Genomic DNA, 57514 nt, shown 5'->3' with positions numbered 1-57514 from the left:
CAGGAAAGATAACTGCGACGATTACCGTTTCTCGTCCAGAAAATAAAGAAGAGGACTTTTCCTTAACACCTGCTTTTCTTGACTACAAAAGAAGTATTCTACAAAAAATGCAGATAAATTAACAACTAAGAGCAAAACAAAAGAACTTAAATACCGGTTAGCTGACTGCGTTTACTTAGAGACAAGCTATAAAGTATTTTGGGGAGGTCTTTTGTTTTGTTCTTTTTTCTCTTATTGAATTTATAGTGATTCAAAAGAAAATAAAACTTAGCTAGATTACCCATTGTTTAGATACCTTTGATGCAAAAAAATATCATCAGATGACTCGTGGCGGCAAGTTAGAAAAAGTATTAGCAGGAATTGAAGCTGCAAGTCAGCAAGGCTTTAAAACAATTAAGTTGAACACTGTTGTGATTCACGGACAAAATCAAGAAGAATTAAAAGACTTTCTACAGTATACGATTACACAGCCGGTGAATGTACGCTTTATCGAATTTATGCCCATTGCTAGTCAAAAAGATAATTGGCTACAAGGATATGCTGGTGTGAAAGAAGTTTTTACTATTTGTCAAGATGAGGGTTGGGTATATGATAAACTGAAACTATCTGGAAATGGGCCTTCAGAAAATTATCAAATTAGAGGTGCTAAAGGATCTTTTGGTTTGATTCATCCTGTTAGTTGTCAATTTTGTGAAAGTTGTAATCGTCTGCGGGTTACTGCTGATGGTTGTTTGAAATCTTGTCTATATTGGGCAGACGAAATAAATTTGCGCAATAAATTAGATGACGCTGCAGCCTTTTATACTGCTGTTTTTACTGCTTTACATGATAAGCCCAAAAATCATCAGATGGCATTAGATGAGCAAGACAAAGTAAAAAAACGACAACCTACTTGGCGTCATATGAGTCAGATTGGTGGTTAGTTTGATAATAGTAAAAAGTAGTGGAAAGTTTCTTTGAAACTTTCCACTACTTTTTTAGTGTCTTTTATATTTTGCTTAAATCAGTGCCGATAGTTCTGTATGCGGTAAATGCAAGTCCTCGGCAACAGCCTGCATAGTTAAGTGTCCTTTATAAGTATTCACCCCCTGGTACAAAGCATTATTATATTGTAATAACTGTTCTAATCGGGTTGTTGCTAATAACTTCGCGTAAGGTAAGGTGGCATTACTTAAAGCATATGTTGAAGTTTGTGGTACAGCTCCTGGCATATTGGCAACGGCGTAATGGATAACACCTGATTGCATATACGTTGGATTCTCATGTGTTGTAACTTTACTACCGGTAGCAAAAATTCCCCCTTGATCAATTGCGATGTCAACAATAACTGATTCTTTTGGCATGGTAGCTACCATTTCTTCAGTCACAAGAATGGGGGCCTTGTGACCAGGAAGTAAGACAGCTCCGATTACTAAATCGGCTGTTTTTAAGGAAGTTCGGATATTTAATTCATTAGAAACTAGTGTTTGGATTTGACCGTTAAAACTAGCATCCAATTCTTTTAAGCGATTGATATTAATATCTAAAATTGTTACCCGAGCTCCTAAGCCAAGTGCTAGTCGAGCAGCGTTGTAACCTGAAACGCCACCCCCGATAATCACTACATTACCTTGACGGACACCAGGAACACCAGCAAGTAAAATTCCTTTGCCACCGAAAGTTCGTTGTAAGTATTGTGCGCCAATTTGGGCGGCCATTCTACCGGCAATTTCGCTCATAGGTGATAGAAGTGGAAGACTACCATCTGTTAATTGGACATTTTCATAAGCAATAGCCGTAACGCCACTTCGCATTAATTCTGTTGTTAATTCCTTATTGGCTGCCAAATGCAAGTAAGTAAATAAAATTAGTCCCTCTCTAAAATACTGGTATTCACTTGGAAGTGGTTCTTTGACTTTCATCACTAGATCACATTGCCAAACTTCAGCAGTAGAAGTTAAAAGTGCGCCAACATTTTGGTACTCCATATCCGTGATACCAGAACCCAAACCAGCGCCGCTTTCTACTAACACTGTGTGACCGGTTTTTACAAGCTCCAAGATACCACTGGGCGGTAGAGCCACCCGATTTTCATGATTTTTAATTTCTTTGGCAATTCCGATTCGCATTTGCATCGCTCCTTTTTTGCTGTATGGTGGAAATAAAAGTGAAATCATTTACTTGTAGCAAGATCTTTTTACTAAAATAGAAAATAAACTGACCTTTTCTTATATTTTAGTATAGAACAATAGAAAACGATTACAAATAAACTTTTCTAATATTGCTGAAAAAAATGACAAAATTCTTGTTAGAAAATGCAACGATGGCTAGAATGGAAAAGACAAGAGGTGATGAAATGCTCAAAAAGTTACAAAAGAAATTGAATGAGTATAATCATGAATATCACGTTTTAAATTTGACCTTATCTATTATTTGGATTATTTTGATGCTGTTAGATTTTGCATCAGTCATTAATATTAATGAAAATCCGTTTCGAATTGTTGATTATTTCATTTGGCTTTTATTTACCGTCGACTATTGTGGTCGTCTTCTTGTTGATCCAGTCAAAAAAAATTTTTTCAAGAAAAACTTTTTTGATTTGATTGCAATTTTGCCTTTTAACTTTATCTTTGGATTACTTGGTCTATCTCACTTTGGCAAAATTGCGCGGATTAATCGTATTGCTCGAATTATTGGGCTGTTTGGTAAGCTTTCTCGCAACAAGCGCAGTATTTTATATACAAACGGTTTTATTTATGTGCTTTATATCAGTTTGGGCATTATTGTGATTGGAGCTGGATTGTTCTCGATTGCCGAGAATCGGTCTTTTGCCGATGCGTTGTGGTATGCAATTGTTACAGTTACGACGGTTGGATATGGTGATATTGCGCCGACGACTGATGCAGGCAAGTTGATTGCGTCAGTTTTGATGCTATTGGGGATTGGTTTTATTGGGATATTAACTTCAACAATTACTTCCTATTTTAGCCACAAGAACGAAGCTATGCGCCAAGTTGAAGAGGATAGTGAACTTGCTGAGCTAAAAAAAGAGATTGTTCTATTACAGACTCAATTGGATCGAATTGAAAGAATGTTGAAGAAATGAAACTAGTAAAAGTAGCCATTAGAAGTTTAGTTAAACTTCTAATGGCTACTTTTTTGTACAAGAAAATAAGTTATGGCTAGCTTTTGGTGAAAGCCCAATAGTGGATAGCTTCACGGGTTATATCTTCAGCGTGAAATAATTCTTTGTATACCGTTTTTGCAGGTGTATCATTTGGATCTAAAATTAAAATTTGATTGTTTGTCTCTGCTCCAAGCACCATAATATGGCCGACATCGGTGAAGCGTCCCGGTTTGACGGAAACAACTACGGGAATCTTTTGTTGTAAATATTGGCGTGCACGTTGAAAGTCATTGCCTAAATCGTGATATTGCAAGTGGTAATGATTAGCAAAATCGCTAAAAATCTGCCAAGAAGTTCCTTGATCTGCAACAAAATAATTATTGTGCGCCCAATTCAAAATGTCTTGTGGCATAGCTTCATTTTTTTCAAAATAAGAAAGAATCATGGTTAATGATAAAATTGCACAGCCATTTTGGGCCAGCGTATTGTTAGCACCACTACCATAATTATCGTGCGCCCAACGTTCATCTGTTTGTAAAATTAATGGTGTAGGAATTTGATTTTCTTTTAGAACTTCATTAGCCTGTTGGCTATACCTTTCTTGACTAATACGTGAGTTGTTTAATGTAGAAGAATTGGAAGTAGGGTTTATGAAAAAGAGCCAAATTACACCTAAAATGAGCATACAAAAGCCGACAAAAATAATTTGGGGTTGTCGAGATTTTTTTTGTGCCATAATACCACCTCGCTTTTTGTTGATACTAAGTTTACTCTAAAGCAAAAGCTAAAAAAATAAAATCGGGCACAAGGCTGATTTACTAAACCTTAAAAATTAGAGTCTGCTTTTTAAAGCTTACTAAAAAACAGCTTGTAAACGGAAGGATAAAAAGTTAGAAAAAAGAGGATAAAAGACTCATCTGAAATAAAATTCATGTTATTTAAGTATTGACAAAAAAATTTTTTGTTGCTAATGTAATGGAGTTCAAAACGAAATGATTACGATTTATACAATGGAAAACGAAACGAGGGAAGTTTTATGGCGAAAAAATCAAAGATTGCCAAAGCAAAAAAACAAGAAGCCTTAATTGAAAAATACGCGGCGCAAAGAATGGCGTTAAAAGCAGCGAAAGATTACGTTGGTTTAGCCAAATTGCCAAAGGATTCAAACCCAAATCGCTTAAAGTTACGAGATCAAATTGATGGTCGTCCCCGCGCTTATATGCGTAAATTTGGGATGTCACGAATTAATTTTCGAAAATTAGCTCATAAAGGATTAATTCCTGGAGTAAAAAAAGCTAGTTGGTAAGATATAACAGTTTGATTAGGAGGAATAGAAAATGGCAGTACCGGCACGGAAAACATCAAAAATGAAAAAACGGCTAAGACGAACACATCAAAATTTGAAACAACCAGAAATTTCTTTTGATGCAGCTACTGGAGACTACAGAAGATCCCATCGCGTTTCCTTAAAAGGATATTATAAAGGACGCAGCGTTATCGCTGACAAATAAAGGAGGGGGGATTTTGGAAATCATTTATCCGCCTTTAGTGGAAGAGTATTTTAAATATCAACAGGGAAAAAGAAATTTTCTGCTTGAAAAAAGTAAAGTTTATAAAGATATGGTCGTTACAGGCTTAATTACAGAAACTGGAATGCCAACTGAAAAAGCGTTGGAAAGTGGTATGATTAAGGATTTTTATGAAGAAAAGAACTTGAGCTTTGCAGATTTTTTAGTATTATATCCCATTTTCACTAACTATGATCCAACGCTATTTCAACAAATTGATGGTTTTTGGGAAATAACTTTAGACTTTAAAAATGAATTGTTACAGACCTTAGCTGACGATAAGTTAGATTACGATGAAGCTCTACAGTTACAAATGTATTTAGAAGAGCGCTAGGAGGAGAAAAATGCGACAAAATATTATTTTGGAATGTGGCGAAACGAAAGAACGTTTGTATTTAACAAGTAAAAATAAACGTAATAATCCTGAACGTTTAGAACTAAAAAAATATTCTCCCAAGCTACGCCGCAAAGTAATTTTTAAAGAAGTAAAATAGACATATTATGCAGAAAAAGTGCTGAAGTAATGAAAGTTTCATCCATATTTTTGATTCTAATAAGAGAGGTGAAAATGATGGAAAAAACAGATTTGGCGAGTGCCTATCGTCGCCTAAAAAGTCCTAATATTAAAACGCGTAAGCGTGCGTTAAAGATTATCAAAGAATATAAACGCGATAAAATAAGAACATATTATGCAACAAACTAAAAAAGATGCGCTCATAGGCCAGTTTGACCTTTGGCGCATCTTTTCATTTTATTAAATAAAAAATGACAACAACATTTGGAATAACGATTAGATTTTAGTAAAGTCAAAGTACTTTTTATTCGTATGCTTCTAGCTCAAGGCTTAATTCTTCCCATTTTTCCAATAGTTCATTTTGCTTAGCACGGGCTATTTCTAGTTTCTCATTTAATTCTTGTAATTGCTTATGATCGGCTAAAATATCTGGTTTTATCATTTCAGTTTCTAGTTGTGTAATGATTTCATCTGTTTGGCTCATTGTTTGTTCAATATCAGATATTTTCCGTTGCAGACTGCGGACGAGTTTTTGTTGTTCTTTACTTTTTTGAAAGTTTTTTTTACCAGCTGATACAACAATAGGCGTATCGTTTTCTTCAGCAGCTAGTAAGGCAGCAATTTCTGCTTCTTCTTTTTTCTTTTCTAAATAATAATCATAATCGCCTAAAAATAAACGACTACCTTCTGGAGAAAGTTCAATCACTTTCGTGGCAATTCGGTTGATGAAGTAGCGGTCATGGGAAACAAAAAGTAAAGTTCCCTCGTAGTCAATTAAGGCGTTTTCCAAGACTTCTTTATTGTCAATATCCAAGTGGTTGGTAGGCTCATCCAAGATTAAAAAGTTTTCTTCATCCATTGCCAGCTTCGCTAAAGCAACCCGTGCTTTTTCTCCACCACTTAATAGATTGATTGGCTTATCTACCTCTTCACCAGAAAACAAGAAACTACCGAGAACATTACGAATTTCTAATTCCGGAGTTGTAGGATGATCATCCCATAATTCTTGCAGAATCGTTTTATTACTGTTTAAATTTGCTTGACCTTGATCATAGTAACCAATGGAAACATTTGCGCCTAATTGTACCTCACCGCGAATAAAGGGGAGTTGTCCAATTAAAGATTTTAATAAGGTTGATTTACCGATTCCATTTGGGCCAACCAAGGCAATCGCATCTTGGCGGCGAATGTCCAGATCCACCGGTTGGGCTAGAATTTCATTGGAACTGTAGCCAATAGCCGCATCATTTAATTGTAAAACGACATTGCCAGAAACCTTATCAATGTGGAAAAGAAAATGTGCTGATTTTTCTGCTCCTTGCGGTCGATCTAATCGCTCCATCTTGTCCAATTGTTTACGGCGACTTTGCGCTCGTTTGGTGGTAGAGGCCCGGACTAAATTTCGTGCAACAAAATCTTCTAATTTGTTAATTTCTTGCTGTTGTTTTTCGTAAGCTTTCCACTCACTGGCTAATTGTGCGGCTTTTAAATCCAAGTAGCGGCTGTAATTTCCTTTGTAGTGAGTCATTTTATGGCGACTTAATTCGTAAATTTCATTGGTTACTTTATCTAAAAAGTAACGGTCGTGAGACACGATAAGCAGCGCACCGCTGTAGTTTTGTAAATAGTTCTCCAACCAACTTAAAGTTTCAATGTCTAAGTGGTTAGTAGGTTCGTCTAAAATTAAAATATCAGGTTTTTGCAAAAGCATGCGTGCTAAAGCAAGGCGCGTTTTTTGTCCCCCAGAAAGATTATTAATCTTTTGCTGATAAAAGCTTTCATCAAATTGAAAACCATGTAAAACGGAGCGAATTTCATTTTCGTAACCATAGCCGTTAATATCGGCAAAATCGTGTTGTAACTTATCGTATTCTTTTAAAATACTTTCGTAATCACTACCGCTAGGATTACTTGTAGAAATTTTAACTTCTAGGTTGCGCATTCGTTGTTCCATTTGTCGAACCTTTTCGAACGCTGTCAACATTTCATCCCATACAGTTGCTTCTGAAGCTAAGCCTGTATCTTGGGCGAGATAGCCTAAGGTAGCTGTCTTATTTTTTGCAATGTTTCCTTCATCAGGCGCTTCAATTCCCGCAATAATTTTTAACAAGGTGGACTTGCCGGCACCATTACGCCCCACCAAGCCAATCCGAGCCTTTGAGGCAATCTCTAAATGAATATTGCGAAATAAAACATCGGCACCAAAAAGGCGGGCGATTTGATTTGCTTGTAATAATATCATGGATAATCTTCCTTTAAATGAATTATGGCATCTGACTGATTTTTCACAAATTTTATGCCCAGTCAAATAATAAAATTTGAATAAAATTCAGCGTATCAGTTGTAGTCTATCATAATTTTACGGTTAGTGTATATTACAGGCAGAGACAAAAATAAAAATTCACAAATTTATGAGCAGAGAAATTGCATTTCACCAAACGTCCTGTTATGATTTGTCAGTAAAATACGTGAAAAATTCACAAATGGAGGCGTACATGTTGAAAGATCATCATATTCCTAAGGCGACAGCGAAACGTTTGCCTTTATACTACCGCTATTTGCGGATTTTAAACAATGCTGGAAAACAAAAGGTTTCTTCAACGGAACTTAGTGAAGCGGTGCAAGTAGATAGTGCAACTATCCGTCGGGACTTTTCATATTTTGGTGAACTTGGTAAAAGAGGTTATGGTTATGATGTGGAAGCATTGATGAACTTCTTTGCAAAAACATTAAATGAAGATCATATGACCAATGTTGCGTTAGTCGGTGTTGGTAATCTAGGGACAGCCCTATTAAAATATAAATTCCATCAAAGCAATAGTATTCGTGTTAGTGCAGCTTTTGATGCAGATGAAGAAATTACTGGTCGAATCATTGATGGTGTTCCCGTTTATGCAATGGCTGATATGGTAGAGCAAATTAAAATTCAAGAAATTGATATAGCAATTTTAACTGTACCCGCCGAATTTGCTCAAGGGATAGTAGATGAATTAGTTGCAGCTGGAATTAAAGGTATTTTGAACTTCACGCCAGCTCGTCTTAGTGCACCTAAGAGTGTTTTAATTCAAAACGTGGACTTGACTAATGAATTGCAAACACTGATTTATTTTTTACATTCACAAGAAGGAAAATAAAAAGAAAGACTGAGTTGTTTTGTAGAATCACTACAACTGCTCGGTCTTTCTTTTTTATTGGAAAAGTTTAGAATAATCAGGTTTCTCATCAGAAAATGTTGTGATAATTTTGGTTAAGGCTGGGTAATCGATGAAACGAGCAGATCGGCTTAATTCTTTGCCGTGGCTTAATAAGACGACTAAAGGCGCTGTCAACGCTTGAAAATGACCAGCGACTTCGGGAAATTTATTGCCATCAAAATGGTAAATCGGAACATCTTTTTCAAAACGATTTTCCAATTGAGGTTTGACGGCTACGCAAATGCTGCACCCTGGCTGAGAAATATACGCAATCGCTAATTTCTCTTGATTTAATTGTTGTAACCCGGTATAAAAATCTTTGACTTGAATCATGTGTTCACCTGCTTTTTTGTTAAGTTCAATTTCAATGTAAAATTTTGGTCAATAAAAGTCAAATTTACTGATTATAAGTTCCAAAAAAGTAAACGAAAGCTTAATTTTTTCGTGTTAGTCTTGTGAGGTAACACGAAAAAGCGTATATTAAAGCGATGAAAAAATAAGATTTAAAAAATGAGACCTTATTTAGCCCATTGCGTTAGAAGGTTCTCTTTTTGATGAAACAACAAAATTACATATTGAAATAACTTAAGGAGTCTTTTAATGTTTAATCATTTACCTGATTCGGTTTTACAGATGAGTATGATTTTTTTATCTATTGTAATTGAAGCATTGCCCTTTGTTTTATTAGGATGCATTATTTCTGGGGCACTGTATGTTTTTTTAACACCAGAAAGAGTCCAAAAATTATTGCCCCAAAATAAATTCGCCTCGATTGCAGTTGGCTGTGGTTTAGGCTTTTTCTTTCCTTCTTGTGAATGTGGGATAGTACCAATTGTCAATCAATTTGTCAAAAAAGGAGTCCCTAATCACACTGCTTTTGCCTTTATGCTAACAGCACCTATTATTAATCCAATTGTCATTTTTTCCACTTTTATCGCCTTTGGAAATTCGATGCAGTATGCTTTTTTGCGGGTAGTCGGTAGTTTAATTGTTGCTATGGTCATTGGTATTTGGCTGGCTTATTTCAACCAACAACCGATTATTAAAGACGCTACCCTACAACAAGCTGTAACCAATGTGAATAAAGGAGGGCATCACCACCATCATGAGGATGCTTCTAACTCAATGAGAAAGAAAAGCTTTGTGCAACAACTAGGACATGTATTGGAACATAGCGTTGATGAATTTTTTGATACTGGTCGCTACTTAATGATTGGTGGCTTAATCGCAGCTGCCATGCAAACGTATTTACCTACTGGAGTCATGTTAACACTCGGTTCAAACAAAGTCTTAGCAGTTTTCGTGATGCTCTTTTTGGCTTTGGCGATGTCTTTGTGCTCAGAAGCGGATGCTTTTATTGGTTCTTCATTGTTAAGCTTGTTTGGTACCGGTCCAGTTGTTGGTTTTTTGGTTTTTGGCCCCATGGTGGATATTAAAAATCTCTTAATGATGAATCGCTATTTTAGCACACGTTTTATCGCAAATTTCGTCGCAATTATTGTCGTTTGCGTTACAGGTTATGCATTGGTGGTGTCTTTATGATTCGCTTTTTAATTTTAGCTGGTTATTTCGAGTTGATGATGTATTTGCAAGTTACGGGAAAACTTAATCAGTTTATTAATGTTCACTATAGTTATCTGGCAGTTTTATCTATGATTTTATCTTTTATCTTGGCAATGGTACAACTTGTATTATGGGTAAAAGCTGATGGTAAAAATGACGAAAATCATACCCATAGCCACGAAGAAATGGCACACGAGCATGGTCTTAAAAAAAGACATCAACGCATAATTGCGTATATTTTATTAGTACTACCGGTTATTGTAGGGACTTTTTTTCCAGTGGTCAGTTTGGATACTACGATTGTTCAGGCCAAAGGTTTTCAATTTCCGATTAGCAAAGAATCGGTAGGAGATCCGCAAATGCAAACTCAATATTTACAACCAAATACTAGCATGTACTACAATAAAACCGAATACCAAAAGCAAATGGATAAATTAATGAAAAAATATGACGAGTCAAAAATTTTAGCTGTTACTGAGGAAAATTACTTAGAAATAATGGAATTAATTTATAATTATCCAAGTGAATTTATTGGGCGTAAAATTAGTTTTGATGGCTTTATTTATCACGCTAAACAAGATCAAAAAGAAGATGATTTTGTTTTCCGCTTTGGAATTATTCACTGTGTTGCCGATTCTGGGGTTTTTGGTTTACGAATCCATTTACCGACAGGAACTAGTTTTAAAAATGATCAATGGGTGCATATTGAAGGGGTTATTCAAAGTAATTTTTATCAACCTTTAAAACGGGAGCTGCCAGTGGTACAGACTACAAAGACAAGTACGATTAAAGCACCTAAAAATCAATACGTTTATCGCTCATTTTAGGCATTTTTTTCACTTAAAAAATGTTAAAATAAGAAACAGACTTCATAAAAAAAGCATATTCCTTTGTTAAAGTAGGAAAAGTAGACGCTTTGTTTGTAGTTTTAGAGAAGTTTTAGTAAAATGAACTATAGCAATAGTTAGAAGAAAGAGGTGTTAACTGTGGGTTTTACAGATGAAACAGTACGTTTTGATTTTGACGATAGTCGCAAAAAAGAAGTAAGTGAAACGTTGGCCATTGTTTATCGCGCTTTGGAAGAAAAAGGTTACAATCCTATCAACCAAATCGTAGGTTATTTACTTTCCGGCGACCCAGCCTATATACCTCGTTATCGTGATGCCCGTAATTTAATCCGTCGTCATGAAAGAGACGAGATTTTAGAGGTCTTAATTCGGTATTACCTTGGCAATCATGGGATTAGCCTGTAATGCGGATCATGGGATTAGATGTCGGTTCAAAAACTGTTGGCGTTGCAGTCAGTGATTTATTGGGCTGGACAGCACAAGGTGTGGAAATTATCCGTATTGATGAAGCCAATGGTGAATTTGGATTTGATCGTATTAAAGAACTGGTAACCCAATATGAAGTAACACAATTTGTTGTGGGTTTACCAAAGAATATGAACAATACCATTGGTCCACGGGCTGAGGCATCACAAGCTTATGGTGAAAAATTAGAAGAGTTATTTCACTTGCCCGTTTTTTATCAAGATGAACGCTTAACCACGGTTCAAGCAGAGCGAATGCTCGTAGAACAAGCGAATACGTCACGGGCAAAACGGAAAAAGGTTATCGATAAGTTAGCCGCCGTGATGATTTTACAAAATTATTTAGATCGCAGCGATATAAAGTCGCCTTTGTAGGAAAGAGGAAAGCAAATGACTGAACATAATCACGACCACAACCATGATCATGAAGGACACGAACACATTACGTTAGTAGACGATCAAGGTAACGAAACGCTTTACGAAATTTTATTAACAATTGATGGACAAGAAGAATTCAATCGCAATTACGTTTTATTGTACCCAGCAGGTGCATCAGAAGACGAAGACGTTGAATTACAAGCCTATGCATACATCGAAAACGAAGATGGTACAGAAGGCGAATTGGAACAAATCGAAACTGAAGCTGAATGGGACATGATTGAAGAAGTCTTCAATACATTCATGAGTGAAGAAGAAGAATAAGATTTCTAGAGGGCAGAATCCCTAGCATATAGGGATTCTGCTCTTTTTCTTCTTTTTTGAATGCCAAATTGAATGCCATTAGATTATCAAGCATTAAGATGTTGAACAAATTTATCAACAGTTTGGACTTTTGTCTCTTTACTTAGATGACCATAAGTATCCATTGTAATTTTGATTGAAGCATGTCTTAGTCGATCTTGTACGTCCTTTAATGATGCACCAGCGTCTAGAAGAAGGCTAGCATGTGTATGCCTTGTCACATGGATACCTAGAAAGGGAACTCCAGCTTTTTCGGTAATTGTTTGTAACCGTACATAGATAGCATGATGAGTTACGATTTGTTTATAAATACCGCAAAAAATCATTTCAGGATTGGTTAATCCAATGTGCAACATAAATTCTTTTTGATTTAATTGCCATTTTTTTAGGAAAGATAAGGTAACATCATCAACTGATATTGTGGCTGTGCTGGTATCTGTTTTCGGTGAAGAGACCTTATAGCCGTGTTTTGTTTGACTGAGAGTTTTGTTGATAGTAACTGTTTTTTCATCGAAGTTGATGTCATTCCAGTTTAATGCAAGAGCCTCGCTGATTCGACAACCTGTGTAAAATAGGAATCGCATAAGTGTCTTATCATATTCAGAACGATATGTTCCACTCTTTGACTGAAGATACTCAGAAATTTTTTTTACTTCTTCCTTGGTGTAGGCTTTAACCTTTTCTGTGGTTGTTCGCTTTTCACGTTTTGGCATCATAATATGTGACAATGGATTGTTTGTTATAATGCCAAGATTTATCGCATATTCAAATACTCTTTTTGCAGTTGAATGCAGTATTCGGTACTGATCCGTTTCTTTTGCCCATTGATTAATGATTTCTTGTGCCATCCGTACAGTCACTTTATTCACTCTTAGGTCACCATATTTTGGTAGAATCCATTTTCGAAACTTAATTTCGGTTTTCATGAACGTTACTTCTTTTACAGTAGTTTTATAAGTGTCCAGCCACAAATCATAAACTTGTTGAAAAGTCTCATTTCCATCTTTTTCGAGACCTTTTTGTTCAAAGTCCACTTGCAATTTAGCTAAAGCAAGTTGGGCTTCTTTTTTTGTTTTAAAATTTCTTCGAGTGGTTTTAATTGGTTTACCTGTTACTTTGTCAGTTCCTAGATAAGCTTGGAACTTCCATGCTTTATCACCATTCTTTTTTTCATATTGATCAAAATTAGCCATTCTATTTTTCCTCCTATTTGTGTGGGGCACATAGGAAAGGAATGAACTTTTGTTACTTGTTCTGTTGCGCTTCTTGAATGAAAGCTAAGTCTTTTGCGGTTTTCTCGATTTCTTCAAACGGTAAATTGTCAAAGAAGACTGGCTTCATCTCCGGCTTCCCATGACGATCCAAAATCGGATTTCCGTCTTCATCCAAACGCATTTGTGGGGTAAAGAAACGTTCAATAAAGGCTAGCTTTTCTGCTACCTCGTCTATCTCTTTCACTGTATGGCTATTCAAAATTTTTGCCAAAGTAAACAAGTTTTGAACTTTTTGATCGTACTCGTCGATGCGATCAAGAATAACCGTTGTTTCAGAGACCGCAATCTCTTTTGGTGAACCAAAGAGTTGAATCGGTGTCGCATGAAAGACCGTCGCAAATTTTTCTAAGCTCTCAAAGGTCGGGTAGCGAATTCCCCGTTCTATATTGGAGATGGTTTGTTTTTGTACACCAATCTTTTCTGCTAATTCCGTTTGGGAAAGTCCCATTTCTTTTCGTAAACGAGCGACATTGCCGCCAAAGTTTTCTATCATTTTCCTCACCTCGAATCTATCATAAGCGCTTTCCCTAAAAAATTCAAGCAAAAAATAAACTAAATAGTATTTCAAATAAACTTTTAAAATATACTTGACATCTTTTTTGAATCGCGGTAGAGTGTACAAAAAGATACTATTTTATTTATTTATAGTTCTTTTAGTTTTAAAAAGAAAATGTAAGGAGGTGAAAAGAATGTCGGTATTGGCACAAGCGCTCCTGGATTGGCAAAAAGATCAGACCAATCAATTCTTTGCCCTGTTAGAAACCCGCTTGGAAGAAACACAAACCCAACAGGATATCGTCAAACAAAAATATTGTGCGGCGCATTTTGATGTGAGTGTTAATACATTGAAAGAATGGGTTCTTCAGGGCTGTCCAGAAATTCGATTGGACTCAGGTATGGTTTTATACAGCATTCAGGCGTTGAGAAGATGGTTATTAACCTATCAAAACTAAACAAAGGTGTGGGGCCAAGGAAAGGAGCCGGTGTTGGGTTGGTGTGGTTGCCGCAGCCGTTGCCTCGCCTGCGATGGCTGAGAGCCAATCAGCAGGCGAGGCTTACGGACGCGTGGAACGCACGGGTCTTTTGCGAACACCAGACACCGGCTTAGGATAAGGTGCCTTTCTAATAGCACCTTATAAAGAGAAAAATAATGGCTAATAACTACCGGAAAAATGCAAAAAAAGCTGATAATACCAAGCTTTTTCACAACAAAAATGATTTGCGAACAAGCGCAAATTTTAAAGGAGGTGACCAAATGACCAAAAGTACCCAGAATGTGCTAGGAAAAGTAGATTGGTTTCAAGCCGTCTTGCATCAAGTCAGTTATCAGACGGTCTTTCAAGACTTGTTAAAAATCAGTTTAGAATCCGTTTCGATTCAAGCCGGCAGTTTAAAACATGAAGAATACGATATTGTGTACACCTGTGGCTTTCTCAAATACTACACCTATCACCAGCCAGAAAAGGCCAAAGAACGCGGAACCCTTGTCTTAAGCGGACAAGCTTGTACCACCTATGAATGGATTTTGCTTTCGTATAACCCCAAGGCGAATGTCTTTCAAGAACTCGCCACCCGCTTTTACGAGTATGCCAGCCAAACCGCCTTCACTTTTGAAATCAAGCGTCTAGATTTAGCCTTGGATGATTACAACGAAGTCCCTTATTTCACAGTGGATCAGATTCACAATAAAGTGAAGCGAAAACAGTTCCTTTCAAAAGGGCGAAGCTATCAACTCCATGACAGCGAGTCTAATGCCAAACAACGGGCAAAAACGGTTAGTATCGGCGTTCGAGGATCGGCTTGTATGTTTCGGGCTTACGACAAAGCCAAAGAAATGGCCAAAGATTTTGATGGAGTGAAACAAGAGGAAATTCTGGCTCGGGCTCCCCAAATTCGTTTGGAAGTCGAGACACGAAATGACGTGGCAGAAAGCCTCTTTCGAACGATTGCCTTTTTACCGCAAGATCAATGTATCGCAAACTTAATTCGAGGATTTCTACAAACGGAACTTACCTTTTACACGGACGGCTCCTTAAAGCAGGTCTGTCGTTGGTGGCAAGACTACCTAAAACCAAGTCTGGTTCCTACTATCACTCGGCAGTATCAAGTGAGTAGCTTTGACCGTTCCTTGAACTGGTATGAATATGGTGGACCCATGGCATTAACTCAGGCACTCTTTTTCTTGCATCATGAGGGTGTCGGGATTGATCCAAGTTTGTTAGAGATTCGCCCCAATTATGAATGGACACCCGAACTTTCTGACCGCATGATTCAATACGTCAGTGAACAACAACGTCCCGATTTAATTCCGCTTATTCAAGAACGCACCAAAAAAGCGTCCGTCACTTCCCAATAAGTGAACGAACGCTCTGTTAAAAATTTTCTAAAACAAGTATAGCAAAGAAAGGAAGAAAACACGATGCCAAAAATGTTAAGTATCAACGATTTTGATTTCGGAGCCATTGGCCCAACCTTTGAACTAGATGAGGTCACTCCGAAATTTGCGACTGAAACTCGCACCGATGAAAACGGACAGGTCATTCTAGATCGCGAAAACAAACCAAGAAACTTCTATACTGATGAGATTATCGGGTACAAATATTCGGTGACTATCCTAGAGGGACAATTCCGTAAAAAAGCAACGCAAGTCACCGTCAATACCTTAGACCATCCGATTAACAATGATGAGATTATGAAGCGCGAGAGTGTCAAATGTCGATTTGAGAATCTACAACCAAGCATGGCCGGACATCCAATGTATTATAAGGCGGATAAGATTGTATTGTTAGGAAATCAGAAATAAAAATGTATATTCATGAATAGGTAAGGCGCATCGATTTATTTTTGAAAACGCACTAAGCAGCTTAGTCTATGATATTTAAAAAGGACTCGTTCAAATATAGAGTCCTTTTTGCTTTACTTGAAATTTATTTATTGTCTATCAACTTTTCAACTCAAAATAAGTAGAAATTCATATCACTAATACCAGTCATTCTTGATTCTATTCATTCTCGAGATAAGTAATTCTTTATTATATAGTAAATAAGCAGACATGAAACAAAGAATATGATAAACAGTAAACCAAAAAATAGTATTGGAACTTTAACCTTAGATGGCAACAAGAAAACCATTGTTATGATAGATGTAAGAACAAGGATATATGGTGTCGCTTCTTTAATTGCTATATCTTTAACATCTTTCTTTTCTGCATCTACTTCAAATTTTTCTTTAGCTCCCTGTACTCCATCTTCTTTTATCTCCGTAGCACTATCATCTTCGATAACTTCGTTCGTAAAGTTATCTAGTTTTATATCAAAATACTTAGCAATTAAGACTATGGTATTCAAATCTGGTAAAGAGATGTTGTTCTCCCATCTCGAAACAGCTTGTCTTGAGATATTTAGATGATCTGCCAACTGCTGCTGAGAAATATTTTTATTCTTTCTTTCAATTTTTATTCGATTCCCAATTGTCAAAGTAAAACCTCCCTTAAACATAGCTCTTTGTTTATATAATAAGATGCTTAATATTGTTTAGCAATAAGAAATTGCGCTATTGCCATCGAGAATTGCTAGTGTAGCAACGAGTATGTCAGTTAAAATTCACATGTACCAAAAATAAAAAAGAAAGAAGGATGCAACATGGAACAAATGACACAGGAAATAAAAAAAGGGAGATTTTTCAAAGCAATCTTAGTTACTTTAGTAGCATGTTTATTTGCAAATATTCTGTTACCAACAGTAAATGCCTTTGCTTCGGAAAAAAATGACGCTTACCAAAAATTGGCCCAGATTGACCAAAAAGAATTTAAAACTATTTTGGATCAAATCACTGACTATTCAGAGTATGATTACGTTAATAAAAAGTGGATTTTAGATCACGATATTGTTACAGATGGAATCTTTACAGAAGAACAATATCAAAATGCGGAGAAGGCTGGACAAGAGTGGGAAAAAGTAGAAACTTTAGCAAAAGAGTCAAAACAAGGTAGCATTGCTCCTCGCGTACTTCCTGCTTTGCTGATTCTTGCCATTAAAGCTGTTGGTGTAATTGTTGGTACTGCAGTTATAACTGAAATAACTACAGCATTTACCAGATGGGGTCTATCTGCTGGATGTAAGAAATTTAAAAAATATGGTCCAATTAAATCATTTTGTCAAGCAAATGGCTACTTATAAAAAGGTTCTCCTATTATTACTATTGATGTCACTCCTTTCAGCATGTGGTACTTCACCAAATGGCACTGAAAATAAGAGTAACAATACTTTAAATAGTTCTGAATTTGTCAATGAGTTAGTTCAAAAGGAGATTGAGGTATATGAACATGTGTTACAGAGTAAGAATATTAAGCAAATCAATTTAGATCAAGTAGAGAAAATCAGAAAGACTAAACAAAGTAACGCGCTAATCTATTTTGGACGATCTACTTGTTTATATTGTAGAAAAGTAATAATAGAAAATGAAGAAGCCATAAAACAGTCCCCTTATAAAATATTGTATGTAAACACAGATTCACTAACCTCCGAAGAGAAAAATAAATTGACTGATTTCCAAGTAACAGAAGTACCCTCATTTATCGAAATTTCTAAACAATTAGAACTGACAAAAATAGATACTGAAGATTTTGAAAGGAAAATTCAAAATGAGTAACAGGAAAATTTGGCTACTACTTATTCTTATAACTGCAACTATAGTTTTCTATCTTATTTCCAATAGAGAAACACGAGCTAGTATAGTATTTTTTGGTACTATTGTACTAGTTTGCTTATTCGCAGGTTTATTAGTAGCCTCCGGCATTAAATATTTTTTTAATAAGTAACTTATCCACCCGTGAAAACGGGTGGCTTTTTAATATCTTTTTAATGGATTGACACTCGCTGCCCTTAAAAGGTGTCTTTTAAAAGATTGTCAATTGCTTACCTTGCTCATTTACTTATCTTTATTTTTTAATAGATTTACGTACTCTGCTTTACTTATAATATCTCGATTTATATATACTCTCCGTACAATGGATTAAAAAAGTATGAATAATAGACCTTACCGATTTTTTTTATGATTCTTGCTAATAGGACCATACAGTTATAGAATCGAGAAGATGATAAAATGCTTTAGATATCAATGATGACAAAATATTTTACATAAATTTATCAGTAAATAACGAATTTTTTGATAGAAAAATTTTCCTTTTAGCAATATTTAACAGAGAGGAGCATGATGAATTGGACACTTTAATTCAGATAATAAAAAATTATATTGAAGAAGAAGGACAATATGCCTTACAGATCGATGGAAAATGGGGAACTGGCAAGACTTATTTTATTAAAAATAGTGTAATTGATAATCTTAAAAAAGAAAATTATTATCCAATTTACTTTTCTGTGTATGGTTATAATAATTTAGTAGAGTTAAAACAAGATTTATTTGCTAAAATCTTGTCGGAGTTAAGTCAAAATAAAACAATGTTCAAATCTCTTACTAGAATAAGCAAAAAATTTAAAAATGTTTCAAGCGTTTTAGGAGACGTAAAGTTAAGTTCCGTTAGTTTAGTTAGTGATTGGATTTTAGACGCTTATGGATACTCAAAAATGGAAAAAACTAAAGATCAAGCTATAGTAATTTTTATAGATGATTTAGAGAGAGTAAGTAATGAAGTAAATTTAAAGGATTTATTGGGTTTTATTCTAAATGAGCTCTTAGAAAAATTAAGGTGTAAAGTAGTAATTTTATCAAATAGTTCCGAAATTGAAGAAAGCACTGATTTCAAGAGAATCAAAGAAAAAGTGATAAATAGAACTATTAAATTTTCATATGATGCGTCCAAAATTGAGGAAATGATTCTAAAAAAAAATAGAAATAACTTTATCCAGGAGAATAGCTCTTGGATTAAGACACTTGTCGAAACTTATCAAAACAGTGATGAAAGTCCTAGTATAAATTTAAGAACCTTATTTTCAATAATAGAAAATTATGATTTTATTGAGTCTAAATTGTTAGAATGTATAAATGAACTTAAACAAGATGATTTAAAATCAAGAATTAGAAAAAGTTTATTTCTAAATATTTTTGTTGTTACTAGGGAATACAAATTAGGGAATATTACTGAAAAAAATCTTGCAACGTTAAAAAAATTGGATGATACAAGATATTTTGATTATTATCTGAGTAAAGATGATTCTAGATCTATCAGGGAAGATATTATAGATAAGTATCACAAAAAGATTAAGATTTTTGATGATGATATTTTTTATTCTTATGATGTCAGTTCATATATTTTATTGGGCTATTTTGATAATAGCGATTATGTTTTGAACTGGAACAAGGTTTTTTTCCCTATGAGTAAAGAAATTAGTCAATTAGATAAGTTGAATGATTTTCGAAGGCTTACTGATATTCAACTTCGAGAAATTCAAAGAAAATTAATTGAAGATGTTAGAGATGACAAATTTGATTTTGAAGATTTGATTACTGTTTACGGAAGATTCTTTCAATTTGAAAAGATTGGATTAGTACTCATTGATGAGGATTATATTGAATTATTTAAAGAAAAGTTAATTTATAGGTACTCTCAGGAAGAAAAACCATACATAGATTTGGTTGATAAATTCTTTATTAGAGGTGTACCTAATATTAAAACTGAACAGCCTGACCTTTACCAATCCTTAAAAGATATAGATAATGAAAGAAGAAAAGATAGTGTCAATGAATTTTTAGAGGGTTTGTTTGCTAATGATTTGAAGAACCTCAGTGATTTATTACAGTCTGGTATTCTCTTAAAAAACAATATTTTTGAGATTATTTTACATCAAGGGTTTGTTGATAGATATATAGTAACAACTAACAATACCGCAGATTTATTTTGGCAATTAATCAGAAGTGAGTATTTACGGATTTCAAATGTAAAGGAGCTTCATAAAAATGAACTCAACGATATCAAATTACTTTTGACTGAAATAAAAACTAAGGTAGGTGAAACTGAGCTTGGAAGGATCGATTATTTCAAAATAAAGCAGCTAATTGAGTCTTTAGAAGAATTAAAAGAAATGTTGGAGTAGTTCTACTACAGCTGCACAATATTCCTTTTCTATGTGCCCCACTTTTATTGTTTTTATGAACCTAAACTTTTATCTAAACTAGTTAGTATTAGTATTGTGGAAATACTGATAGAGAAAGGATTTGAGAGCCATGCTGGTAACAGAGAAGCTTGTTAAGTAATTACAAAGAGCTTTTTTGACCAAAGAATTCAGAGTTAAAGGTAATGTACAGAAAGCTTCTATTTGATTGATTTTATTGTAAATCTAAATAATTATGTGTGGATGGAAAAAACACGAATGGAGGCTTGTAACTGTGAATAAGGATAGAAGATTTTTTCTGAAGGATACAGAGTTCCAAGAAAGTATTGAACAGGTAATAACTTTAATTTCTGAAGTTGACAACGAGATATTTTCAAGGTATGTAGAAGTAACGAGGCATATCATGGAGTTAAATAAATTATTTTATGTTTTTAGGTACAACTTGAAAAATTTACTCGATCATTTCGTGTTAAATACAAATGACTTGATTGAGAGCAAAGATGCACAGTTGTCTGATGATGAATACTATTATCAAATAAACGCTTTAACGATAAACTTCATTAGCTCGGCAAAAACTTTAACTGATTCCATTGAGGTTTGTATGAAATCATTTTTATCTGCTGCTGATTTTTCGTCATTTAAAGAAAAAGTGATTAGTAAACAATATGACGATAAATTTTCATATAGGTTTTTGATCCATATGAGACATTATGCGCAACATGGGCATTTACCAATAAATATTCATGAACAAAAAGCATACTTTGATTTAGATGAAATACTATCAATGCCTCATTTTGACCTTAATAGAAAATTGAAAAACGAAATTGATGAATTAAAAGCTGACATATACAACCAATTTGGAAACATGCCCTATATTTCATACGTATTTACAATAGCAGAGTTTAATTTAATCATAACGGAAATCTATTTCAAATTTTTAAACGAAGTTAAACCTATCTTAGTTGAATTAAACAACAAGAAAAATCAAATCTTGAATGAGCATCCAGAATATCGGTTTGTTAATCCTGACGGAAGTATAAATGCAATGATTTTTTACTATAATGATGGAGAGAGTTTCCATTGTTTTAATGGGAATGATAACAGTATAGAGATGTACGCGAGTATGAAGAGAGAAGTAAAAAAAATCTTGAAAAATGAGACACATCAATACAACAAATTAAGAATATAATTACGGCTTGGCCCATCGCTATTAAGAAGATTTCTTGTTAAAACACACCACGAGTTTTAATGATTCGGATGGTTTTATTATTAAGAAAGTTATAGCAGCAAAAACTAGCGGTAATTTTTTAGATAAGATTCTGAGTTCAATTTGGGGATCAGCATCGAATGGGTCTTCTGCAGTTCAAGATTGGGTTGCACCTTCTAGTTCTTTGATTCCCGAAGACATATCTACACAGGGAATGAAAATCTATCAACCTACAGCTAGCCTTCAGGAAGAAGTATACGGGGGAACGATTAAGTCAAAAAAAATGCAGCCCCAACGAAATCATTTTATAGAAGAATCGTGGTCAAATGGTTACATGCCCATAGAAATTCCTATTCTCGTGGATTCAAATAATGAAGGCCCCTTCCTTACTTTTGTTTCAACGAACTATGATTCAGTAGGGGTTACTTCTGAAGTGATGGCGAAAGAGACAGCAGAGTTCATGGACAGTATCAGAAAACTTCCTGAAGGAAAGATTGTTATTAGTAGTAAAAAGGGTGATTCTAAACTAAAAGTGATTGCGATTCTGCCGATTCCAAATGATAAATATTCAATAAATGATATTCGTTCATCTATAGATGTCACTGAAATAGAGGATGGTAAAGTAAAAGTTAAAGATTCTGTCCTGTCGTTGAATGGTTTATTCAGTATTTTTTCGCCACCAGAAATTCGTTACTAATCATTATGTGAATAATGACTCAATTCCTTTCCTATGTGCCCCAATTTTGAATGCCAATTTGAATGCCATTCCTTTGATTTTTAGTTTGACTTAGTGATGGTTATAGTTTTTTTCTACCTCGCAAATTGTTGGTATTACATAGAATGATGTCTAGTGCTTCATAGACATCATTCATGTCTGAAGAAGAAGAATAGTTTTTAAACCAGAGAGAAACTTTGTCTAACAAGGTTTCTCTTTTTTACTAAATATTTGCCAATTAAAGAAAGTAGGTCAATAGTATGAAAGTTTTAGTTGTAGGTGCAAATGGTAAAGTGGCAAAACATTTTGCCAATCAGATTGAAAAACATCCTTTTATCCAGGAAAAAGCTGTTATTCGCAATGAAGCGCAAACACCGTTTTTTAATGCGCGCGGAATCGAAACAGTATTACTAGATATTGTCACCAATTCTATTGAAGAATTTGCAGCTGCTATGCAAGATGTAGATGCAATAGTTTTTAGCGCTGGAGCGGGTGGCAAGGGGTTAGATAAAACGATTATGATTGATTTAGACGGAGCAATAAAAATTATGACAGCAGCTGAAATTTCTGGCATTAAACGATTTATCATGGTTAGTACCTTTAAAACTGGGCGCAAAGAAATTACCCGAGAAATTAAGGAAAACTCTTCTTTAACTGTTTACACAATTGCCAAAAATTATGCCGATGAATGGTTGAAACACCGTACCAATCTAGACTGGACGATTATTCATCCGGGTGCTTTAACTAATGATGCTGGAACTGGCAAAATTAAATTGGCAGACAATCTAACAGGAGAGCTTGAAAAAAATACGATTCCAAGAGAAGATGTGGCAACCGTGATTCTGGCAACACTGGAAAATGACGCAACTATCGGCAAAGAATTTGAAATTATCTCTGGTGATACTTCCGTGGCACTAGCAATTGGATCATTTAAATAAATTTTATAGGCAAAAAAAGAGGCAGTGAAAAATGCAGACCCTAAAAAAGCTAGATTTTAAGCGAATGTTTGGGTGTCATACATGACCACTGTCTCTTTTTTTATTCATTTGATTTTAAAGCATCAATCATATTGATATGTTTTAGTTTAAAGTGAGTGACCAACATGACAATTAAGGTGAATACAATCGTTAAACCACCTGCATAAAGATAAGCGGCTGGCTTAATAACTAAAGGAAAGACCATATTTTCCATTGAGGCTTTATTTAAGATAAACTGGGTTAAAACTCTCCCAACCCCAAAGCCTGTAACAATTCCGAAGATGGTGAAGATAATATTTTCTCTCACAATATACATGGTTACTTCATTGTCAAAAAAGCCCAATACTTTAATTGTTGAAAGTTCCCGCACGCGTTCGGAAATATTGATATTGGTTAAATTATACAAGACGACAAATGCAAGTAATCCCGAAAGTATCACTAAAATCCAGACGATTGCATTTAAATTGGTGATCGACTGATTTTGCGTTTCAATTTGTCTGGAAATAAATGTCGTGTTGACAACTTTTTTAGTATCCAATAGCATCTGCGCAAAATTATCTTCTTCTTTTGTAGTCATCTTGTTGCTTTTAAACAAGAAACTATTGGTTGAAAATTTTTGATTGGTCACTTTTTCATAGTAAGAAGGTGACATGTACAAAAAACTACCAAGATAGTTCTGGGCAATTCCTGTAATTTTTATTTGCTGTTGCTGTTGCTTGCTATCGTAAATAAGAAGAGTATCACCTTTTTTGATGTTATAAAATTCTGCCATTTTTTGTGTAATGACAGCACCAGTATCTGTAAGAAAAAAATTTTTATTTCCTTTTCTATGAAGGTGTACATAGGATTCAAATTCTTTTTTTGTCTTAGGCACCATTAATGTGAGACTTTGTGTGGCTTTGTCTTTCCTGCGAATTTCGACAGTTTCATTGTGGCTGGCTATAAAACTTGTCACATGTTTATCGTTTGTAAGTGCATGGTTCATGTCTGTAACGTCTGCTGCAGGTAAATCATTTTCTAAGCTGATAATCCCTTCATAATCAATAATGGGACCAAATTGTTTTGCTGCAACTGAAGACAAGGAATCTTTTAAACCAAAACCAGCTAACATCAAGCCTGTACAACCGGCAATGCCAATAATTGCCATTAGCATCCGGGCTTTATAACGCAATAAATTGCGGTAGCTAACTTTTTGATTAAAACTTAAGCGTGACCAAAGAGGCGTGATATATTCGAGAATGATTCGTTTACCAGGTTTTGGTGCTTTTTGTTGCAATAACTGAGCTGGTTTTTCCCGTAGTTCTTTGGTTAAAACAAGTAATGCAGAACCCAAAGTTGCGATTAAAAAAGCGATTACGGCTTTCAAAATTGGGTCCCAGTCGTAAAAGACATAAGCTTCATTAAAGGTGTAGCGGTCGCTCATTAAATAAAAGATAATCCGAGGTAAGAAATTTGTACCGCTGATAACACCTAAAACTAAACCAACACTAGCAGCTAGTAAGGAGTAGATGACGTATTTTTTTGCGATTTCTACTTTTGTATAGCCTAGTGCTTTTAGGGTTCCAATTTCACGCCGATTTTCTTCGACCATCCGCGTCATAGTTGTAAAGGTGATTAAAGCTGCGATAAAGAAGAAAAAGACCGGGAAAACGTCAGCAATTGCTGCGATACGATCAGATAAACTACCGAATTCCTGAAAGCCCACATTGTCAAAGCGATCATTGTAGCGATAGACAATTTTCTTCATATTTTTAATTGTATCTTCTGTTTTTTTGATTTCTGCTGTTCCTGTTGCTATTTTTGACTGACTTTTTTCTAAAATAGCTTCACTGGTCGCAAGTTTTTTTCGTTCAGCAGTTAATTGATTTTGTGCGGCTGTTTTTTGCGCTTCAGGTAGTAGATTTATTTGAGTTTCTTCTTGGGTAAGCTTGTCTTTTGCTAATTGGAGTTGCGTTTGGGCTTTTTCCAGTTCTTTTTTACCAGTAGCGATTTTTTCTTTTTCAGTCTGGAGCTTTTCTACTGCGTTCTCCTTGATTTCTTTTAAGCGCTCTGCCGGTCGCTTAGAGAGTTTGGCTTCAATAAGTGCGGTATTTTTTGCTAGCTGCTTTTTATAAGCACTACTATACGTTTCGTATTTTTTTAAATTGGCAAAGCTAAGATAAAGGACAGATTCAACCTCTGCTTTAAAAAGTTTTTTTGGCAAATAAGCAAAGTATGAAATGCTCCCATTGCCAATGTTGGCATAGCCGCGTTCTATTTCACTGATAAAAAGAGGGGAGGAGGCAAAACCCACGATTTTAAACTGAGTGTTTTTTAGTTGATCCTGCTTATTAATTGTGTATGTATCGCCAATTTTATAGCCTTCTTTTTTTGCTAAGTTATCTAAGATGATTTCATTATCTTCTTTAGGTAAGGTTCCGCTTGTGATGGCCAAGTGGTTTTGGTCATTTTTTTGATCATAAGAAAATACTTGGATAACTTCATTTTTCTTTGCATCCGCATAAAAAAATTGATAGCCAGTCTCGATTGAAAGTCCTACAATATCATCTAAGGCTACTTTATCGGCATTTGTGATACCTCCAGTAGAAATAACTTGCAAGTCAGAAAGTTTGCGCTCTTTGATATAAACGTCTACGGAGTGATCTAAAACAGGTTGTGTAGTTTTAATGCCTACGTAAAGTAATGTGCCCAAAAAGATAATCAAAATAATGGCAATGAAGCGCCCTTTGGATTTTACAATTTCACGAAATGTTGCTTTTAAATAGGTTTTATTTTTCATCTTACTTTAGCACCTACCAAACTATTTCATCAATCGAAATTGGATTTTTGTTTATTTCAACCGAACGGACCTTGGCATCACGAATATGAATAACACGATCGCCAATGGGTGCTAGTGCGGTGTTGTGGGTGATAATTAAAACAGTATTGCCGTATTTGCGACTAGCGTTTTGTAAAAGTTTTAAAACTTGTTTTCCTGTTTCAAAATCCAAGGCACCAGTAGGCTCATCACAAAGAAGTAATTTTAGATTTTTAGCAAGTGCACGCGCAATGGAAACGCGCTGCTGTTCACCACCAGATAATTGTGAGGGAAAGTTATTGAGACGGTTTTGCAAACCAACATTTTCTAAAGTTTTAACTGGGTCAAGGGATTTTTGAGTGACTTCTGTTGCAAGTGCGACATTTTCTTTGGCCGTTAAATTTGGGACTAAGTTATAAAATTGGAAAACAAATCCGACGTCTGTCCGGCGATAAGCGGTAAGTTGTTTATCGCTATACTTTGCGATGTCATTACCAGCAATCAAGATTTCTCCTTCATCAGGTGTATCCATGCCACCTAAAATATTGAGTAGAGTAGATTTTCCTGCACCGCTAGGACCAAGAATAATGGCTAGTTCCCCTTTTTCAACAGAAAAGTTTAGCGCATCATTGGCGACAATGATAGCATCCCCCATTTTGTAACGTTTTGATTCATTTTTTACTTCTAAAAAACTCATAGTTACTTTTCTCCTTTAATTGAACAACTTGTTTAATTAATGATACTATGTCAGTATACGAGGAGTTTTAAAACAAAACAATCAGCAATCTTTTTTTACTTGTTATTAAATAGACAAAATACTTTTATTTGTTTAGCAAAAGGAGGAAATCATGGTTGGTATAAAAAATAATCGCCGCAGTCAAATGACGAAAAAAATTATTCAGCAAGAATTCTTACAACTTTTACAAAATAAAGCATTAGATGCGATTACAATTACAGAAATTGCACAAGCAGCGGATATAAATCGCGGGACTTTTTATAAATATTACACGGACCCAAGAGATTTGATGAATCAGATTGAAACAGAATTTTTTAGAGATGTGTTACAGCGTTTAAATACTGAACAACCAAACTTTGATAGTTGGCTAGAAAATCTTTTGGTCATTTTTGTGGAGAATAGACAGTTAGCTACAATTATTTTATTAAATCAAACTAAAGAACAAAATTTCAACTCATTATTAAAAGAGATAAAGCCTGCTTCTATTGCTCATTTTTCAGCTGTCTTTGATACTCATAATGAAGCAGATTTGGAACTTTATTTTTCCTATTTTATCAGTGGTGCATTAGGCTGTATTAAAACATGGCTGCTTCAATATCCAAAGAAAACTCCCCAAGAGATTGTTCAGATTTTGCAGAGCTCTTTTCCAGTAAATATTGCTCAGCAGTTAAAACTAAATCATTAAAAAGGTATCCCGGTATTTCGGTATGTACTACTTCAGTTAGTTAAAATCCTAATAGTTGTTTTAAATCGTTAAAAAGTATATTTTGAAAGTAGTAAAGCCTGAAATTTACCTTCGATGAGGGGATTATTGAAATAAAAAATTAAAGGGGGAAGATTATCGTGAAGTTTCTACGCCGCCGAAATGGCAATGAAGTACAAAATAATGAAGTATTACAAGAAAAAAACAATGTAGATGATGTTAAAGTTGATGATGCTGCATTTCAATCTTTTTTTGGTGATGTCTTAAAAAAAATGCCACACACCGTTGCTCAGACAATCATGAAGACTTTTGATAGTACGAAAGAAAAGGCAGAAGCACTCTTAGGAAGTACGCGCAGTCGTTTTGATGGTGTTTTTGAGGATTTTTTAAAAGGTGTCGATGAAACAACCAAAAAAAAATCTCATGGCATAATTCATATGGCTTCTTTGAGTGCGGCGATCATCGGTTTGTCACCAATTCCATTTTCGGATGCGTTTTTATTGGTACCGGTACAATTAGTGATGATGGCGCGGCTTCATAAAATTTTTGGCCAATCTTGGTCAGAGGGGATCGGCAAAAGTATTACAAAAGAATTAGTTGTTGTAAGCTTTGGGCGTAGTGCAGTTGGCAATATTTTGAAATTTGTTCCAGTTGTCGGCACGATCGGTGGTGGAGCAGTCAATGCGGTAGTTGCAATGGCGATTACTGAGTCTTTGGGCTGGGTAACGGTAAAAATGTTAAACGACGGGGAAGATATTTTTGAACAAGTGATGTCTTTTAAAGGGCAGTTTAATACTCTGTTCAAAGCTTTGCAATCTGCTAGTAAAAAGAAAATTGAAAATAAGTAATACAAGATATAAGTAAGCATGTCTTATCCATTATCTGCTTGATAGTCTTATTCTAAGTAAAAAAGAGACGGTGAAAGCCGTCTCTTTTTGCTTTTTGTTAGCTCTTGTCTAAGCGGAAAAAGAATGAAGCGCTTGTAAAACAATCTCCGAAATAAAATCGGTGTCAGCAGACAAGAATGGGGCATAAAATTGTTCGTGAAAAAGTAAAGCTTCAATCGTTTTTCCATCAACAATAGCTTGGGCTAAAAGGGTAATAAGATGGAGCGCTTCGTGAAGATTTGTTATCAGTTGTGCTCCTAAAAGCAAATGCGACTTGGTATCAAAGATAATTTTCAAAGTTAGGCTGAAATTAGCATACTGAGGTAAGCTTGAATAGTGAGTAAATGATTTAGTAACAGAAGATACATTAAGATTTAACAGACTTGCTTCTGCTGAGGTAATTCCTGTACTACCTAAGTATGAGTCAAAAATTTTAGTGCCAATGGTTCGTTGGACTGGTTTTATAGATGGTATCGGAAGTTTTGCAATATGACACGCAGCAATCAGTGCTGTTTTTCTTGCAATAGAAATTAGTGGCAAGTAAGCTTTTTTTACTTTGAAACTAAAAGGAACTTTGACTAAATCACCAATGGCGTAAATATTTGGATCAGAAGTTTGCATATAAGAATTCGTCATAACGGTATTATCAAAATCTAGCATAATTGGCGAAGGGATAATGGCAATGTTAGGTTTGGGATTTGTTGCAAAAATAGCGACATCAGCTCTTACTTTCGTCTGATCAAAAAAAGAGAGGCAAACTTTATTGTCTTTTTTTGTTGTACTGTGTAAAGTTTTACCAAAAGTAAAAGTAACACAGCTCGGTTTTTTTTTGAGTAGAATGTGCGTGATATTCTCATCAAAATAACGAAAAAGTGGTTGATTCATTTGATCAAAAATTTCAATCTTCTTATTTGGTACACGTGTTAAGCTACTCGCTAATTCCATTCCGATTAGACCAGCTCCCACAATGGCAATTTCTTTACTTGCCATAATTTTTTGATAGGCATGGATGGTTTCTGCTGGTGACTTATAAGTAAGAAGTTGTTGATTATCTTGTATAGGTGCAAAAGAAGACAATGAAAACTTAGCTGAACCCATTGCTAAAATAAGGCGATCATATGTTAATTCTTTTTGATACAAGTTGTTGTCTAAAAATTGAATCGTCTTTGTAGTAGGTATAATTTTTGTAACAGGACTGTTTAACTTGATGTTGATCCCCATCTCTTCAAGTGTTTTTTTTGTAGCAATCCTATCTGTTGTGAGATTGTCAATAGTAGAATAGCCTTCAAAAATAAAGTTAATCGTACTTGGGACAAAAGCTAAATTACTGGTGTCATTTATAAGTATTATGTCAAGGTGACAATCAAATTTTATGAGATATTTTGCAATTGCAATACCTGCGTGAGAGCCGCCGATGATTATAATTCGCATGGTGTTTCCTTTCTTTTAGTAGCATTTAAAATTTCTTGTAAGGAATACTGGGAGGTCTGGGTAATATCTTGAATACAAAAAAATTGGTCAAACGAAAAATCATATGTTGAAAGTGTGTCATCTGCTATTAAGATATCATAGTGATTGGATGCGCTTGCAATATCGATAAGAATATTTCCCAAGGAGCCATAAATTTGCTTCAACTGATCAATATAAATAACTGTCAACAGAGGTGTTTTGCTAAGGTGGACACCAATGGAAATTGGTTCATGATTATTTTGAATAACCTGCATAGCGACGTAAGAATATACCCAAGATAAGTAGAGACGGTCAGTATGGTCGAGTTTTTTTTCAATATCTTTTTCAACAGACTGTACAATTGTTTCAATGAAGGGGTGATTGGCTATTTCGATACTGTTTTGTGGCAAGTGTTTAAAAAAAAATTCACTATTATAGTCAATGATCTTTCCTTTTAAATATAAAATTGCAGTATGCGTTTGCGATAAAAGATAAAGAGAATAGAAATCATGGGATTTTATGGGTTCTGTATTTGCCGTTGAAAAAACAGTGTGAATTTTTTTTAAAACCATTTCATTTATTTGAATAACGTCATCCAAATAAGTCGGCCAACCTTTTTCATTTAACTCGTAGCGAACCTGCATAGCATAGGGAAAAGATGCAGATAAAAACAAGTAAATGCAAGCTGCTGTATAATCTGTACCAAAAATAGCAGAATAACTTAGTGAAAGAAAGTAACATTCTTTGACGCGTTGAAACATAGGATCTAAACGAAAGACTTCAAGAAGATTAAATACGGTTTTTGATAATTGGTTTTTTCTTAGAGCGTTAACCTTTAACATGCGACACCACAAACAAATCCTAATTTTTGTTGTTCGTGTCATTTTCATACTCAATTTTTTCTCCAAGAGATCGGTAAAACACAAAATTTCATAATCTGAAACCAATTGCTCCAGCTCAGATAATGAGAAAGAGTTCCAAAAAAACTGAAAGAAAAAATGACAAAGCTGTAGATCATCACCGTGAATTTTACCATTTTTAATCACCAAGCCAAATTCTTCTAACAATTGATTAGCGTGAACAATATTGCGGTAAACAGTTGCCTCGCTGATACAAAGTTCCTGGCATAAGATGGGTATGGTATACCTTGAATTATGATAGAGGTATAAAATGAGTTTATAAAAAAGAGACCTTTTAACAAAATAATAATACAAGGTCTCGAGCTCTGCTTGCGAATATTTTTTTATGCTATAAGTATTTGTTTCTTCTTGGTATAAAATTTTCATTTTCATCTGCATTTCCGACATTAAATCAGTTAATTCCTCTAATGAGTGTTCTAAAATAAAGGACGAAATGTTGCCTACTTCTTTAAGCTCATCTTTTCTTACCGGTGCTCCTTTCTCGATTAAGAATAATAGTATAGAAAATTGAATTTTTGTTTTTCGATCAAAAAAGACTCTAAAATCCATTATTTTTAATCTCCTTTTCCCTAACAAAAGTTTGTTTATTTGTGATATAAATCACTATTGCTGTTTTATGATGCCTAGTATAAATGACAATTATAGCAATTAATTATCATCGATTTTAACTTTTTTTATAATTATTGATAATAAGTTTTGATTTTTTCATTTATGATAACGATGTAGAAAAAAGATAGGAGAGGAGGAAATGTATGCTCAAAAGAAAGAGTATGTATTTTTTATGGCGTCTCAGTCTACTAATGCTTATACTTGCACCGAGCGTGAAGGCATTTGCTATCACTACATCAAACCTTTCACAAATTGAAGTGGCGTCATTAAAAACTAATGCTGCAGCGTTCAAGTTATCTTTTGATGAAACTGACAAACGACATCCTTTTTGGCAATTACAGATACTACAAAAAAGCCCAGAGTTGACTAATTTAAAAATAAAGATTGAATTTGACGGACAACAAAAAGATATCTCTTTAAAAAACGAAAATACAGATTCGAATCTTTTAAAAGATGAAACAGGTTATTATTTTTTAACAAATGAAACTACGCTATGGAAAATGAAATCGCAGACTGAAGCAAAAATCAAAATCAGTGTTTATGGATGTGGGGAAAACAATCAGTATTTGGGGAGCTTGTCTGCAACGAAACCACAATCTGTAACAACTAGTAGTACGAGTGATACGGGTTCTACTGTTATTTCAGACAGTAACGAAATTGCTGAAACGCAAACACAAAACTCCGCAGAAGGGTCAAGTGAAAGTAAACAGAGCACCCCCGATGCTAAAACAGATGAAAGTGAGAACACAAGTGCGAGTGTGACAGCTGACAGACATGGTCAGGTAATGAAAAAAATAACGCCTAAAAATGCCAATCTTCGAGCTGCACAAACAGGAAATCCCGAAGTTCCCAAAGGGGCAATTTTATTAGATGGTGTTTTTGGTGACATCAATGTAGTAGGCAATCAAGGTAGCAGTGGTGTGAATACTATTCAGGATGCGAATGTGAATAATGGTATTCCTTATTCAGAAATTACACTTTCTGGGACGCGCAACTGGCTTTCTATTTGGTCAAACGAACAGTATAAAATGGATTTTTCGACAACTTTTCATGGTCGAACTTATATTAACTTTGGTAAAGGCGCTGATGCAGATGGTTTAGCCTTTGTTATGCAAAATGAAAATGCAAAAGCTTTAACGAGTGCGAATACTGCAGACGATGGACAAAATATTGGCGTGTATGGGAATAATCAGACGAACCTTTTCGGTAATAATAAACCAGACAGTAAAGCAATTAAAAAATCTGTTGCAATTGAGTTTGACTTATATAGTAATAATGATGGCACTCATGTATTTGACCGTGATAATCCAACGACTCCTCATATGGCATATACTTTTCCTGGAAATCTTTCAAAAGGATATAAATCAACGAGTTGGTTGGGAGAAAACTATTGGGGTGTAAACGATAAAGCCGTTGTACGGCATCACGATTTAAAATTACTAAATGGAGTTGTGGGTGACAATATTCGCGATGGTACTTGGTATGAATTCCGATATGACTTTGATTCGAATACAAAAACCTTTTCTTATTATTTGAAAAACCCTGTGACCGGTTCAAAAACACAAACCACGGTTATTCCTTGGTCGGATTTGAGTAGTGAATTAGGCCTTTCTGCTTCTAATATGAAAGCTTATTGGGGATTTACAGGATCAAACGGTGCGGCTAGTGGAACCGTTAAATTTGTTTTTACACAAGTTCCTATCGATTTAAGTACTAAAATTGAAAATGATGTTTTGGTAGCAGATAAATCAATTGTAGATATAGAAGATCATGAAAGCTTTACGGAAGATTTACCTAGCGCTTCAGATAAGGACACATTAACTTTTCACACCCGTTTTTCTGTCGAGGAAGGAGAAGCTGCCTTAAAAATCAATAACTGGAAATCTAATGTCAGTATACATGATATTGATTTAGCAAAAGGAATTTCAAATATTAATGCAAAAATTGGTGATAAAAACTATCCAGGAGAAGCACGTATTTTCCAACAAACAGGAGAAATTCAAATTACTTTTAATGACTTACAGGTTAAACCGGGTGAAGATGTCTACTTTTCTTATACTGCAATACCAAAAAAACATACACAAACAAGCAAATCGTATTTTTTAAGTCATATTACAACTACGGAAATTGGGAATAATACACCGGGAGATTTTCTAAGTAAACAAGTGGCCTTTTGGATTAAAGGAAATGAACCGCCAAAACTCACCCAATTAGTAACAACAAAAGAGAATTTTACTGACTTCATTGATGCTTTTGGTTATACATTTTTTTACCAAGACAATGATGAAGATGACTTAACTTATGAGGTAAGAATAAATGGCACGTTAGTCGCTGGAAATCAGCCTTTAAAAGGAGCGGAGGTAAGTCAACAAGTTCAGTATACGGATAAAGCACAAATTGATTTATTAAACGTAGCGACTAATTTTAAACGGGGAGAAAATACATTACAAGTAAGTTTAAGTGATGGGGTTAATCCTCGTGTAACAGCCAATACTACCTTCATGGTTACAGGATATTTTGGCTTTGAAGAATTAACGGACCACTATGATTGGCGCTATGCAAAAACTAATTTACCAGATGAGGATACCCCTATGTCTCGTCAAGCAGCTATGAAAATTAAAATTCGTGATACAAGAGATGCTGTTTATTCAAAAAATGTCAAAATAAAATTTACTGCTACCGCAACTAATGGAGCACTTGTGACGGATCGGTTTACTTTTACTAATCAATCACTGACGAATTTGTCTTTACCCGTCAATAAAGAATTGAATTTCGATAGGCAAGAAGGCCTTTTATTGAAGTTAAATAACAACTGCGATAAAACAACTGCCACAGGAAATGCGATTTGGACAATAATGGATGCACCTTAAAAGGAGATGACTATGAAAAAAATTTATGGTTTAATTGGGAAATTTTTTTTAGGCGGACTCATTTTCCTTTTTTGTGTCATGCCGCCAAGAGTCGCTTTAGCAAATTCTGCAACTAGTAAGATGACAAATCATATGCAAATCGAATTATACGAAAAGGATAAAAACAAAAATTCATCGCTTTCAGGTAATCATCAGTTTTATCCTAAAACAGGTGAAATACAAGTGATGGGCTATACTTTTGTAGGGACGTCATTTATCGTATTTTCTTTGTTCGTTTTCTTTGAAAAAAGGAGGAAGCACGATGAAGAAAGTTAGATATGGAATTGGTAGTATACTTTTTTGTCTATTGTTGGCACCTAAAATTTCTTACGCAGCAAGTGGGAGTACAAGTCTTGAGATTACGCCACTGACAGAAATGCTACCACGCATTTATTATATTAGTGATTTAGATTTTGGTACACATGAAACAACTGCGTTTAGGAAAAAGGTTCATCCCAAACAGGATTTGGTTATTAAGTTGTTAGATGCCAGAAAAGATACGCAAAAATGGCGCTTGGAGGTATTATTTCAACCCTTAGCCAATCATAGCAATTCTTTAAATGATGTGCGTTTAAAAATTTCACAAGGTGAGTTAAGTGGTGATAACACATCGGGGATTATAAAAGGAAATTTGGTAAGTTCTTTAGCTGAAAAACGTTATTTAACTATGTTAGTTTCTGAAAACAAAGTATCTCATGGTCGGCTCACCTACCGGATAAAAAAGGAAGATATTACCTTACAATTTGAAAATAAAAATAAAGCGGGTAAATATGAGGCAGTCAATAAATGGCGCTTTGTCAATGCTGTTTAATGGGAACAACAATTTTAATCAAATAAATTGTTAAGATAAAATAATGGAGGAATAAGAATGAAAAAAATAGTGAGCACGTTACTTTTAACAGGTATTATTTTAGGGGGAACAGCGCCAGTTTTTGCAGCTGAACTTAGCCAAGGTCAGGGAACAACAACTTTAGAAATTACAGACTATACAGTTGATCCAGAAACCAATTTACCCTCAGATCCAGGGAAATACACGTTAAATGCAGTACCAAATATTAATTTTGGTAAGCATTCTTTAGACAGCGTAGCAGATACTAATCAAACATTTACGGGAGCTTATGAAGGCGATTTAAGTATTACGGACACGCGACCAACCCAAGAATCAATTGCTGCTGCAAAAAATCAAATTTCAGCAGTCACGCCTAGTGATAAGGTAACAGAAGAACAAATTAATGCAGCAAAGGAAAAATGGGAGCAAGCAGTCGCAGCTTCACCTTGGCGCATTGACGCAGTAGCTACTCAATTGAACGGAATCGGAACTTCATTGAAAATTGGAAATGTTGAAGTGTTGGGAAATACGGCAACCATTCTAGCTGAAAGTGCTACTGCACCAGTAGGAACAAAGTCTTATTTGGATAAATTAGCAAAACCTGTGTTGACCATTGCCACGAATAATTTAAGTATTAAGACATACCAAGGGACAATTCAATACTCAGCAATCAATGCCTTATAAAATTTAGTAACTTAACAAATAGTGATGTATTTTAAGAATAAACAAAAAGGAGGTAGCTACCTCCTTTTTGTTTATTAACGATGGGGGAGTAATAAGTGAGCGTGAAAAGGCGTATTTTCTTGTGTTTCATTTTTTTTATGATTTTTTTTATACCAGTGAAAGGCTATGCTGCACAAACGAGTAATGTGGATTATAGCGTAGAGCCTATTTTACCAGCTAATCAAATCAAAAGAGGTAATACTTTTTTTGATTTAAAAGTATTACCAAATCAGAAACAGACGCTTAAAATTAAAATTAATAATTTTGCTAAAACACAACAGACCTTTCACATTCGCGTCAATGATGCACAAACAAATAGCAACCTAGTCATTGATTACAATAATTTTGAAACGAATGGTTTTATTGGCGCAAAAAAAATCTCAACTATGATTGAGTATCCAAAAACAATTACCATTCCAGCTCAAAAAAGTGGGATTGTTTCTTTGAATCTGTCTGTTTTAAATCAATCCTTTGATGGAATTTTATTAGGAGGCATTCAAGTACAAAAAGAGAAGCCCAAGAAAAAAACAAATGAGAATACTTTTACGACGGAATATGATTATATTATCGGCTTGATGTTGTCTGAAAACGAAAAAAAAATCGTCCCTGAATTAAAGTTCGTTTCTGTAAAGCCTTCTGTTATCGAGAATAATGCAGGTGTAGAGATTCAGTTACAAAACGTCAAACCGATAAATATCGCTGCTGTGACCTTGAATGGGTATATTTATAAAGACAAAAGTCCAAAACCAGTGATTAGTCGCATCATTAAAAATGGAAGCATTGCACCAGAATCTTCATTTAAGATTGCTTTTTTCAATGGCGAAATGGGTAAAACAAAACCGCTGGAACCTGGTAATTATTTGCTAAAACTAACGTTAGAAGAAAAAAATGGCCAGAGATGGGATTTTGAAGAAGAATTCGAAATTACTAAAAAACAAGCACAAACTGTTAATAACCATGTTTTTGTGGTAAAAAAAGATAATACTTTATTGTATGGGATTATGGGTGTGTTACTAGCAATATTACTGTTATTACTTTTGTTAGTAGTGAAGAAGTACAAAAAGAAACAGCACTAAATCTTAGTGCTGTTTCTTACTTGCTATACATTTCGAGTACAGCTAAAACCTTTAACGTTTCATCGTAATAATTTTTTCCGTGAATCGGTTCTTCGACTACCCATTTTTGAGAAGTTACTAGACCACTATAGGGATCTTCCTGATAGGCCGCAGCCAAAACAGGAGCAGAAAAACTTTGATTTTGGTAGTCGACAAGCGCTTTTCCCTTGAGCGTATATCCTGCATAAACAAATTTTTGCATCGAGAAGAAATCCAACATTTTTGCTAGAATAGGTGCTACTTGTTCTTGATCAGATTTCATTAATCGCAAAGGAATGCGACAAGCATTAGCAGAATAATCGCCGTCGTATTGATTATTTACTTGATTTGGTTTGGCGGGGGTAAGTGTATTATCGCTTTTTATCCAAGCAAAATCTGGCATCAGACCAGTTTTAGATTGCTCACTTAAAATTTGTAACAACTCGATTCCGCGTATGTTTAAATGATTCCAAAAAGAGTCTTTGGTAAATGAATAAAAGGTTGTAAAATATGCCGGCATGATATCAGAAGGTCGTAAAATTTTGCTGGCTTTTTGATCAACTGTTGCCCAATCACCAACTGTTAGAAAACCAGTTTCTTCGTTGTAGTTGTAATTTTTGATATCTGCTAAAAGATTATTCGCAGCACTAGCATAATCATATTTACTTTGGGGCCATAATTTACTTGCTTTAATTAAACTATAAGCAATATCTAAATCACCATCTGTGGCATTATGCAGACTATCTGATTGCCAGCCTTTTTTTGTCTGTGATTGCCGCCACTGCATCAAATGGTTATTTTCCCCGATTTGATAGTGAGTATAGTAACGCTGAAGCTCACGAAATTCACTTTCTGATGCAAATCCTTTTTCGGCTGCTAAAACCGTGATCACCATTCCGTAGCCCTGCGCTTCTGATAATGTTGTAGGGGTTTTGACACCAGTATTTACGTAAGCTCCATTTTTGGTTTGAACGACATAATGTTCGCGCCATTTTTGGTAAATGTTACTTTGGATATTTCGTTCGTTGTCGTCTATTGTTCGAAATAAGATTGCAACATAAGACGTTAATAATACAATGGCCACACCCCATAATAATAATGGCTTTTGTTTCATGGCAACCTCTACTTTCTAAAAAAAATTATCGTGTTTTAATCGTTAAAGCGTTGTGTTTTATACCATTTCGTTCCATCACGTTTTAAGATGCGATCAAACAGTAATGAAAAGAATGCGACTACAGAAACAGCTAAAAAGAGTTGGGAATAAGTAAAATAAGAGGCAACAGAGTATAAAAAATTTTCAGTAGTAGCTTGTCCATATTGACTTACCAAAGCTACGTTTATTTGCAATAGATAAATTGCAAACATTAATCCCCAGTTAACTAATAAAATCGCTGCAATTTGGCGATTACCGCCTCCAAAAGTAAAAGGCAGTTGGAAATTTAAATCAAAAGTATTCAAAAGCATCACAATTAAGTTAGCCCAGAAAATAAGGGTCGAAATAACAATGGCACAGTTAAACCAAAAAAAGGTGTTGATGTAATAAAATATTTCCCATTTAATGCGCCAATTGCTGCGATTAAATAAATGTTTTAAGTTTCCGGTTATAACCTCGTAGTTCCCTTTGGCCCAACGTTTTCGTTGATGATAGTAAACATTAATTGTTTCTGGTTCTTGTTGGAAAGCTTCTGATTGATGGGCTAGAGCAATTAATTTTCCTTGTTCCATAATCTTAAAAGATAAGGCAGTATCTTCTGTTAAGGCGCCGTTATCCCAACCACCGATTTCTTTGACATATTGTTTTTGAATAATGAAATTTGTTCCAGGAATATGTCCAATTTTAAATAATTCCCACAACCCGGTATGTTGAATGCGCTGTGTAGTTACAACTTCTAAATTAATGCAGCGCGTAAGAAAATTTTGTTTATAGTTTCGTGTTTTATTACGCCCAAAAACGGCGGCATATCGTTTTTTGTCCTCAAGTGCTTTTTTGACCAGAAAATAAAGCGCATTTTGTTCTGGCATTGCATCTGCATCATAAACACACAACCAATCACCTTTTGCTTGTTCTAAAGCATCGTTTAAAACACCTGATTTGCCTCCAGTACCACTGCGTTCTATAACTTTAATGTCATGTTCTGCAAACTGAGGAAGGTTTTTAACACTCAAAGCTTCTGCGTAAGTATTATCGGTACAGTTATCTGCAAAAACAAGAATTTCCAAACGATTAACAGGGTAATTTAATCGTAATACTGCTTGAACTGTATCTTTAATAACAATTTCTTCATTATGAGCAGGAACGACAATTGTGACCAGAGGATATTCTGCTAAGGGTTCTAAAATTCTTTTGGGTGGTTTAAGGTTTTTTAGCAAAAATTTAATAGCCCCAAAAACAGTTATTAAAGAAAAGAAGACAGAAATCCAAATGGAGACAATCGTAAATATCATAAGACCTCTAGCCACGTAGATTCCTCCTTTTAAAGTATTTCCAAACCCGTGATTGAATGAAAAGGGCAGCAGTAAATAGACCAACTGTGGCTAAAAAAAACAAGACAGTTACCACAATACTAAGCCAGTAAAAGACGTCTAGCATATTCTCTCACTCCTTATACAATATATTCCTCAACTAAATCTGTTTCCGCACGGCGATTTAAACGGCCCAGTACCTGTTCGGCAGTTAGCTGACTGTCTCGTTGTAACACAATCATGCTCTGACGAATAGTAATATCTTGCGTATGGTCAAAAGGTATAAGCATCATTTGTGTTTTTGTAATTTGGTTTAATTTTTCAGTTTCATTCACGCATTGATTGTTAAAAAGTGGCGAAATAATGATAAACGTACCTTCATCCACGTAAAATAATTGTTCTTCTGGTAGGCGAATATATTCCAAATCTTCTGCTAAACTATAAATTAACGTATTTGTTTTTGTCTCACTCTGATAACGATATTGATCTAAATAATCGACATAAACATGCTAATTGCAAGCGCACGATCTAATTTTGGTCGCAGTGTCATAGTGTTCAAAAAACGATTATAGTTTTCTACAAAACTATTCATACTTCCTAGTCCTGTAAGTGCTTCGGTATTTTTTAGAAAGCTCGCAATTTCTTTTCGACTACTGATGAGTCGCTTTCTTAAGAAAATATCGGTTTTAATAAAATAGCCAATCAGAGTAAAAGTTGGCACGATTAAAATTAAATAAACTTTTAGCCAACTACTCATAACAATGGGAAAAAAGTACAGAATAAAACTGCCAATCCCCACCATTAACATACAGATAATTACGACAAAAAGTGATGTTCCTAACATTCCAAATAAAATTCCTAGAAATACTAATAAATTGGCGTAGTAAAAGGTCTGGCGATCAACAAAATTATACAAAATCATATCTTGAATTAGACTCAAAAACATTATCAGAATAACGCCTACTTCTAGTGGAATGCGATAACGAATATTTTTCACATAGTTCACCTCGATAGAAAATTTAATTGTCTGCTTTAATTACAGCGTACCACAGCTGAAAAAAATCTACCTGTATTTTGATTAATATTCATCAAATATTTTTGAAAAAAGGAAGATATTTTTCTTTTTTAACAAGATTGGTTTGAAGGGTTATGAATAATAGGTTATTAATACACTATTATTATCTGTTGCTTAATGCAGGATGCTGACTAGTTATAGATTCACTATTTTTTAAATAATCACGTCGTTTATTTTTAGATAGTACAGTTTTTTTAGTTGTACTATCTTTTGAGTTGTGGTAATAATACAGTGAATGAAAAAAGCGTTTGCGCCCTTTTACAGTAAGATGACAAAAAATCTGCGAGGTGTAGTCATGAAAGATGCCACTTATTATGCACAAGAATTAAAGAGCAAGAACTTGTCCATTGACGAATTGTTAGCACAAATTGTTACCATAGCGGAACAAAATCAAAAATTGAATGCTTTTGTTGGCACATTTAATGTTGCTGATGCAAAAAGAGAATATGAATATACCCAAAATGGTATTTTTGGAGGTTTACCACTACCGCTAAAAATTTTAGGTCAAGATAAGGCCGGTTGGGCAGCTACTTCAGCTTCACAAATCTTCAAAGAAGCAAAAGCCAATCAGACAAATAATTTTGTTGCGGCATTAGCTGATAATGGATTAACTCCCTTTGGTCAGACCAATGCACCTGAATTTGGTTTCAAAAACATTACTGATCCTACACTTTATGGCGTCACGCGCAATCCATGGAATTTACAGTATTCACCAGGAGGATCAAGTGGTGGAGCAGCTGCAGCAGTGGCCGCAGGAATTTTTCCGTTAGCAGCTGCCAGTGATGGCGGCGGTTCTATTCGTATTCCAGCTTCTTTTGGTGGTTTAATCGGCCTTAAACCTACCCGTGGTACAATCCCAACAGGTCCGACATCTTGGCGTGATTGGCAAGGTGCAGCAATTAATTTTGCTCTAACTGTCTCAATGCGAGATACTAAGACTCTTTTTTATGGTATGCGAGGACAACATACTGCAGCTCCTTACCAGGCACCAAAGATCGAATGGGAAAAAAAAGTTGAAAAAAGGAAATTGAAAATTGCTTATACTACTACTTCACCAGTAGGAAGTCAGGTTTCTGATGAAGCAAAACAAGCAGTGGCAAAAGCGGTTACCTTTTTGCAAGCAGCAGGGCATGATGTTGTTGAAATAGCGTATCCTTTGGATGGTATTCAATTAATTCGCGCTTATTATAAAATGAATGGAGCTGAAACCGCCGCTATGTTTGCAGAAATAGAGCAAGCCATTGGGAGAAAAGTTACAAAAGAAGATATGGAACCAATGACATGGGCAATCTATCAATCTGGTTTGAAAACACCTGCTGCTAAATATGTCGCTACTTTACAAGCATGGGACCAAGCTGCATTTGTTATGGAGGAGCTATTTAAAGATTATGATTTGTTTTTGACACCAACTACGGCATACTCTGCACCTAAAATTGAGGCAGAATTGGTAAGCAAAGAAATTTTTGAAAAGATAGCGCATGCTTCATTGTTGGATGAAGATGAATTAGACGCTCTTATTTATGAAATGTTTGAAAATAGCTTAACACTTTCGCCATTTACCCAACTGGCTAATTTAACTGGTGAACCAGCAATTAGCTTACCAACTCATGTCACAGCTAGCGGGCTACCTTTGGGAATCCAATTTATGGCTGCTAAAGGACGAGAAGATTTATTATTTCAAATTGGTTATATTTTTGAGGAAAATGAAAAGTTTCAGTTACCACAAGCATATCAAGAATAGATTTCTTTAAACGTAACACGTAGGATTATTGTGTCTTTATGAAGGAATAAAAAGTAATTTCTAAAAAGGATATTATCTGTGTTTAACCTAGTAATTAAAAACTAGGATTAATAAATAATAGCATTACAGGGGGAAGACAATGAAAAAATGGGCAACATTTGCAGTGATTGCAGTAAGCGGGCTGGTTTTAAGTGCATGTGGCACTGGCAATAATGAAACAAAAGCAAAGGTAAAAGATGACAGCTGGAGTAAAGTTGAAAAGAAAAAAACGTTAACGGTCGCAACTTCAGGAACATTATTTCCTTCTTCTTATTATAACGAAAAAAATGAATTGAATGGATATGATGTCGAGATAGCAAAAGAAGTTGGCAAACGACTAGGGGTCAAAGTTAACTTTAAAGAGTATAATGTTGACGGTCAAATTTCTTCGATCAATCGAGGAGAAGCTGATTTTGCTGCAAATGATTTTGGGCTTTCCAAAGAGCGAGCTAAAAAATTCTCTTTATCTGTTCCAATTAAATATTCCTTTGATAGTATGATTGTTAGAAAAAGTGATGATTCTGGTATTCATTCATTAGAAGATTTAAAAGGAAAAAAAGCAGCAGGAGAACCAAACACAAGTTATATGAAAATTGCAGAAAAATATGGCGCAACACCTGTGACATATGATAATGCTACGAATGATCAATATTTAACTGATGTTGCCAATGGTCGTACGGATGTTATTTTGAATGATTATTATTTACAAAAAATGTCAGTGGCAGCATTACCAGATATTCCGGTGAAAATTTTGGAAGATGTTTATTTTAATGCGAACCATACAGGTTTTCTATTCGTGAAAGAGAATAAGGCATTAAAAGACAAAGTCGATGAAACGTTAGAAGCTATGCAAAAAGATGGAACCATGAAAAAAATCTCTGAATCGTATTTCCAAACAGATGTTTCGATTAAACCAAAACAAGAAATCAAAGAAACGGTGTCACCAGACTAATGTATATTCCAACACTTGATTTTGGCTTAATGTTGGAATCATTGCCTTTTGTTTTGCAGGGGTTAAGCTATACGTTGGGCATTAGTTTTCTGACCTTTTTATTGGGGAATATCATTGGGATTATCTTAACTGTTTTGTCATTTTTACCTAGCAAGCTCTTGCAAATCTTAATTCGTTTTTATATTTCTTTTTTGCGGGGAGTTCCAGCACTTGTTTTGCTATTTTTACTCTACTTTGGATTGCCTTATCAACTGCCTGCTTTAACAGCTGCAATTATTTGTTTTAGTCTGACTAGTAGTGCGTTTATTGGTGAAATTTATCGTGGCGCTATTACAGGGGTAGACCATGGACAATGGGACGCTGCCTATGCGACGGGGCTAAACTTTATACAGACAATGCAACTTATCATTTTGCCACAGGCTTTTCGTCTCTCAATACCAGCATTAGGAAATGTGGCAATGGATCTGGTTAAGGGAACATCACTGGCTGCAATGATTACAATTCCTGATATTTTCCAAAAAGCAAAAATTGTTGGTGGTAGAACATTTGATTATATGTCCATGTATATTTTAGTTGCGTTAATTTATTGGGGCTTGTGTATTTTGATTGGCTTTTTTCAGCATTATCTAGAACATTTTTTTGAAAAGCGTTTTGGTACTTTGATTTAAAAGAATAAAAAAGTTTGGGTACGTTTAGTGGGAAAAGGTCAGTAAAATAGTGGTTAATTGTACAAAAAAACAAATAAAATTAAATAATTATAAAAAAATACTTGTGCATTTTTTTGTAACCTGTTATCCTTTGTGTAGCGTTTACAAAAAGTTTGGGAAGGAGGAAGCATGATGATTAAGTTAAACCAACAAGAATTAAGTTCATTCATCGCAAATATTTCCTTACTCCCGTATGGTATCTCCAATTAGTGCATTAGTGCAATAGTATGCTGAATTTACAGACAGACTCTGCCTTGGTTTTATACTCGGGTAGAGTCTTTTTTGCGCACAAAAATAGTAAAAGTTGTTTCCTGCCTGCAACCTTTATAGAACTTTTATGCAAAAACAGGCAGAATTTGCTTTTATTTATTTCGCCTTATGAACTTCCTGTCAAAGACAATAAGACAACATATCTTGACACGTGAAAAAATTTTCGTTCGGTAGTCTTTTTACCAACATGAGAGGAACGTTTGTAGAGCTTTTATATTGGAGGTTATCATGAATTACGTTTTAAAGCATTTATCCACTTATATTAAAGAAAATAAAAAACGCTATGCTGTCGTTTTACTCTTTATGATTATTAACAGTGCTCTAGCAGTTGTACCCACGTATATAATTCGTTTATTTATTGATGCAATGATTCAAAAAACATTGACGCTTTCATTGCTAGTCGCATATAGCAGTATCTTTGCCTTAACGATTTTAATGTGTTATTTGGCAGATTTCATTTGGACATATCAATTGTTTATAGGATCATACGATTTACAAAAAAATCTCCGAGAACAGTTGATGGCGCATTTTTTGAAAATGGGTGCACCATTTTATGAACGTTTTCGGACGGGAGACTTAATGACCCGCTCTAGTGATGACGTGCAAGTAATGGGGATGACGGTTGGTTATGGCCTTATGGTTTTTATGAATACGAGTTTATTCTTAGGATTTATTTTATTCATGATGGCTACCACGGTCTCGTGGCTTTTGACTGTCATTGCGTTATTGCCAATGCCCATTCTAGCCTTTTATATCTTTAAATGGGGTTCAAAGGTTGATTTTCTTTTTACAGAAGCACAAAATGCGGTTTCTGATTTAAATAGTGAAGTATTAGAAATTATTGATGGCATTCGCGTTGTTCGTGCATATGGTTTAGAAAAGAAGACGTTAAGTTCTTTTAATGCAAAAACAAATGCTGTGAAGGAGAAAAATAACCGTGTTTCAGAGTTGGATTCTCGTTTTGGTCCTTTAATTACGATTATTTTGGCAATAAGTTTTGTTGCAAGTTTTGGCGTTGGTGCTTTAATGGTGCAAAAACAACAAATTACAGTTGGAGCAATGGTTTCCTTTCAAGTTTATTTAACGATGATTGTTTGGCCGATGATATCTGCAGGAGATTTGGTAAATGTAATGCAACAAGGCGCAGCTTCATGGCGACGCATCAATGAGGTTTTACAAACGCAAGATAATTTAGAACAAGCTGGGACCAAGTTGTTACCAACACTAGAAACGATTACTTTTAAAAATTATGATTTTTCTTATCCCACTAGTACAAACAAGATCTTACAGCACATTGACTTGACGATAAAAAAAGGGGAAATTGTTGGGATTGTTGGAAAAACTGGTAGTGGAAAAACCACTTTATTGCGGCAATTGATTCATCGGTATCCTTATTCAAACCAAGTTCCACAATTGAATAATATTCCGCTAACAGCTTTTGCCACAACCGCTGTGCGTCAACTATTTTCAGAGGTTCCACAAGAACATATATTATTTTCTCGTACCATTAAAGAAAATCTACTTTTTGGTAAAGAAGATGCAACAGAAACTGAATTGTGGCAGGCCTTAACTGCTGCGTCATTAGCAGAAGAAGTTAAAAAGATGCCAGCACAATTGGAAACTTTAATTGGTGAAAAAGGTGTTTCATTATCTGGTGGACAAAAACAACGTTTATCTTTAGCACGTGCATTTTTGCGCCAGAGTGAAGTTTTATTGTTAGATGATGCACTTTCTGCAGTGGATGCTAAAACTGAACAGACTATCATTAATCAGCTTAAATTGGTTCAAAAAGATCGTACATCTGTTATTGTGACTCACCGTTTATCAGCGATTACTGCGGCGGATCAAATTATTGTCTTGGAAAATGGGAAAGTTATCCAAAAAGGTACTCATCACGAACTTATAAAAAGTGCTGGTTGGTACCAAGAACAATATTATCATCAACAATTACAAGGGGAGTAAGAGTTTGTTAAAAAACGTTGCTTGATGATATTTCGTAAGGAGTAAAAAAATGTTTAAAATAATTAAGCGCCTTTTAAGTTACTTAAAGGCCCATAAACTGATCTTTTGGATGAGCGTATTGCTATTAATTTTAGCTTCAGGATTAGAATTAATTTCACCGTTAATTGCCAAAAGGCTGATTGACGATGTTATGACGCCGTCTTTTGATACAGGAAATCTACCCGTGCTTGTTTTAATTCAATTACTATCTTTTTATTTAGTATTAAATATTGTGGGTTCACTCTTTCGCTATTTTAGTATTTTGCAATTACGAAAAATGGCCAATCAAATTGTCAAAAAAATGCGTGATCAATTGTTTTCGCATTTACACCAATTACCAGTTGCTTATTTTGACAAACTACCCGCAGGGAAAATCGTTGCGCGTATTACCAATGATACAGAAGTATTACGTTCCAGTTTTTACGTTAGTGTAATTAGCAATCTTTTAAGTAATGTCATTCAAATTACCGGAGTTTACATTGCCATTTTCTTACTTGATATCCGCTTAGGTGTAGCACTTTTAATTTTATTACCTATATTAGTGTTGTGGCAGAATTTATATACTAAAAAAGCTGCAAAATACAATTTAGCATTGCGCGAATATATTTCGCAAATTAGTGGGCAATTAAATGAATTCGTCCAAGGTGTAGCAGTGATTCAGGCTTTTCAAAAGGAAAAACAATTATTAAAAGAGTTTTCTCAAACGGTAACAAAGTGGTTTGATATGGGGAAAAAGGCGCTATTACTTGACGCAGGCGCTGCTTGGGGACTTGGAACATTTTTGCGAAACGGAACTATTCTACTGGTAGTTACAACATTAGCTAGTTTTTTCTTAAATGGTCAATTAGCGATTTCTGCGGGTTTATTATATGCTTTTATTGATTATATCAACCGCTTGTTTGATCCAATCGAAGGAATGGTACAAACTGTAGCAGGTGTTCAACAATCATTAGCTTCAGGAACGAGAATTTTTGAATTGATGGATGAACCGATTGAAAGCCAAGAGGAAAAAGCGATACACATTAAAGAAGGTGCAGTCACATTTAAGGATGTGTCTTTTGGCTATACCTCTGAGCAAACAGTCTTGCATCACATTAATTTTTCGGCACAACCTGGTGAGACAATAGCATTAGTCGGTCACACTGGTTCGGGGAAATCCAGTATTTTAAATTTACTTTTTCGTTTTTACGAACCCGACAGCGGCGAAATTTTTATTGATGGTCAAAAAATCAGTGACTATAGCCGCCAGTCTTTGCGGAAATTTATGGCAATTGTCATGCAAGACCCTTATTTATTCAGCGGTACGATTGCCAGTAATATTCATATGGGAGATAAAAATGTTAGTGAAGAAATGGTTATCACAGCTTTGAAACAAGTTGGCGCTGAGTATTTAATCTCGCGTTATCCTGATGGTATCCATCACCCAGTAGTGGAAAAAGGTCAAGCTTTTTCTAGTGGTGAAAGACAGTTGATTAGCTTTGCTAGAGCTTTAGTATTCAATCCTAAAATTTTAATTTTAGATGAAGCCACAAGTCATGTAGATACACAAACAGAAGCAATCATTCAAAAAGCTATGGAAGTTTTACAAAAAGGGCGGACTACGTTTATTATTGCCCATCGGCTTTCTACTATTAAAGAAGCTGATGAAATTTTGGTTTTAGATCAGGGGAAAATTGTGGAGTGTGGAACGCATGGAACTTTATTACAAGAAGCTGGAATTTATTATCAAATGTATCAGATGCAAGCGGCCCAATTATCAGCTTAATCAACAATTTTGACATTCTAAGTTGCTGTGTTAAAATCGTAGCAGACATTTTTGGATGTCTAAATGGATATTTTAATAGATTGGAAGTTTAAAATGGTCAATGATATTTTAAGTTTATTTGTCATGATTCTAGTTGGCATTTACAGCGCCTTGTTTTTAAGTACAGGTGTTTGGTTATTGTATTTACAAATAAAAAGTAAAGTCAGCAAAATGGATCAAAGTGCATGGGAAGAATACTTCAATAAAATTCAGCCTAAAGGTGTTATGATTCGTGTGTTAGTTTGCTATATTATTGTTTTGGCGCTGATTGCGGCTCTAAATACTTTTGCGGTCTGGCAAGGTAATTTCTACTATGGCATTTTAATGGTTGCTTGTGGTCTATTCCATATTTTTTATAAATTTCAAACGCAAAAAGGGGATTTTTCTAAATTATTTAAAGGTCCCAAAGTTTAATTTTTGGCATTGAAATAAAATACCCGAAAGATTTTGACACAGTGTTACCTACCCATTTTTGATTATTCGAAGTTGTAGGTAATGTGCGAATCTTTCGGGTATTGCTGTGGGGAAATAAAAAGTTAGTAGCCCGCTAATTTTTGTGCTTTTTGAGTATTGGCAAAATGTAATTTAGCATAGTTAGCCAACAATTTTATGCCACCTTGTTGTAAAATTTTAGCTGCGACTAGATCAGATTTACTCCCAGCGCCTGAAGGAACTGTAAAGCCAAGCTCCTGTGAAGCAGCCTCTAATTCTGCTAAAAAGCTAGCGCGACACAAAATGGAAGCCGCCGCAACAGAGAGGTGATACTGCTCTCCTTTTGTTACAAAATGTAATCCAGAAGTAACCTGGTTTTTTTCTTGCTGTAAATATTTACGGTAGTTCGCTTCTGTGGTGAATTGATCAATCAGGATGCCTTCAGCTTTAGCAGGCATAATTTTTTGTTGAAGTAAGTAAATTGCCTGATTATGCAAGGCAACTTTCATGCGTACAGCGTTATATTTTGGTTGAATTTCGTTATATTTCGCTGGAGTTACGACTAATTTTTGAAACGGAACAGTGGCTTTGATTTTTGGTGCTAAGTGACGAATTTCGTGATCCGTTAACATTTTGGAGTCTTTAACACCAATTTTTTTTAAATAAGGCAGATTTTCATTTGCAGCATAAACAGCACAGACCACTAATGGTCCAAAATAGCTACCATTTCCTACCTCGTCACTACCAATAATACTCTTTTGAGCAAAATCTTTTGGTAACCCACTAGTTGTGATATTGTTTTTTTGGCTATGTTTTTTATCTCTCACTGCTGTATTTTCTTTTTGCCAAATAGCAGCCTCTGTTGATGCATTAGTACCTTGAAATACGACTTTACCAGAAGTATAACCTGTGATGGTTACACCTCCTTTTTTGGCAACAAAAAGCGTATAAGGATTTTTATTTGGCACCGTAAAAGCAGCATAGTGCGCTTTTAACTGATCGAGTTGTACTTTACTGAGTTTTAAAACTGTTGTATTCATGAAAACGTCCTTTTTTATGGTATATTTGCTATTAGATTTTAACATAGATATAAAAAAGTAGGCGACAAACGGGAGATTTTTAACTAATCGTGGAAATTTTGCGCTTTTTCCCCTATAATATACAGGAGTTTGCCACTAAAACTTTAGTGAAAATAATACAGTTGGTTTTCTGAATGTTATGAAGAAGGGAAGACAGAGCATGGTAGCGGAACGCAAACGCTATAAAGCTGTGATTGCCAATCGTACATACACGATTATTGGTGAAAAAAGCTCACAGCATATGAATCTGGTCACAAAACTTGTGAATGAACAGTTGAGTGAGATAAAAACTATTTCGCCCCAGATTAATGATGAACAAGCTGCGATTTTATTAGCTGTTAATGCAGTCTCAGATCAAGTAGATAAACAAGCAGAATTACTTAATTTGCAAAAAGAGGTACAAGACTTACGTGAGAAGACCGTTCGGATTGTCGAGTTGGAAAATCGCATCAAGCGAATTGAAGCAATTGAAAACGAGGCCAGAAAGTATTTAGCCGCACAGGGACGAGAAGATGTTGATATTAAAAATCATGTGCAAGCCCAACAAATTTTGAATGAAGCAAGAAAAGAGCAAATTAAACAAAAGACGTCACCAGACAGAAAGGACTAACAGATGGTTGGATTATTGATTATCCTGATACTTGTGATTGCGTTTTATATTGGAGGACGACGTGGAACGCCGTTACAACTTGTATACACGCTGGGATATTTTTTATCTTTTGCGGTGGCGTGTTTTAGCTATCAAGGTCTAGCAAAAAAAATAGAACTCTATATTCCATATCCTTCTGTCACACCAGATTCAAATATGGTTTTTTATAATCAAACACAATCTTTGGATTTGGATAAAGCTTATTATGCAGCAGTAGCGTTTTTGGTGGTTATGTTTATTGGCTGGCTGATTACGAGTTTAATTGCGGTTTTTTTTAATAATTTACGTTTTAAACGTTTATTGGACAATTACGATTGGGTATTAGGCGGTTTATTAAATGTATTGACTGCGTATGTTGTCATTTTCTTTGCGCTTTTTGTTTTATCAATGATTCCTTTAGCAACTATTCAAAATATATTTCGAGATCACTTTTCCGCCCGTATGATTGTGGAACATTCTTTTATTTTGTCTTGGCTCTTTAAAAATCTGTGGGTAACAAGTATTCTTGCTTAAAAAAACAGGGCGGTGTTTAGCAGCAGCTGAACTGTCCTGTTTTTTCACATTTTAACAGGTAGGTGAAAAAATGAACAAACGTATCTATGAAACTTTAGAGCTTTCCCGTGTGAAACAAATGGTGGCCCAATATCTCCAAACTGCACAAGGGGAAGAAGAATTAGAAAGTTTAGTACCTAGTATTGATGAAGTAGTAATAAATAATTGGCTGAATGAAACCGCAGATGGACTAAAAGTTCAACGATTGCGCGGAGGAATTCCAATTCCTAAGATTGAAAATATTCGGCCACAAATGAAGCGAATTGAAATCGGCGCTGACTTAAATGGTGTTGAACTGGCCCAAATTGCTCGTGTTTTATCCACAACCGGCCAAGTCAAAAAATTTATTGCGGACTTAATTGACAGTGAAATTGAATTTTTACGTCTATATAATTGGGCGGAACAATTGGCGACTATGCCAGAATTGACAAGACGTTTACAAACTGCAATTGATGAAGACGGCTATGTCACAGATGAGGCTTCGCCTGAATTAAAAATAATTCGCAATAATATTCGCCGCAGTGAACAAACGATTCGGGAACAATTAGATGCCATTTTACGGGGAAATAATGCGCGCTATTTGAGTGATACAATCATCACTATGCGAAATGATCGTTACGTAATTCCCGTTAAGCAAGAGTATCGTAGTGTCTTTGGTGGTGTAGTCCATGACCAAAGTTCTTCAGGTCAAACGCTTTTTATTGAACCAAAACAAATTGTTGATTCTAATAACCGTTTACGACAACACCAAATTAATGAACGACAAGAAGTTGAACGGATTTTGTCTGAACTTTCCGCTGAACTGGTTCCATACCAAAAAGAGATTATTCACAATGCTTATGTATTAGGTAAATTTGACCTGATGAATGCGAAAGCTCGTTTTGGTAAAGAGTTGAAAGCTGTTGTACCAACGATTAGCCCTGAAAACCATGTCTATTTCAAGCAGGCCCGTCATCCTCTAATTGATCAAACCGTTGTTGTTGCAAATGATATTATGATAGGAAAAGATTTCCAAGCAGTTGTTATAACAGGACCGAATACCGGTGGTAAAACTATTACTTTAAAAACTTTGGGATTATTGCAATTAATGGGACAGTCCGGCTTACCAATTCCAGCAGGCGAAGAGAGCCAAATGGGAATTTTTCATGAAATTTTTGCTGATATTGGCGATGAGCAATCAATCGAACAAAGTTTATCGACCTTTTCTTCTCACATGACCAATATTGTCACCATTTTGGATCAAGTAGATGAACATAGTTTGGTTTTATTTGATGAATTAGGAGCAGGAACTGATCCGCAAGAAGGCGCTGCACTTGCCATTGCCATATTAGATGCTTTAGGTGCAAAATTAGCTTATGTTATGGCAACTACGCATTATCCAGAATTAAAAGTTTATGGGTACAATCGCAGTAACACTATTAATGCTAGTATGGAGTTTGATGTTGATACCCTAAGTCCCACTTATCGTTTATTAATTGGTGTGCCTGGACGTAGTAATGCTTTTGAAATTTCCAAACGTCTTGGATTGGATACGCATATTATTACAGCAGCTAAGCAAATTATGGATGGGGAAAGTCAGGATTTAAATGAAATGATTGCCGATTTAGAAAATCGACGTAAAATGACTGAAACAGAATATTTAGAGATACGGCATTATGTCGATGAAGCAGCTAAGTTACAACAAGAATTAAAAGATGCTTACAGTTACTTCTTTGAAGAACGGGAAAAAGAATTAGAAAAGGCAAAAAAACAAGCCAATACAATTGTTGAAGAAGCTAAAGAAGAAGCTGAAGTAATTATTTCTGATTTGCGCAAAAAACAATTAGCCGCCGGTCAAGCACAAGTCAAGGAGCATGAGTTAATTGATGCACGGAGTAAATTAGATAACCTGCATCAAAAAGAAGATAACCATTTGAAGAAAAATAAAATTTTGCAAAAAGCTAAACAAGCAAAAAAATTAAAAGTAGGCGATGAGGTTTTAGTTGCTTCTTATGGTCAAAGAGGAATCTTAATTAAAAAAATGGGTGATAACAATTGGCAAGTTCAATTGGGCATCTTAAAGATGACATTACCTGAAAGTGAATTGCAAACTGTTGCGCCAACCAAAGAGCCGGTGCAGCGTGTGGTGAGTACGATTCGTTCTGATAACAACAGCCATGTAGCAACACAGCTTGACTTAAGAGGCAAGCGGTATGAAGAAGCACTAAATGAAGTAGATCAATATTTGGATGCTGCCATATTGGCAGGGTATCCACAAGTAACGATTGTTCACGGGAAAGGGACCGGGGCATTACGCCAAGGAATTACGGATTATTTAAAAAGCCATCGCAGTGTAAAAAGTTTTGAATTTGCTCCACCCAATCAAGGCGGTAATGGTGCCACAATTGTTAAATTTAAATAATCTTTAAACTTTCTGCTAAGAATGTTTAAATTAAGGCTCTACTTACAGGGAGTATTACAATGACTTTTTTACACTTACCAATTGTAAGCAAAAAATTATCATCGTGATCTTTTCAGTGCTATACTCTTTTTAGAGAGATGATAAATCTAATTTAAGATTATCATTTAGGTAATTCAGTTGGGAAAATCCAACAGCAAAATCGGAGGTAATAATATGTCAAAAGCAATTACAGATGCTACATTTGCAAGTGAAACGGACGAAGGTTTAGTATTAATCGACTTTTGGGCAACTTGGTGTGGTCCTTGTCGGATGCAAGCCCCAATTTTAGATCAATTAGCCGCTAACCATGATGAAGATGAATTGAAAATCGTTAAAATGGATGTGGATGAAAATCCTGAAACTCCAGCACAGTTTGGCGTTATGAGTATTCCAACTTTGTTACTAAAAAAAGATGGCGAAGTTGTTGAAAAAGTGATTGGCGTGCACACTAAAGATCAATTAGAACAATTAATTGCAACACATTTATAACGTTTAATTTTACTATCTGGGTTGAAACAAGTGTTAAATTGACATTTGTTTCAACCTTTTTATATATAACAAAAGTAAAACAAGTTCTCCTGTAATAGATTCACGACTAAAAATAGTCAGTGGCTACTTTGTATTTGTATGCAGCTATTTCTTATTTTTCATTTATTCATAAAAAAATTAGATGAATTGGTTGCAATTTAAAAAGAAATCATTTATATTATTTGTGTAAACGGTTACACAAGGAAGTTGGTGAACAAATGGCAACAATTCGTGATGTCGCAAAATTAGCAGGACTATCTGTTGCAACGGTTTCAAGAGCAATCAATGGTAGTGGATATGTTAGTGAAGACTCTCGTAAAAAGATTGATAATGCGGTAAAAATTTTAGATTTTCGTCCTAACGAGGTAGCACGCTCTCTTTATCAAAAAAAGTCAAAGCTAGTGGGGTTATTACTACCGGATATTTCCAATCCTTTTTTTCCTTTATTAGCAAAAGGTGTCGAAGATTTTTTACAAGCAAAAGGTTATCAAGTTATTTTAGGTAACGTTCAAGAAAATCCTGAACGGGCTAATGATTACATACACGCTTTTAGTCAAAATAATGTTGCTGGTGTATTATCAGCTGTTGACAACGATTATGCTTTTTATAATAGTGTTCATCCGTTAGTATTTTTAGACCGTGTTGGTAAAGATTCAGAGTATTCTATTCATGCAGATGACGTAGCTGGTGGCGCCTTAGCTGCAACAACGGTTTTAAAACGAAAGACAAAAGAAATTATTGTTATTTCTGGACCGAAAGAAATTGATCGCTCTCAAGAACGACTACAAGGGGTTTTGAGTGTTTTGAACCAGCAAAAGAGTAATTATTATATTATAAATTCAGTATCGTTTTTATTAGAGGATGCAATTAGTACCGCCCAAGCGGTATTTGAAGAATTTTCGCAAGTTGATACTGTTATTGCGCCTAGTGATATACATGCAATTGCACTCATTCAAGAGGCTTATCGCCGTAATATCAAAGTTCCTGATGAGTTACAAGTAATCGGCTATGATGATATTCCAATTAGTAATTTGGTGGTACCGCCATTGACTACTATTCATCAGCCGGCCTATGAAATGGGGTATAAGGGAGCAGAAATGCTGTATCAATTAATGAATGGACAAAAAGTAATGCAAAAAAAATTAATATTACCTACTCGTTTAGTCACGCGAGATACTTTACGAAAGAAGGAAGTACAATGAAAATTACAGTTGTAGGAAGTATGTCGACAGATTTTGTTGTTACCACGACTATTAAACCAAATCAAGGTGAAACAGTTTTTGGTGAAAAATTTGCGACAGCTTTTGGTGGCAAAGGAGCCAATCAGGCAGTGGCTGCTAGTCGTTTAGGGATGGAAGTTGCAATTGCTGGTGCAGTGGGTACCGATGATTTTGGAGTCGCAATTTTGAATAATTTGATTGAAAATGGCGTTGACGTGGCATGTGTGGAACGGGTTACACATGCTGAAAGTGGTTCAGCACATATTGTTTTATACGATAATGATAACAGCATTATTGTCATTCCTGCTGCCAATAATGAAGTAAAACCTGAAACTATAAAAAAATTCACACAGCAGTTATTAAGTAGCGATTTAGTTATTTTACAAAATGAAATTCCTCAAAATACAAATGAAGCGATTATTGATTTTTGTTGGGAACACGGGATTAAGACACTATTAAATCCTGCCCCGGCTCGCTTTATTGCAGATGAATATATCAAAAAAGTAACATACTTAACACCTAATGAACATGAATCAGCCATTATGTTTCCAGATCAAAGTCGTTCAGAGATATTAGCCAAATATCCCAATAAATTAGTCATTACGCTTGGGGCGATGGGGGCAATTTATCACGACGGCAAAAAAGAAGAAATTGTACCGGCTTTTGAAGTACAGCCGGTTGATACCACGGGAGCAGGAGATACTTTTAATGCGGCAATGGCGACGGCCTTGTTACAAGGTTTGAAAATGTCAGAAGCTTTACGTTTTGCTAATTTAGCTGCTGCTATCTCAGTGCAAGGCTTTGGGGCCCAAGGTGGTATGCCAACACTAGAAAAGATGAAGGAGCAATCACAATATGAAAAAACATGGCATTTTAAATAGTGATATTACGAAGCTTTTAGCCGATTTAGGTCACACAGATCAAATAACCATCGGGGATGCGGGCTTACCGGTTCCCAATGGTGTGCCCAAAATCGATTTAGCTTTGAAGTTTGGACTTCCCAGTTTTAAAGAAGTATTGTTAACAATTCTTTCAGATATGGTAATTGAAAAAGTCATTTTGGCTGAAGAAATTAAAACGCAAAATGAACAACAATTGCGAGAAGTTTTGAAAGCGCTACCTAAAGAGGTAGAAGTTGTGTATGTTTCTCATGAAGAATTTAAAAAGCAAACAGGAAATAGTAAAGCTGTTATTCGCACAGGTGAAGTGACGCCTTATTCCAATATTATTTTACAGTCTACTGTCATCTTTTAAGGAGGGGATAACATGTACGTTGAAATGAAAAACATTTCGAAATCTTTTGGAACAAATCAGGTTTTACGCGATGTTACTATTATGTTAAAAAGTGGCGAAATTCACGCTTTAATGGGAGAAAATGGGGCAGGTAAATCAACGTTAATGAATATATTAACGGGTTTGCATAAAAAAGATGCCGGTACAATTTTAATTGATGGGCAGGAAAAAACATTTTCTGGTCCAAAAGAAGCAGAAGAGTTTGGAATCAGCTTCATCCATCAAGAAATGAATTCCTGGCCTCAAATGACAGTATTGGAAAATTTGTTTTTAAACAACGAGTTAAAGAAACCTTTTGGCTTGTTGGATACCAAGAAAATGCGTGAAGTTGCGTTACACCATTTTAATCAGTTAGGAATTTTTCTTGATTTAGATAAGGAGTTAGAAGAGTTGTCAGTAGGACAACAGCAAATGATTGAAATTACCAAGGCGTTAATGACCGATGCAAAAATTTTGATTATGGATGAGCCTACTGCTGCACTGTCTGATACAGAAATTAAAGCGTTATTTAAAATTATTCATCAATTAAAAGCGCGAGATGTTGCAATTGTTTATATTTCTCACCGAATGGAAGAAATTTTTCAAATTAGCGATGTGATTACAGTGATGCGAGACGGTCTGTCCATTGATACCAGCAAAACTAGCGAAACAGACGTCAATGAAGTTGTACGAAAAATGGTAGGACGTGAAATTTCCGATTATTACCCTAAAAAGACCGCTCTTATTGGGGATGTTGTCTTTACCGCAGATCATCTGACTGGCGCAAACGGTGCTTTTAAAGATATTTCTTTTAAAGTTCGAAGTGGTGAAATTGTGGGTTTTTCCGGTTTAATGGGTGCTGGTCGAACAGAAATTATGCGAGGAATTTTTGGCTTGGATCCTTTGCGAGCAGGAACAATTACGATTGAAGGTGAAGAGAAAAAAATCGAATCACCAGCTAAATCAATTCAAAATGGGATTGGCTTTTTAACTGAAGATAGAAAATCAGAAGGTTTAGTATTAGATTTTTCGGTTTTAGATAATATTACGCTACCTTCCATAGATGGCTTTATAAAAAATGGTTTGGTAGATAAGAAAACAGAAGCAGAATTTGCAGAATTATTGATTCAACGTCTTTTAATTAAAGTTCAGTCTGAAAATGATATAGTTGGCGATTTATCTGGTGGAAATCAGCAAAAAGTCGTTTTAGCTAAATGGATCGGTGCAGGACCAAAAGTATTGATTTTAGATGAACCAACAAGAGGAGTAGATGTAGGTGCGAAACGTGAAATATATCAACTGATGAATGAATTAGCAGATCGTGGGGTTGGGATTATTGTCGTTTCAAGTGACTTACCAGAAGTAATGGGAGTAAGTGACCGTATCGTGGTTG

The 57514-nt window shown here is 35.1% G+C and carries 60 protein-coding genes (2 of these 60 only partly in view); 44 read left to right on the top strand and 16 right to left on the bottom strand.

The genetic code is table 11. The annotated features are described in order from the left end of the window. Together EsVE80_RS09285 and EsVE80_RS09280 are read left to right on the top strand one after the other, a co-directional pair. On the top strand, positions 1-122 hold the end of the coding sequence (locus EsVE80_RS09285) for an ABC transporter ATP-binding protein (protein WP_173104179.1). Its footprint begins 622 nt before the window's first position; the window shows 122 of its 744 coding nt (coding positions 623-744); the start codon falls outside the window, past its left edge; its stop codon occupies positions 120-122. 198 nt (positions 123-320) lie between these two features. Beyond that, the gene (locus tag EsVE80_RS09280; protein WP_173103461.1) at positions 321-923 is read left to right on the top strand and encodes a GTP 3',8-cyclase MoaA family protein; all 603 of its coding nucleotides are present in this window, start codon (positions 321-323) and stop codon (positions 921-923) included. A 75-nt stretch (positions 924-998) separates the two neighbouring features. Here EsVE80_RS09280 and ald read toward each other — a convergent pair whose 3' ends face one another. Then, positions 999-2108, bottom strand: coding sequence for an alanine dehydrogenase (ald, locus tag EsVE80_RS09275; protein ID WP_173103460.1), 1110 nt, complete (start codon positions 2106-2108; stop codon positions 999-1001). 227 nt (positions 2109-2335) lie between these two features. Here ald and EsVE80_RS09270 point away from each other — a divergent pair, with 227 nt between their 5' ends. After that, entirely contained in the window at positions 2336-3085 is a 750-nt protein-coding gene (locus EsVE80_RS09270) for a potassium channel family protein (RefSeq protein WP_173103459.1), read from the top strand. A 76-nt stretch (positions 3086-3161) separates the two neighbouring features. On the opposite strand, the gene EsVE80_RS09265 is transcribed toward EsVE80_RS09270, so the two are convergent. After that, positions 3162-3842: a C39 family peptidase gene (locus tag EsVE80_RS09265; RefSeq protein WP_173103458.1), complete on the bottom strand. Its 681-nt coding sequence runs from the start codon at positions 3840-3842 to the stop codon at positions 3162-3164. A 300-nt stretch (positions 3843-4142) separates the two neighbouring features. Between EsVE80_RS09265 and rpsN the strand changes: the two genes are divergently transcribed. From rpsN to EsVE80_RS09240, 5 genes are all read left to right on the top strand, one after another. After that, the gene (gene rpsN / locus EsVE80_RS09260; RefSeq protein ID WP_173103457.1) at positions 4143-4412 is read left to right on the top strand and encodes a 30S ribosomal protein S14; all 270 of its coding nucleotides are present in this window, start codon (positions 4143-4145) and stop codon (positions 4410-4412) included. 31 nt (positions 4413-4443) lie between these two features. After that, positions 4444-4617: a 50S ribosomal protein L32 gene (gene rpmF, locus EsVE80_RS09255; RefSeq protein WP_173103456.1), complete on the top strand. Its 174-nt coding sequence runs from the start codon at positions 4444-4446 to the stop codon at positions 4615-4617. 13 nt (positions 4618-4630) lie between these two features. Continuing rightward, positions 4631-5008, top strand: a complete 378-nt coding sequence (locus EsVE80_RS09250) for a hypothetical protein (RefSeq protein ID WP_173103455.1) — start codon at positions 4631-4633, stop codon at positions 5006-5008. 10 nt (positions 5009-5018) lie between these two features. Continuing rightward, the gene (gene rpmG / locus EsVE80_RS09245) at positions 5019-5168 is read left to right on the top strand and encodes a 50S ribosomal protein L33 (RefSeq protein ID WP_173103454.1); all 150 of its coding nucleotides are present in this window, start codon (positions 5019-5021) and stop codon (positions 5166-5168) included. 77 nt (positions 5169-5245) lie between these two features. After that, on the top strand, positions 5246-5377 hold the full coding sequence (locus EsVE80_RS09240; RefSeq protein WP_173104178.1) for a putative metal homeostasis protein: 132 nt from the start codon (positions 5246-5248) through the stop codon (positions 5375-5377). 115 nt (positions 5378-5492) lie between these two features. Here the strand turns inward: EsVE80_RS09240 and EsVE80_RS09235 are convergent, their stop codons facing one another. Further along, positions 5493-7430: an ABC-F family ATP-binding cassette domain-containing protein gene (locus tag EsVE80_RS09235; protein WP_173103453.1), complete on the bottom strand. Its 1938-nt coding sequence runs from the start codon at positions 7428-7430 to the stop codon at positions 5493-5495. Positions 7431-7686: 256 nt separating this feature from the next. Here EsVE80_RS09235 and EsVE80_RS09230 point away from each other — a divergent pair, with 256 nt between their 5' ends. After that, positions 7687-8322: a redox-sensing transcriptional repressor Rex gene (locus tag EsVE80_RS09230; RefSeq protein WP_173104177.1), complete on the top strand. Its 636-nt coding sequence runs from the start codon at positions 7687-7689 to the stop codon at positions 8320-8322. Between the two features lie 54 nt (positions 8323-8376). Here the strand turns inward: EsVE80_RS09230 and EsVE80_RS09225 are convergent, their stop codons facing one another. Continuing rightward, complete coding sequence (locus tag EsVE80_RS09225) at positions 8377-8715, bottom strand: thioredoxin family protein (protein WP_173103452.1); 339 nt, start codon at positions 8713-8715, stop codon at positions 8377-8379. Positions 8716-8982: 267 nt separating this feature from the next. Here EsVE80_RS09225 and EsVE80_RS09220 point away from each other — a divergent pair, with 267 nt between their 5' ends. The 5 genes from EsVE80_RS09220 to EsVE80_RS09200 all read left to right on the top strand — a co-directional run bounded on the left by EsVE80_RS09220 (position 8983) and on the right by EsVE80_RS09200 (position 11959). After that, positions 8983-9924, top strand: coding sequence for a permease (locus EsVE80_RS09220; RefSeq protein ID WP_173103451.1), 942 nt, complete (start codon positions 8983-8985; stop codon positions 9922-9924). Continuing rightward, a complete protein-coding gene (locus tag EsVE80_RS09215) occupies positions 9921-10772 on the top strand; it encodes a TIGR03943 family putative permease subunit (protein ID WP_173103450.1) in 852 nt (283 codons plus the stop codon). Before EsVE80_RS09220 ends, EsVE80_RS09215 begins: the two co-directional genes overlap by 4 nt. A 159-nt stretch (positions 10773-10931) precedes the next feature. Continuing rightward, complete coding sequence (locus tag EsVE80_RS09210) at positions 10932-11198, top strand: IreB family regulatory phosphoprotein (RefSeq protein WP_016171403.1); 267 nt, start codon at positions 10932-10934, stop codon at positions 11196-11198. Continuing rightward, on the top strand, positions 11198-11632 hold the full coding sequence (ruvX, locus tag EsVE80_RS09205; RefSeq protein ID WP_173103449.1) for a Holliday junction resolvase RuvX: 435 nt from the start codon (positions 11198-11200) through the stop codon (positions 11630-11632). The genes EsVE80_RS09210 and ruvX overlap by 1 nt, the downstream gene beginning before the upstream one ends. A 15-nt stretch (positions 11633-11647) precedes the next feature. Further along, positions 11648-11959 (top strand): DUF1292 domain-containing protein, encoded by a 312-nt coding sequence (locus EsVE80_RS09200; RefSeq protein WP_173103448.1) that lies wholly within the window; start codon positions 11648-11650, stop codon positions 11957-11959. Between the two features lie 86 nt (positions 11960-12045). On the opposite strand, the gene EsVE80_RS09195 is transcribed toward EsVE80_RS09200, so the two are convergent. After that, a complete protein-coding gene (locus EsVE80_RS09195) occupies positions 12046-13191 on the bottom strand; it encodes a site-specific integrase (protein ID WP_173103447.1) in 1146 nt (381 codons plus the stop codon). A gap of 52 nt (positions 13192-13243) precedes the next feature. Continuing rightward, a complete protein-coding gene (locus EsVE80_RS09190; RefSeq protein ID WP_161999580.1) occupies positions 13244-13765 on the bottom strand; it encodes a helix-turn-helix domain-containing protein in 522 nt (173 codons plus the stop codon). A gap of 196 nt (positions 13766-13961) precedes the next feature. On the opposite strand from EsVE80_RS09190, the gene EsVE80_RS09185 reads away from it, so the two are divergent. The 3 genes from EsVE80_RS09185 to EsVE80_RS09175 all read left to right on the top strand — a co-directional run bounded on the left by EsVE80_RS09185 (position 13962) and on the right by EsVE80_RS09175 (position 16075). After that, positions 13962-14225 carry a DNA-binding protein gene (locus EsVE80_RS09185; RefSeq protein WP_173103446.1) on the top strand — a complete coding sequence of 88 codons (264 nt, stop codon included), beginning with the start codon at positions 13962-13964 and terminating at the stop codon, positions 14223-14225. Positions 14226-14527: 302 nt separating this feature from the next. After that, a complete protein-coding gene (locus EsVE80_RS09180) occupies positions 14528-15628 on the top strand; it encodes a replication initiation factor domain-containing protein (RefSeq protein WP_173103445.1) in 1101 nt (366 codons plus the stop codon). 63 nt (positions 15629-15691) lie between these two features. Further along, complete coding sequence (locus EsVE80_RS09175; protein ID WP_173103444.1) at positions 15692-16075, top strand: hypothetical protein; 384 nt, start codon at positions 15692-15694, stop codon at positions 16073-16075. Positions 16076-16277: 202 nt separating this feature from the next. Here the strand turns inward: EsVE80_RS09175 and EsVE80_RS09170 are convergent, their stop codons facing one another. Next, a complete protein-coding gene (locus EsVE80_RS09170) occupies positions 16278-16748 on the bottom strand; it encodes a helix-turn-helix domain-containing protein (protein ID WP_173103443.1) in 471 nt (156 codons plus the stop codon). A 165-nt stretch (positions 16749-16913) separates the two neighbouring features. Here EsVE80_RS09170 and EsVE80_RS09165 point away from each other — a divergent pair, with 165 nt between their 5' ends. The 6 genes from EsVE80_RS09165 to EsVE80_RS09140 all read left to right on the top strand — a co-directional run bounded on the left by EsVE80_RS09165 (position 16914) and on the right by EsVE80_RS09140 (position 23202). Further along, on the top strand, positions 16914-17450 hold the full coding sequence (locus EsVE80_RS09165) for a hypothetical protein (RefSeq protein ID WP_173103442.1): 537 nt from the start codon (positions 16914-16916) through the stop codon (positions 17448-17450). Next, a complete protein-coding gene (locus EsVE80_RS09160) occupies positions 17437-17922 on the top strand; it encodes a hypothetical protein (protein ID WP_173103441.1) in 486 nt (161 codons plus the stop codon). Before EsVE80_RS09165 ends, EsVE80_RS09160 begins: the two co-directional genes overlap by 14 nt. A 569-nt stretch (positions 17923-18491) precedes the next feature. Then, positions 18492-20324 carry a P-loop NTPase fold protein gene (locus tag EsVE80_RS09155; protein ID WP_173103440.1) on the top strand — a complete coding sequence of 611 codons (1833 nt, stop codon included), beginning with the start codon at positions 18492-18494 and terminating at the stop codon, positions 20322-20324. A 292-nt stretch (positions 20325-20616) separates the two neighbouring features. Then, positions 20617-21531 carry a hypothetical protein gene (locus tag EsVE80_RS09150; RefSeq protein ID WP_173103439.1) on the top strand — a complete coding sequence of 305 codons (915 nt, stop codon included), beginning with the start codon at positions 20617-20619 and terminating at the stop codon, positions 21529-21531. Positions 21532-21565: 34 nt separating this feature from the next. Then, the gene (locus tag EsVE80_RS09145) at positions 21566-22246 is read left to right on the top strand and encodes a hypothetical protein (protein ID WP_173103438.1); all 681 of its coding nucleotides are present in this window, start codon (positions 21566-21568) and stop codon (positions 22244-22246) included. Between the two features lie 278 nt (positions 22247-22524). After that, complete coding sequence (locus EsVE80_RS09140) at positions 22525-23202, top strand: SDR family oxidoreductase (RefSeq protein WP_173103437.1); 678 nt, start codon at positions 22525-22527, stop codon at positions 23200-23202. Positions 23203-23302: 100 nt separating this feature from the next. Here the strand turns inward: EsVE80_RS09140 and EsVE80_RS09135 are convergent, their stop codons facing one another. After that, a complete protein-coding gene (locus EsVE80_RS09135; protein ID WP_173103436.1) occupies positions 23303-26020 on the bottom strand; it encodes an ABC transporter permease in 2718 nt (905 codons plus the stop codon). 13 nt (positions 26021-26033) lie between these two features. Then, positions 26034-26735 carry an ABC transporter ATP-binding protein gene (locus EsVE80_RS09130; RefSeq protein ID WP_173103435.1) on the bottom strand — a complete coding sequence of 234 codons (702 nt, stop codon included), beginning with the start codon at positions 26733-26735 and terminating at the stop codon, positions 26034-26036. Between the two features lie 151 nt (positions 26736-26886). Here EsVE80_RS09130 and EsVE80_RS09125 point away from each other — a divergent pair, with 151 nt between their 5' ends. Together EsVE80_RS09125 and EsVE80_RS09120 are read left to right on the top strand one after the other, a co-directional pair. Beyond that, positions 26887-27459: a TetR/AcrR family transcriptional regulator gene (locus tag EsVE80_RS09125; RefSeq protein WP_173103434.1), complete on the top strand. Its 573-nt coding sequence runs from the start codon at positions 26887-26889 to the stop codon at positions 27457-27459. Positions 27460-27617: 158 nt separating this feature from the next. Then, positions 27618-28325 (top strand): YcjF family protein, encoded by a 708-nt coding sequence (locus EsVE80_RS09120; RefSeq protein ID WP_173103433.1) that lies wholly within the window; start codon positions 27618-27620, stop codon positions 28323-28325. 108 nt (positions 28326-28433) lie between these two features. On the opposite strand, the gene EsVE80_RS09115 is transcribed toward EsVE80_RS09120, so the two are convergent. Beyond that, positions 28434-29795, bottom strand: a complete 1362-nt coding sequence (locus EsVE80_RS09115) for an NAD(P)/FAD-dependent oxidoreductase (protein ID WP_173103432.1) — start codon at positions 29793-29795, stop codon at positions 28434-28436. Next, positions 29783-31282: a helix-turn-helix domain-containing protein gene (locus EsVE80_RS09110; protein ID WP_173103431.1), complete on the bottom strand. Its 1500-nt coding sequence runs from the start codon at positions 31280-31282 to the stop codon at positions 29783-29785. Before EsVE80_RS09110 ends, EsVE80_RS09115 begins: the two co-directional genes overlap by 13 nt. Positions 31283-31485: 203 nt before the next feature. On the opposite strand from EsVE80_RS09110, the gene EsVE80_RS09105 reads away from it, so the two are divergent. The 5 genes from EsVE80_RS09105 to EsVE80_RS09085 all read left to right on the top strand — a co-directional run bounded on the left by EsVE80_RS09105 (position 31486) and on the right by EsVE80_RS09085 (position 36879). Next, positions 31486-34212 (top strand): L-type lectin family protein, encoded by a 2727-nt coding sequence (locus EsVE80_RS09105; RefSeq protein WP_173103430.1) that lies wholly within the window; start codon positions 31486-31488, stop codon positions 34210-34212. A 12-nt stretch (positions 34213-34224) separates the two neighbouring features. Next, positions 34225-34527, top strand: coding sequence for an LPXTG cell wall anchor domain-containing protein (locus EsVE80_RS09100; protein ID WP_173103429.1), 303 nt, complete (start codon positions 34225-34227; stop codon positions 34525-34527). Continuing rightward, positions 34514-35062 (top strand): hypothetical protein, encoded by a 549-nt coding sequence (locus EsVE80_RS09095; RefSeq protein WP_173103428.1) that lies wholly within the window; start codon positions 34514-34516, stop codon positions 35060-35062. Before EsVE80_RS09100 ends, EsVE80_RS09095 begins: the two co-directional genes overlap by 14 nt. Before the next feature lie 57 nt (positions 35063-35119). Continuing rightward, complete coding sequence (locus EsVE80_RS09090; protein ID WP_173103427.1) at positions 35120-35764, top strand: hypothetical protein; 645 nt, start codon at positions 35120-35122, stop codon at positions 35762-35764. A 95-nt stretch (positions 35765-35859) separates the two neighbouring features. Continuing rightward, complete coding sequence (locus EsVE80_RS09085; protein WP_232061180.1) at positions 35860-36879, top strand: DUF916 and DUF3324 domain-containing protein; 1020 nt, start codon at positions 35860-35862, stop codon at positions 36877-36879. 16 nt (positions 36880-36895) lie between these two features. Here the strand turns inward: EsVE80_RS09085 and EsVE80_RS09080 are convergent, their stop codons facing one another. The 4 genes from EsVE80_RS09080 to EsVE80_RS13890 all read right to left on the bottom strand — a co-directional run bounded on the left by EsVE80_RS09080 (position 36896) and on the right by EsVE80_RS13890 (position 40357). Further along, positions 36896-38011 (bottom strand): glycosyl hydrolase family 8, encoded by a 1116-nt coding sequence (locus EsVE80_RS09080; protein ID WP_173103425.1) that lies wholly within the window; start codon positions 38009-38011, stop codon positions 36896-36898. 35 nt (positions 38012-38046) lie between these two features. Then, positions 38047-39342, bottom strand: a complete 1296-nt coding sequence (locus tag EsVE80_RS09075; protein WP_173104176.1) for a glycosyltransferase family 2 protein — start codon at positions 39340-39342, stop codon at positions 38047-38049. Between the two features lie 158 nt (positions 39343-39500). Then, positions 39501-39785 (bottom strand): hypothetical protein, encoded by a 285-nt coding sequence (locus EsVE80_RS13895; protein ID WP_232061179.1) that lies wholly within the window; start codon positions 39783-39785, stop codon positions 39501-39503. Between the two features lie 62 nt (positions 39786-39847). After that, complete coding sequence (locus EsVE80_RS13890) at positions 39848-40357, bottom strand: hypothetical protein (RefSeq protein WP_232061177.1); 510 nt, start codon at positions 40355-40357, stop codon at positions 39848-39850. Between the two features lie 373 nt (positions 40358-40730). Between EsVE80_RS13890 and EsVE80_RS09065 the strand changes: the two genes are divergently transcribed. From EsVE80_RS09065 to EsVE80_RS09040, 6 genes are all read left to right on the top strand, one after another. Further along, positions 40731-42176: an amidase gene (locus EsVE80_RS09065; RefSeq protein ID WP_173103424.1), complete on the top strand. Its 1446-nt coding sequence runs from the start codon at positions 40731-40733 to the stop codon at positions 42174-42176. Positions 42177-42315: 139 nt separating this feature from the next. Further along, positions 42316-43167, top strand: a complete 852-nt coding sequence (locus EsVE80_RS09060; protein ID WP_173103423.1) for a transporter substrate-binding domain-containing protein — start codon at positions 42316-42318, stop codon at positions 43165-43167. After that, entirely contained in the window at positions 43167-43835 is a 669-nt protein-coding gene (locus tag EsVE80_RS09055) for an amino acid ABC transporter permease (protein WP_173103422.1), read from the top strand. Before EsVE80_RS09060 ends, EsVE80_RS09055 begins: the two co-directional genes overlap by 1 nt. Positions 43836-44372: 537 nt before the next feature. Continuing rightward, a complete protein-coding gene (locus EsVE80_RS09050) occupies positions 44373-46106 on the top strand; it encodes an ABC transporter ATP-binding protein (RefSeq protein ID WP_173103421.1) in 1734 nt (577 codons plus the stop codon). A gap of 49 nt (positions 46107-46155) precedes the next feature. Then, entirely contained in the window at positions 46156-47910 is a 1755-nt protein-coding gene (locus EsVE80_RS09045; protein WP_173103420.1) for an ABC transporter ATP-binding protein, read from the top strand. 63 nt (positions 47911-47973) lie between these two features. Beyond that, positions 47974-48363 carry a hypothetical protein gene (locus EsVE80_RS09040; protein WP_232061175.1) on the top strand — a complete coding sequence of 130 codons (390 nt, stop codon included), beginning with the start codon at positions 47974-47976 and terminating at the stop codon, positions 48361-48363. Between the two features lie 122 nt (positions 48364-48485). On the opposite strand, the gene rnhC is transcribed toward EsVE80_RS09040, so the two are convergent. Continuing rightward, positions 48486-49421, bottom strand: a complete 936-nt coding sequence (gene rnhC, locus EsVE80_RS09035; RefSeq protein WP_173103419.1) for a ribonuclease HIII — start codon at positions 49419-49421, stop codon at positions 48486-48488. A gap of 199 nt (positions 49422-49620) precedes the next feature. On the opposite strand from rnhC, the gene EsVE80_RS09030 reads away from it, so the two are divergent. From EsVE80_RS09030 to EsVE80_RS08995, 8 genes are all read left to right on the top strand, one after another. After that, positions 49621-50070 carry a cell division protein ZapA gene (locus tag EsVE80_RS09030; protein WP_173103418.1) on the top strand — a complete coding sequence of 150 codons (450 nt, stop codon included), beginning with the start codon at positions 49621-49623 and terminating at the stop codon, positions 50068-50070. A gap of 3 nt (positions 50071-50073) precedes the next feature. After that, positions 50074-50622, top strand: a complete 549-nt coding sequence (locus tag EsVE80_RS09025) for a CvpA family protein (protein WP_173103417.1) — start codon at positions 50074-50076, stop codon at positions 50620-50622. A 70-nt stretch (positions 50623-50692) separates the two neighbouring features. Beyond that, positions 50693-53062, top strand: a complete 2370-nt coding sequence (locus EsVE80_RS09020; RefSeq protein WP_173103416.1) for an endonuclease MutS2 — start codon at positions 50693-50695, stop codon at positions 53060-53062. Positions 53063-53275: 213 nt separating this feature from the next. Then, a complete protein-coding gene (gene trxA, locus EsVE80_RS09015) occupies positions 53276-53590 on the top strand; it encodes a thioredoxin (RefSeq protein WP_173103415.1) in 315 nt (104 codons plus the stop codon). A 257-nt stretch (positions 53591-53847) separates the two neighbouring features. Beyond that, positions 53848-54831: a LacI family DNA-binding transcriptional regulator gene (locus tag EsVE80_RS09010; protein WP_173103414.1), complete on the top strand. Its 984-nt coding sequence runs from the start codon at positions 53848-53850 to the stop codon at positions 54829-54831. After that, entirely contained in the window at positions 54828-55730 is a 903-nt protein-coding gene (gene rbsK, locus EsVE80_RS09005; RefSeq protein WP_173103413.1) for a ribokinase, read from the top strand. Before EsVE80_RS09010 ends, rbsK begins: the two co-directional genes overlap by 4 nt. Continuing rightward, positions 55705-56103 carry a D-ribose pyranase gene (rbsD, locus tag EsVE80_RS09000; RefSeq protein WP_173103412.1) on the top strand — a complete coding sequence of 133 codons (399 nt, stop codon included), beginning with the start codon at positions 55705-55707 and terminating at the stop codon, positions 56101-56103. Before rbsK ends, rbsD begins: the two co-directional genes overlap by 26 nt. Positions 56104-56115: 12 nt before the next feature. Then, positions 56116-57514, top strand: the 5' portion of a protein-coding gene (locus EsVE80_RS08995) for a sugar ABC transporter ATP-binding protein (protein ID WP_173103411.1). 86 nt of this gene lie beyond the right edge of the window; 1399 of the gene's 1485 nt are visible here — the first part of the coding sequence; it begins with the start codon at positions 56116-56118; its stop codon lies off the right edge, out of view.

This window comes from Enterococcus saigonensis (assembly GCF_011397115.1).
In the GTDB taxonomy this organism is placed as follows: Bacteria; Bacillota; Bacilli; order Lactobacillales; family Enterococcaceae; genus Enterococcus_C; species Enterococcus_C saigonensis.
Note: the sequence above shows the minus strand (reverse complement) of the source record. Positions and strands in the feature narration are given on the sequence as shown.

Excerpts from the sequence above, each read along its gene's own strand:
- EsVE80_RS09200 (WP_173103448.1), top strand. The coding sequence starts at position 11,648 with ATGACTGAACATAATCACGACCACAACCATGATCATGAAGGACACGAA.
- EsVE80_RS09045 (WP_173103420.1), top strand. The coding sequence starts at position 46,156 with ATGTTTAAAATAATTAAGCGCCTTTTAAGTTACTTAAAGGCCCATAAA.
- EsVE80_RS09280 (WP_173103461.1), top strand. The coding sequence starts at position 321 with ATGACTCGTGGCGGCAAGTTAGAAAAAGTATTAGCAGGAATTGAAGCT.
- EsVE80_RS09190 (WP_161999580.1), bottom strand. The coding sequence starts at position 13,765 with ATGATAGAAAACTTTGGCGGCAATGTCGCTCGTTTACGAAAAGAAATG.
- EsVE80_RS09020 (WP_173103416.1), top strand. The coding sequence starts at position 50,693 with ATGAACAAACGTATCTATGAAACTTTAGAGCTTTCCCGTGTGAAACAA.
- EsVE80_RS09130 (WP_173103435.1), bottom strand. The coding sequence starts at position 26,735 with ATGAGTTTTTTAGAAGTAAAAAATGAATCAAAACGTTACAAAATGGGG.
- EsVE80_RS09110 (WP_173103431.1), bottom strand. The coding sequence starts at position 31,282 with ATGGATTTTAGAGTCTTTTTTGATCGAAAAACAAAAATTCAATTTTCT.
- rnhC (WP_173103419.1), bottom strand. The coding sequence starts at position 49,421 with ATGAATACAACAGTTTTAAAACTCAGTAAAGTACAACTCGATCAGTTA.
- EsVE80_RS09140 (WP_173103437.1), top strand. The coding sequence starts at position 22,525 with ATGAAAGTTTTAGTTGTAGGTGCAAATGGTAAAGTGGCAAAACATTTT.
- EsVE80_RS09105 (WP_173103430.1), top strand. The coding sequence starts at position 31,486 with ATGCTCAAAAGAAAGAGTATGTATTTTTTATGGCGTCTCAGTCTACTA.
- rpmG (WP_173103454.1), top strand. The coding sequence starts at position 5,019 with ATGCGACAAAATATTATTTTGGAATGTGGCGAAACGAAAGAACGTTTG.
- EsVE80_RS09220 (WP_173103451.1), top strand. The coding sequence starts at position 8,983 with ATGTTTAATCATTTACCTGATTCGGTTTTACAGATGAGTATGATTTTT.
- EsVE80_RS09080 (WP_173103425.1), bottom strand. The coding sequence starts at position 38,011 with ATGAAACAAAAGCCATTATTATTATGGGGTGTGGCCATTGTATTATTA.
- rbsD (WP_173103412.1), top strand. The coding sequence starts at position 55,705 with ATGAAAAAACATGGCATTTTAAATAGTGATATTACGAAGCTTTTAGCC.
- EsVE80_RS09225 (WP_173103452.1), bottom strand. The coding sequence starts at position 8,715 with ATGATTCAAGTCAAAGATTTTTATACCGGGTTACAACAATTAAATCAA.
- EsVE80_RS09235 (WP_173103453.1), bottom strand. The coding sequence starts at position 7,430 with ATGATATTATTACAAGCAAATCAAATCGCCCGCCTTTTTGGTGCCGAT.
- EsVE80_RS09165 (WP_173103442.1), top strand. The coding sequence starts at position 16,914 with ATGGAACAAATGACACAGGAAATAAAAAAAGGGAGATTTTTCAAAGCA.
- ruvX (WP_173103449.1), top strand. The coding sequence starts at position 11,198 with ATGCGGATCATGGGATTAGATGTCGGTTCAAAAACTGTTGGCGTTGCA.
- EsVE80_RS09050 (WP_173103421.1), top strand. The coding sequence starts at position 44,373 with ATGAATTACGTTTTAAAGCATTTATCCACTTATATTAAAGAAAATAAA.
- EsVE80_RS09075 (WP_173104176.1), bottom strand. The coding sequence starts at position 39,342 with ATGATATTTACGATTGTCTCCATTTGGATTTCTGTCTTCTTTTCTTTA.
- EsVE80_RS09135 (WP_173103436.1), bottom strand. The coding sequence starts at position 26,020 with ATGAAAAATAAAACCTATTTAAAAGCAACATTTCGTGAAATTGTAAAA.
- EsVE80_RS09270 (WP_173103459.1), top strand. The coding sequence starts at position 2,336 with ATGCTCAAAAAGTTACAAAAGAAATTGAATGAGTATAATCATGAATAT.
- EsVE80_RS09265 (WP_173103458.1), bottom strand. The coding sequence starts at position 3,842 with ATGGCACAAAAAAAATCTCGACAACCCCAAATTATTTTTGTCGGCTTT.
- EsVE80_RS09175 (WP_173103444.1), top strand. The coding sequence starts at position 15,692 with ATGCCAAAAATGTTAAGTATCAACGATTTTGATTTCGGAGCCATTGGC.
- EsVE80_RS09095 (WP_173103428.1), top strand. The coding sequence starts at position 34,514 with ATGAAGAAAGTTAGATATGGAATTGGTAGTATACTTTTTTGTCTATTG.
- EsVE80_RS09180 (WP_173103445.1), top strand. The coding sequence starts at position 14,528 with ATGACCAAAAGTACCCAGAATGTGCTAGGAAAAGTAGATTGGTTTCAA.
- EsVE80_RS09025 (WP_173103417.1), top strand. The coding sequence starts at position 50,074 with ATGGTTGGATTATTGATTATCCTGATACTTGTGATTGCGTTTTATATT.
- EsVE80_RS09115 (WP_173103432.1), bottom strand. The coding sequence starts at position 29,795 with ATGCGAATTATAATCATCGGCGGCTCTCACGCAGGTATTGCAATTGCA.
- rbsK (WP_173103413.1), top strand. The coding sequence starts at position 54,828 with ATGAAAATTACAGTTGTAGGAAGTATGTCGACAGATTTTGTTGTTACC.
- EsVE80_RS09065 (WP_173103424.1), top strand. The coding sequence starts at position 40,731 with ATGAAAGATGCCACTTATTATGCACAAGAATTAAAGAGCAAGAACTTG.
- rpsN (WP_173103457.1), top strand. The coding sequence starts at position 4,143 with ATGGCGAAAAAATCAAAGATTGCCAAAGCAAAAAAACAAGAAGCCTTA.
- EsVE80_RS09185 (WP_173103446.1), top strand. The coding sequence starts at position 13,962 with ATGTCGGTATTGGCACAAGCGCTCCTGGATTGGCAAAAAGATCAGACC.
- trxA (WP_173103415.1), top strand. The coding sequence starts at position 53,276 with ATGTCAAAAGCAATTACAGATGCTACATTTGCAAGTGAAACGGACGAA.
- EsVE80_RS09040 (WP_232061175.1), top strand. The coding sequence starts at position 47,974 with ATGGATATTTTAATAGATTGGAAGTTTAAAATGGTCAATGATATTTTA.
- rpmF (WP_173103456.1), top strand. The coding sequence starts at position 4,444 with ATGGCAGTACCGGCACGGAAAACATCAAAAATGAAAAAACGGCTAAGA.
- EsVE80_RS09090 (WP_173103427.1), top strand. The coding sequence starts at position 35,120 with ATGAAAAAAATAGTGAGCACGTTACTTTTAACAGGTATTATTTTAGGG.
- EsVE80_RS09055 (WP_173103422.1), top strand. The coding sequence starts at position 43,167 with ATGTATATTCCAACACTTGATTTTGGCTTAATGTTGGAATCATTGCCT.
- EsVE80_RS09160 (WP_173103441.1), top strand. The coding sequence starts at position 17,437 with ATGGCTACTTATAAAAAGGTTCTCCTATTATTACTATTGATGTCACTC.
- EsVE80_RS09125 (WP_173103434.1), top strand. The coding sequence starts at position 26,887 with ATGGTTGGTATAAAAAATAATCGCCGCAGTCAAATGACGAAAAAAATT.
- EsVE80_RS09100 (WP_173103429.1), top strand. The coding sequence starts at position 34,225 with ATGAAAAAAATTTATGGTTTAATTGGGAAATTTTTTTTAGGCGGACTC.
- EsVE80_RS09240 (WP_173104178.1), top strand. The coding sequence starts at position 5,246 with ATGGAAAAAACAGATTTGGCGAGTGCCTATCGTCGCCTAAAAAGTCCT.
- EsVE80_RS09215 (WP_173103450.1), top strand. The coding sequence starts at position 9,921 with ATGATTCGCTTTTTAATTTTAGCTGGTTATTTCGAGTTGATGATGTAT.
- EsVE80_RS09060 (WP_173103423.1), top strand. The coding sequence starts at position 42,316 with ATGAAAAAATGGGCAACATTTGCAGTGATTGCAGTAAGCGGGCTGGTT.
- EsVE80_RS09010 (WP_173103414.1), top strand. The coding sequence starts at position 53,848 with ATGGCAACAATTCGTGATGTCGCAAAATTAGCAGGACTATCTGTTGCA.
- EsVE80_RS09195 (WP_173103447.1), bottom strand. The coding sequence starts at position 13,191 with ATGGCTAATTTTGATCAATATGAAAAAAAGAATGGTGATAAAGCATGG.
- ald (WP_173103460.1), bottom strand. The coding sequence starts at position 2,108 with ATGCGAATCGGAATTGCCAAAGAAATTAAAAATCATGAAAATCGGGTG.
- EsVE80_RS09030 (WP_173103418.1), top strand. The coding sequence starts at position 49,621 with ATGGTAGCGGAACGCAAACGCTATAAAGCTGTGATTGCCAATCGTACA.